Genomic DNA, 57671 nt, shown 5'->3' with positions numbered 1-57671 from the left:
TCGGTATATCCCTCCTCCGAGAACAAAAGTATCTCCTTTTTTAAGTTTTTCCATAAAATCTTGTTCAATCCTACCGATAACTTCACCATCACACTTTACAGCAACACCACTACTATCAGGTATGGTTCCAACATTTGTAGAATATAACATTCTAGCTAATCTACCTCTTTTACCGAATTGATTCTTTTTATAATCAATCCATATTTTGGCATAAACATATCTTTCTTCTAATTCACCATATTCTCCTGCAAGATAGCTAAGAACATCTTCATATTCGTCACGATTTAAATCTTTGTAACAATAACTCTTTTTAATAACATCATATGCATAATCAATATCCCAAGGATTCTCAATACTCATACCATAAATATGTTGGGCTAAAACATCAAGAGCATTTTTGGGAATTTTAATTTTATCAATTCTTCCTTCTTTAGCATTTTTAAGAAGAATTGAGCACTCCACAAGATCATCTCTATCCGTTACAATTATTTTACCTTTAGATTTATCATGCAATCTATGTCCACTTCTTCCAATTCTTTGAAGTGCTCTAGAAACAGATTTTGGAGAATTTATAAGTATAACAAGGTCAATATAACCAATATCAATTCCAAGTTCAAGGGAAGTTGATGAAACAACAGCTTTAAGTTTCCCTTCCTTCAATTTATCTTCTGCTTCAAGACGAATTTCTTTTGACAGAGATGAATGATGTGCCATTATATTTGTTGAATTATAATTTTCTGGAAACATCTTTTTAAGATTGTAAACAAGACTCTCTGTTCCTCTACGAGTATTTGTAAAAATTAAAGTTGTTTTATGTTCTATTATTAAATCATCTACAAGATTATACATTGCAAGCCTAGTTTCTTCTGAGTCTGCAACTACAATATCATCTACTGGACTCAATACTTCCATATCTAACTCTTTTAAATAATTTACATCAACAATAAGACAATCTCTTTCTTGGCCATATTCATATCCAACTAAAAAATTAGCTATTTTCTCAAGAGGAGATACTGTAGCAGAAAGTCCAATTCTAGTATAGCCTCCTATCAAATGTTGTAATCGTTCAAGGGATAAACTGAGATGAACTCCTCTTTTATTTTCAGCTAAAGAATGAATTTCATCAATAATGACATATTTCACATTAGCTAATTTCTCTCTAAATTTAGGTGCTACAAGTAAAATCGATAATGTTTCAGGAGTTGTAATCAAGATGTGAGGAGGCTTTTTCAACATCTTTGATCTTTCATATTGACTTGTATCTCCAGTTCGAACTGCTTTTCTGATTCCCAACCCTTTTTCAATTTTTTTTTCAGTTTTTTTATAGGTAGCTCCATTTTTTATAGCTATCTTCTCTATTTCTTTTAGAGGTTCATCTAAGTTTTTTTCAATATCATTATCTAGTGCTTTTAGAGGAGATATGTATATACAATAAACTTTATCTTCAAGTTCTTTCTTTTCTGCAAGAGTCGTTAATTCGCTTATAATAGATAAAAATGCAGTTAATGTTTTTCCAGATCCTGTTGGAGATGAGACTAATACGTTATTTCTTTCATGAATATCTACAATTGCTTTTTTTTGAGATGGAGTGAAATCTTCAAATTTTTTATCAAACCATTCCACTACCCATGGGTGTAGAATTTTGTAGATTTCCTTTTTAGAATAATCTTTTGTTTGTTTTTTTATCATTTTATCTATCTATTATGAAAATTCATATCTTACTATAATAATGCATTACTATAATAAAAATAATGCATTACTATACAAAATAATGCATTAATATAATAATAATTTAATATATTTATATTATTCATATAATTTGAATTTTATTATTATTTTTTTATTCTATTTTAATTTGATTATTTTAATTATAAATAAGTTTTAATATAATAAAAATTTAAAATATATAAAATATATGAATAAATAAAATTTATATTATTATATTATTTCTAATTGATTATTTAATGGTGAAATTGTGACTAAAGATCAAGAAAAATTGCCAATGGATGAAGCTATATCTAAACTGGCTGATGAGGATGTTGAAGTAAGAAAACTTGCGGTTAATAGTTTAGAGGGAATCGATGATGAAAAAGTAATCGAACCTTTAATATTAGCTTTGAATGATGAAAATACTCCAGTAAGACATAAAGCTGCGGAAAATCTTGGAAAAATGGGAGAAAAGCCTGTTGATAAGCTTCTTGAAGTGGTAAATAATGAAGAAGGAGAGTACAAACGTTTTGCTTCTTTTGCTTTAAAAACTTCTGGTAGTGAAAAAGCTGTTGATTATTTCTCTAAAGCTATTCATGATGAGGATTTTGGTGTTCGTAAAGTTGCTGTAAGGTCTCTCGGCGAATTAAAAGCAACAGATAAAATTGATGATATTGAAGAAATAATGCTAAATGAGGAAGATTGGGGTGTTCGCCTTGCAGCTATAAGGGCTCTTGGAGATATGGGTGTCGAAGAAGCAATAATACCAATTAAAAAAGCTAGAAGAAAAGAAAAAGACAAAGATTTCAAAAAAGCAGCTAATAAAGCAATTAAAAAGATTGAAAAGGAACTTAAAAATAAATAACCTTTTCATTTATTTTTTCTTTTTATTTTTATATATTGGTTTTTTTAAATTATAATTATTATTTTTAATTATGTTATATATTTTAATTTTTTTATAAATAATGATTTTATAAAAATTGTGACTGTTTATTTATAAAATGATTATCTCCAAATATTTTTTTGATTTTAATTTTCCATAATATTTATATACTCCCATAACAAATATTTAGGCATACCTAAATTTTATAATTATAAATTAATTTTTAAGATATATTATTTGGTTTTTTATTTATAATAAAAAAATAAAAATAAAATAAATATAAAAATAGACTAAAAATCAACTTTGTTTCAGGTAATGGGGTATAGATATCATGATTAATAAGAATATTAATTCTAAAAACAATATTAAATCTAATTTAAACACTTATATTAAACTTAATACTAAAAAATATAATAATTATAATTTTGGTTTAAATCAAAATCAAAATCAAAATCAAAATCAAAATCAAAATTCAAATTCAAATTCTAAATCTAAATTGAAATGTGGGAAAAATTCCAAGTGTTCTTGTAAAGGGATTTGTGGAGTATCTTGTAAGTGTGCTAATAGCTTTGATTTTGATGAAGATAAAATAATATATTTCAATGATCAGAATTATGCAATTTATAAATTGGGAAGATGGAAAAATAACTATAAAATAAATTTATTAGGTATTGATAATGAAATTCCTGCAAATGAAATAACTAAAAATAAATCATTAAACATAATTGAAGAAATTAGGAAATATACTTTTGACTTTATGGGATTAAAAATTAATGGGATGATTGGATTAGCTATTAAATTTAATGGATTTAAAGATGAAGACATAACTGAATTAATTGAAAATGAGGAAGCTGAGTATTATCATATTAAAGAAGAATTAAACTCATTGGAGTTAGAAAGTTCTTCAGATTCTATTGAAATAAATAATAATGAATTTCTTATTTATAAACTAAAAGAAAACTGTCATGGAGCTATTTTATCAAGACCAGTTAATGAATTCACAAGAAAAAACAGCACAGTTCATTTAAGTAAAATAAAACTAAGTGGATTTTAGAATTTTATATTTTTTTTACAGGAATATTAGGATTTTATATTTTTATTTAAACAATTTATTTACCTCATATAAAAAAATATTTTAAAAATTTGAAAAGAATATTTTAAAAATTTAAAGGAATATTTTTGAACACAAATTTAAAAACTTTTAGCTAATTTTTATTAATAAATGATGATTTACCACTAATTTCTTTAACTTCTAATCTAAAAACTGTGGTTGAATTCACTGTTTTTAATTTAAAATCATCATCATTAAAGCTTTTTTCTGTGTATTGCTTCATTATATATCTTAGTCCTTTTAATTTTTCTTTTTCAGATAATATTTTGATTTCTCCATTTCCACAGATACTTTCAAATTCCATAGTATAACTACAAGGCGAATCTTTTTTAGTTACATCTAAATAAACATCCATCTCAAATCCTGCTTTGTTGTTATTTTTAATAATATCCAATTTTTTTCCAGTATTAGCTCCATGAAAATATAATTCTAATTTTTGGCTATCTTTGTCATAAAAATATCCAAAATTAAGTGGTATTATATAGGGATATTCATCATCAAACAAAGCAATTCTACATACTTCACATTTTTTGATTATATTTATTATATCTTCTATATTTTTCACTTCTTTTTCTTTTCTATTCATGTTATATTTCCTATTGATTATAATTAAATATCTAGTTAAAATATATATTAAATAAATTGATTTTTACAAAGTTATTAACCATTTCTTCTTTAAAATTATTAGTATATATTGGGAAGTTATTGAAAACTAATTGAATGATATTTAATGAAATTATTATATTTACCAATTTTTACAAAATTTTTCTTAAACAAATTTTTTTAAATAATAAATATTTAGGCACACCTAAACATTTATATGCTATTAAAAATAATATTATAATTGTTGGTGTAATCCTCCAAAAAATTACATCATATCACTCAATGTTCTTAAGTATATGGTTAAAAAAGTTACCTCCTCTTTTTTATATCATCTTTGGCATTTATATCAACTTTATTTAGCTATATGTTTAAGAACAACTCTCTTTTCAATTTGATTCTATTGTATACAAATTTTTTAAATAACTTTTTCTAACTTGTAAATATCTTCTCTACGATTTTTTAGGATTGGAATTTCTTCTCTTGTATTATCTATTTCATCAAGATCTATATCTACTATTAAAAGTTCTTCTTCATAGCTACCTTGTTTAATAACTTCTCCCCAAGGATTACAAACTATGGAATGGCCATAAGTATGGTAATTGTTGAACTCATTAAGACATGGTGAAACACCAATTGTAAAAACTTGATTGTCAAGAGCTCGAGATTTAAATAATAATTCCCAATGAGCGGGACCAGTAGTTAAATTAAATGCCCCTGGATATATTAAAATTTTGGCCCCTTCAAGAGCCATAATTCTTGAAAGCTCTAAAAACCGAATATCATAACAAATACCGATTCCTATTTTTCCAATTTTGGATTCTGTATCAATAACAGTAACCTTATCTCCATGGTCCAAAGTATCAGATTCTTTAAAATAAATCTTATCTTTAACATCTATATCAAATAAATGCATTTTTCTATGATAACCTAAAATTTTCCCATTATCATTAAATAAAAAACTAGTGTTATATATCTTTTCCTCGTTTGTTTCATTAATGATCTTTTTTTCAGGTATAGAACCCGCTAAAACATATATATTATTATTTTTACTAATATCAGCTATTGATTTTAGAGTGTAGCTGTCTTCAACAAATTCGGCATACTCTTTAAATTTTTCATTATCATAAGGGCAATTAAACATTTCTGGTAAAATAGCTATATCTGCACCTTCTTTTTTAGCGTTTTTTATCATGGATATAGCTTTTGTAATGTTTTTTTCCTTATTATCAATCACATTCATTTGACACAAAGCTATTTTTAGTTTCATAAGATACACCTATTAATAGTTATATTAATAAAATTATATATTAATATCTAATAATTAAAAATAATATTTAATATATTAAAATTGGAATGAATGGATATTTGATGTACTTAATTATAATTAATGTAATTAAGATAACTAAGATAATTAATATGGTAGAAAAAATAGTCATAATTTAGTTTAATATTTAATTTAATTTATATAATTTAATTTTAGGTTTTTTAGAGGTATAAAAATGAAAAATAATAATAATTTAGATAATAAAAATAAGAATAAAAATAAGAATAACAATAATTTAGATAATAAAAATAAGAATAAAAATAAGAATAACAATAATTTGAATAATAATGCAATTCCTGAAAACATTGATATTTCATTTAATGATATCAATTATGCAATATATAAAATAGGAAATTGGAAAAATGATTATAAAATAAATCTAATTGGGACTTCTAATGAGATTCCAGCTACTGAAACTACAAAAGAACATGTTTTATCTAATATGAATGAAATTAGAAATTCAACTTTTGAAATGAATGGAAAAGAAGTTAATGGTATTGTTGCTCTTTCTATACAGCTAAATATAGAACTTCAAGGACAAAATCTTGATGATTTAATTAATGAAGAAGAAAAGGAATATAAAAATATAGTTGATGAAATAAATGAATTAGAACTTGAAGATTCAAATGGTTCTATTAAACTTGAAAATGATAAATTTTTAATATATAAACTTGAAAAAGATCATCATGTTACTGTAGCTAAACCAGCTAACGGATTAACCTTAAAACATCATGCTGAAGAAATTCAAAGATTGAAAGAAATGAATGAATAATTTCTTTTGTTCTTTCTGTCTTAAAAGGATAGAAAGGTAATTAAATTGAAATTCACGAAAAATGATGAAAAATTAATGCAACTTGTAAAAAGAAGAAAAGTTTCTTATCAACGAATAAAAATGTATGATATTGTTTTCAATGAATTATATCAGCTATTTGAAAAAACACTAACACAATTTATAAAAGAATCAAGAGCTGAACAACAACCATTTCTTGATAATAATGGAAATCCAAAGATATTAGAGCTAGATGAACGAAAAATAAACAAATATCAATTTTTATATAGTAACTATCTAGACACAACCGGAAACTCTGAGAGAACAAAGAAAACCAAATTAATCACCTTCAGATGTTTATTCAATGAATATAATATAGAGCTACCCAAACCCTTAAATTTTAATGTAATACATGAAAGAACACGAACAAGAGATTTACCAACATGGAATGATGTTAAAAAAAGTTTAAAATACTGTATAAATCCTAGAGATAAAGCCATAGTTACATTATTAGCTACTTCAGGGATGAGGGAAGGAGATGCAGTAAGTTTCACAATCCAAGACTTTTTAAATGCAACCGAAATATATCATGATGGTACATTAGAAAATTTACTACTTTTAAATCCATATGAAATCGTGCCATGTTACGACTTCAAACCTGCCAAGACATCAAACAGAGGAAATGTTTGCATTACATACAATACTGGAGAATGTACACAACATATATTCCAATACTTAAAAGAAAGAATAAAAAATAATATTTCAGTAAAACCAAAAACTCCACTATTCCATAGCTATTTAAACAAGGGATTTTTGAAAAGCAATGCAATAATAAAAATATTCCAACGAATAAATGAGAAACTTAATACAGGTATGGATAAAAATGGATATTATGGCAAGTTTCGAGCACATAATTTAAGGAAGTTATTTTCAACAACCTGTAGAAGAAACATCACAAATATTGTAGTTAAAAATGATAAATACACAGAATTAGATTTTATTTCAATATTTACTGGTCATACCCCTCCAAATATGAATAATTCAGAAGTTTATGATGCAATAGATGATGTTGATGGGTCAAATAACCCACTAAGGCAAACATATGAAGCTTTAATTCCTTATCTAATAATTGATAAAAATAAACAAAAAACTAAAACAGAAAATGATTCTTTAGAAACTGAAATAATGAAAATAAAAGAATCAGTTGATATTTTGTTAACTAATAAAAAACAGCTAATTTTAAAATCTTAACTTTTTATAATTTTTTTTATTATATAAAAATTAATCAATGAAAAACAATTTTTTTTATAGAAAATAAATTCAAATACAAAGTTTTTATTTAAATATTTAATTAATATTTTCTTGCTTAATCTATATTATTTTTATAATTTATCTTTTCTTTGTGATTGATTTGTTTAGATTGATAATTTATTTTTTGTACTATTAGGTGATAATTATTTTTGTTTTTTAATCTTAGTAATCGATTATCCATTTAATAACAAATTTCTATATTCTAATTATCATGCTCTTTAATTATTTAAAAATTTCCTATTTTTTATAAAATAATCAGATATTAATTTTTATTATATTGGTTTTAATATTTTTTAGTATCTTTTGGTTATTTTAATAGTATTTTATGGAGTTACTATTTTCTATTGTTGTTGATAGAAAGGTTTATATATGATGGAAAATCTATATTACTATCTAATCATTCATTTTAATTCTTATTTTTTAAAATAGAAAGATTTAAATAGCATGAACTAGATAATATTGTATAGTAATTTTAATTACTTTTGTTTATTAATATATTTTATTATGATATGCATATTGAAAATTATTTTTTATATTAGTTATTTCATTAATTCTAATAGTTTTCATAGTAATAAAACTTTTTTTTTAGCAGTTCTACAGTGTTAAAACTATTATTAAACTTTATTTTGCAGTGAAATTAATCGTCGAAATGCTATTTTAAAAGTTCAAACAAATTAATTCAATATAAAATAGATATGTTAAATAAGATAAGATATATTCGATACTTTATATTAAAATCCATTTTATAAGGTTACTCGAAGTTTACAAAATAAAATATTGTCTAATAAAGTGATAAGAAATTTCTTTTGTAATAAAATCCCGTGAATTTAGAATAAGTATCTAAATTCGTATAAAATTGCAGTTTGGGAGAATAAAAATGTTAAGTGGCTGCATTAATGGTGATATAATGAAGAAATGATAAAAAATGGAAGATAAAACAAAAAAAATTGATTATATTAAATTAAATGATGAAGTTAATTTATTTTTAGAACCTATTGGTAATAGTAAATTAAAATATGTCTTTAGAAGAAATGGCAATGAAATATGTGATTATGAGGGTTTAAAACCATCATCTTTAACTACTAGAAGTATTCTAGGTAAAGAAATAATCAAACATTTAAATTATAAAAGTAATCTTAGTCAAGAAGCTGTTAATGGGCTTTTTGATAAAACTAAAGAAAAATCTCAATTACTTTTTGAAAAGAATAAAAAGAATTTCAATGAATCAAAAAGTTTCAAATCTTTTGAATCATTAAAAAAAGAACTTATTAATTTATTAGATGAAAGAAAAAATATTAATAAATCCCATAGAATTTTGGGAGAATTACTAGGTGAATATGGAGGTATTATACTTTCAAAAGATTCACATTTGATATATAAATTAGATAAAAAGTCTAATGGCTATGTTAATTTAAGCTTTGATGAGGTAAAAAAAATTGCAGCAGATTATGTTGGTGATTATAATACTAATGACAATGATATAAAAATAGCATTATCACATATTGATAAAAGACTAACACCAAAACATAATATTGTTAAATTTGATAACTGCTTGTATGATATGGATAAATTAAGCATAGTTGAATATGAAGAACCAGTTTTTACTGTAATTGAAAGTAAATTTAATTATAATTCCAATGCTAATGCTGGATTAATTAAAGAATTCCTCCATACCTCTTTAAAAAGAGATTCTATTGAAGAAACAGAGAAAGAAGTTCAAAAAGTCCTTGAAATTATTGGATATTTATTTACTTCTGGCAATAAAAGAACTATACTTCCTATAATAACTGGAATTGGAGGTTCTGGAAAATCTGTATTATTAAATATAATTACCAAAATTTTCGGTGTTAATAAAACGACAGATTTGAAATTACAGGATATGAATACGCCTCATGGGACATCTGCATTGTTGGGAAAACATTTAAATATTATCAGGGATTCGGATGATGGTATAGTGGAAAATATTGCGATTTTAAAACAGCAAACTGGATATGACGATTTACAAGTCAATCCCAAGTTTAAAAATCCAATTTTAATTGATAAAGATGAAGTTCCTAAGAGTATTCTAGTTGCTAATAAAATTCCAAGGTTTAAAAATCTTGATTCTGCATTAATGGATAGAATTATAATTATAGAATTTAAACATAAATTTCGTGGCACTTTAGATGAAAATAAAGATTTACTTGCAGATATTCTTAATATTCCTGAAGAAATTGAATGGTTAATTTATAATTCTATAGAATCCTATAAAAAAATGGTTTTCAATGATAAAGACTTTTTAGCAAAGGAATCTTTTGAAAAAACCGAATTGATATTAAATAAACATACAATGCCTTTGAATTTCCTGGTTAGTGAATTAGTATCTGATAATTCTTCTGATACTAGGATATCTACCGATATTATTTATACTGATGAATTAAATAGGCTATGTATTAAATTAGCTAAAAAAGAGGGATTAGATATTACTTCTTATATGTCTAAAGGTAAAATAAAACCTGTGCCTCTTTTAAATGCTATTAGGGGCGTCTTTGGTTTTTGGGATTCTAGATATAGCACTAATGTATCTAATATAGACAATACTTCTAAAAGATTTTATCCAGATATATATAAGATTATTAATAAATGGAATGAATTAAGTGATGAATAGTTGATAATACTATTCCTCACACTTTTGTGCTGTTATAATGAACTTTATATGCAAATGCTTTGATTTTTTTTGAATATTTTTGTAAAAAATTATACTTTTTGATTTTTAAATATTTAAAGTGTAATCCCTTCGTTAAGCGTTTATATCTAAAAATACCTCTTTTATTTTGATAAAATTTCATTGAAAAAGTTGAAATTACATTTTTTTAAAATATAATTCTAATACTATTTTTACTTTTATTTTTTTATAAAATTTATTTTATAATAAATCCTTTTTTTTTTAAGGTGTAATCTATTATAATAAAGCCTATATTCCATGCTTAGATTACTTAAATAATGCTTTGATATTCTTTTACACTTTATTTTAAAATTTTTATATATTGTAATTAATAAAAATCTAAAAAGTACTTTATTTAGTTTTTTATCAGTTTATTACATTTATTTTGTATTTTTAATGTAATTTTTTAATAAAAATAATTATTTAAATTATATTCATCTAATTTTTGATTTTTTAAGGTTAGTTTCTGAAAAAGGTTTAATTATTTGTTTTAAATATTTTTTCATAGCTTTTTAAATTGAATTAGTAGATATGGTTTGGAGTTTTTTATTAAAGTCATAATGCAATTAATTATCTAATTTTGCCATAAATATTATTTAGAGTTTTTATATTTTGATAATGTTCACTAAAGATTTTTAATTTTCATTTAATCTTAAAAATAAGCATGAAGAAATGAATTTAATTTTTTTAATTGTAGTTAGTGTAGAAATTTTTTTATTTTTTATAATAAAGTATTACTTTTTCTGTCTATTTTATTATTATATTGTTGGTTAAATGAGCTTTTTTCCATTAAAAATCAATTTAAGCAATTATTAATAATATTTATTTTTTTAATAAATAATAAAAAAGTATTACTTTTTGTTTTTTCATTTATAAAAAAATTTCATGATTATATAATTAATATTCATATTTTATATATTATTAACATTATATGATATATTAGTTTATATTAAAAATATATATTGTTAAATAATTTCTATAAAATACAATTGATAGAGTAATATAATTTTTTTAATATTTAATTATAAATAAAAATTATAAAAATGAGGATGGTTATTGTATATGTTTTAATACTTGCTTTCCAAGGGAGGTTATTTGATATAGTCTGCCTTGTTTTTTATCGGGATTTAAAACAATAACAAGATTTTTATCTCTTAATTCTTTTAATGTTCGGCTAATATGGTTAATTCTTATATTGGTAGATTCTGCTATTATTGAAGGAATTTTTAAACCATCTTCTAAATCAATTAATACTTTAATTCGGTATTTTGACATTTGTACAAATGAAATTGCATCAATAAGTTCTTTGTCCATATATTTAGTAAAGTCTAATAAAATATTATAATTATTAACACCAAATTACTATATATTTTTACCAAATAAACACCAAACTATAAATAAGGGTTTTAAATAAATTAATATAAGTTATCTTTAAATTTTTATTAAACAATTTTAAGAGGTGTCTTTTTGCCATTTGATGGTTCTAATTTTCAATCAAATACAAAGTTTTGTACAACATGTGGGGCTCAAATTCATGAAAAAGCTGAAATTTGTCCACATTGTGGGGTAAGGTGTGAGATTAATGATAATAATATTCAAGTTAATTCTGGAGGGGTTAATTTAGTATTGTTTTTTTCAAGTATTGGGGCTATTTCGGGTATTATTATGGCCTTAATGTATTTTTATATTATTTATTTATATTCGCTTAATGGATATATTCCAAATAGTATTTCGATGTATTTAACTCTTTTTTTAATGTTTTTTTCTAGTTTGTCTGGTTTTTTAGGTTATTGGTTATCTTTAAAAGATGTTGAATTGAGTATTTTGGAATATATAATTTCATTAACTGGAATATTAATCGCGGCCATGCTTTCGTTTTTAAGCACTTCTACTATTCCTTTTTTAAGTATTGCTACAGGAATCTCACCCGTATTTTTCATGTTCCTTGGATTAATGTCTGCTGTTTTCTTTATTTTAGCAATATTTTATGTGTATAAAAATAAGATAAATGAAAACCTTGAAAATAGAGGGGTTGTTTTATGAATAAATTAGGGTTGATTCCTATATTTAGTGTAATTATTGTGGGTGTTTTATCTTTAGGGATTTTTGCAGATAGTTATGGCCTTTTACAAAATCAAGACCCTGCAATAACACTAAGTAATATAGATGTTAAAACAGAACAGGGTATTTTGGGAGGAATATTAACTATACAAGCGGATGCTTTTTTTAATGAAGATTTAAAATCTATTGGGATGAATGGAACTATATATAAAAAAGATGGAACTTATACTCCAGTTAATCTAGCAGGGAACCCTGTAAATGGCCTTAAAGACCAAAGTTATAAGCTTGAATACTCAAACATACTTCCTTTAACTATTGAAGATTTAGAAAACATGGCCTATCTTGAATTAACAATTAAAACAATTGATAATAATGATGTAGCTAAGGAAATGACAATTAAAATTACAAATAATGGGCAAAAAATATCTGATACGGGGGATAATCAGACTGGTATCAATTTTTTAAGTCTTTTAGGTCTTCAAAATAGTACAGGTGAATCAACAAATAGTAATTATGATGTTAAAATTTCTAGTGGTTCTGGCAATCCTAGTAATTCTAATTCAGGTAGTTCTTCTCAGATGTCTGCATCAGAAGCTAAGCAGATAGCTAAAAATGCAATTGCAGAACCAGGTTTATCAATTGGATACTATTATTATGATAATTCTGTCGAAGCTTGGATTTTTGACATTGAAAATGATAATGGTGAACTAGTGGATAGAATGGGGGTTGATAGCTATGGTCACACATTTAGAATATAAAAAATTATTTTTAAGTGATAATAATGAAAGAAAATAGGTTAATAATGATTATAGTTATTTTGATAATTATTATTGTAATTGGAGCAATAGGGATAATAGCTTTTGTTAATTCGCAAAATTCCAATGAAACAAATTTAATTATTAATAATTCTACTAATGAATCTAATAAAAATGATGCATCTGTTGAAAAAAGCATTGATTCAAATAGTGATAAATATTTTTGTGAAAAATGTAATATGTGGGTCTTGGAATCAGAAAGAGAATCACATACCATACAATATCATCAATTTACTTGTGAAATATGTGGTAAAAAGGTATGGGAAGATGGTTCTCATGTTGATGGTTCTCCATATCATTCAAATGAAGAATATGGTGAACTTGACCGTGAAAAGGGATATAATCAATATGCAGAAAATTAATAAAGACATAATTAATTTTTTTTTATATTATAATTTATTAAAATATTTTAATTAAAAATGAAGTTTTCGGGGGATGATAAAATTGTCAAATAAAAAAAAATTTTTAATAATAATCTTATTGCTTGTTGCAGTTGTTGGGTTTAGTTTAAGTGCAGTTAGTGCATCTAATGGATATTCACATTATAAAGATTCTTTTAAACTTTATAAAGATTCTTATACTTATATAGGTAATAAATATCCATATCCTTATAAAAAAGAGTGGATAAGTGGTGGAAAAGGTAAATATGGTGGTAGTGCAGAGATTTATCTGTATAAAAAAGGTAAAAAAGTCACTAAAAAATCTTATTTAAGGATTAGTGATTATTATGGTAATGGTAATTTTAAAGTAAGTGTTAAATTTAGGTATTGGAATGGATATAAATACATTAACAAATATAAGACTAAAACTTACTATAAAAAAACAAATTTAGCATATGCAAATGGGGGCATAAGCTCTACTAACTGGATACCAGTTTCTGTTAAAATTTAAACTAAATAATTTATCTATTTTCTATTTATTAATTATTTATTATTATTATGCTTTGTGGAATTGATTATTTATGCCTAATCCTAAAAACCCGTGGAGATATAAAAACGACCCTGATTACAAAAGAAGAGTTGATGCGCATGATACTGCTTTAAATAATAAGCGAATTGCCAATAAGAATTCTTGGAGTGAGTTAGAGTGCATATGCACTATTCTTGCAATTGTAATTTTTATTATAGTTTTAGTTTTAGTAAATATATTTTAGATAAGAATAATTCTTTAAAATTACATTTCGATATTATTAAGCATTATTTAAGTTTTAGTTTAATTATTTTTGGCTATATTATTATATTATTTAAATTAATATGGGGAATTATATGAAAGAACCTATTGGTAAGACAGCAAGAAAAATTATTCATGAATCTAAAAATAATCCAAGAATAATATCCTATAATAAAAACCCCATGGGAAAAACAGCAAAAAAGATTTTATCTAAATCTAATCCTCCTATAAATAATAATAGAATTGCAATGATAAAAGGATATATTTATTGTATAGTTAATAAGAGTAATGGGAGTAGATATATAGGTCAAACAGTTAGAAACCCTAACACTCGATTTAATGAACATATGAATAATGCTTTCGACTTTAATTCCTCCTCGTACAATACCCAATTTTCACATGCTATCCGAACTTACGGAATTAACAATTTCGAATTATTAATATTAGAAACTGGAATAATAGAATCAAACTTAGACAGCCGTGAAATACATTATATTGCTAGATATAACACTTATTATGGAGGTTATAATGGGACTAAAGGAGGCGGAGCAAGAGTTAAAACCTTTTCTAATGAATTTCATGAAAATGCGATTAAAGATAGTGAAGAATTTAGAAAAAAATATGATGAAAAAAGAAAAAGTGATGAAGAATTGCAAAATTGGTTTTGTGCATGTTGCTTTGGTGTTTTTATAGTTGTTATGATAATAGTTATTTTAGGGAATATTTGAGAGTAATAATGGAATCTAAAGATTTTTTGAAGTATTTTTGCCATAGAAAACCAGAAAGAACATTTAATTATAAAGGACATTACTTTCCAGTATGTGCAAGATGTACTGGAATATATATAACAATGCTTATTTTCTTAATATTAACATGGGAAATTAAATTTAACACAATTACAAGTGCTTTAATTGGGATTATACTAATATTGCCTATGTTTATTGATGGAACCACACAATTAATAGGTATGAGAGAAAGTAATAATAAATTAAGATTCATAACTGGCCTTATTGGAGGAATTGGTTTAGTCATATTAGCCGAATTCATAGGTTTCTTCATTATCTTTTTTATTCGACCTTAGTATGAGTTTTATTATTTTTCTGTCTTTTGTATTTTATTTATAAAATCTTGTTAGTACTTCTAATTATTACAAATAATTAAAGCAATATTTCATTAAAGTAGATAACTATTACTTAAAATTGTTTTTACCATATATATTTGATTATATGTCATTAATTCTGTTATAAAATTTTTTTAATCCTCTATAATTCATTTAATATTATTTATCCCAATTTTATAAATATTCATTAAATAGCTAAATTAAAAAATATTTAAGTATCTTAACTATTAATATTACATATAATATATAATAATAAATAGTTATTATTTAATAAAGTAGGGAATAAAATGAATAAAAAAAATAAATTAAAGATTTTTATCAGCTATACTCATGAGGATGATAAAAAATATGAAATAGTAAAAAATTTTTCTGAAGTAATGTCTCCTTTAATTAATAATGGGGAAATAGAATTATGGAATGATAATAAAATTGTTGATGGTAAAGAGATTTCAATGGGAATCGACAAGAACATTGAGAATACTGATATATTTTGCCTATTCATAACCTCAAAATTTATTAATTCAAAATGCTGTCAAAAAGAAAAAAAAGATGCTCTTAACTTAAAAAAATCTAGAAATGCAATTGTTATTCCAATAATAACTTCTTCATGTGGATGGAAGGAAGATGAAGAATTAACTGATTTAAAAGCTATTCCTAAAGATGGAAATCCAATTTCCAAATATTCCGATGAAAATGAAGCATGGTATCATGTATATAAAAGAATAAAAAAAATAATTAATGAGGAGAATCACATTAGAAATATTGAAATAAGTGATGAATTCAGTGAATTTTTAAATGATGCGGATACTCTTAAAAATACACATACTAAAAAAGGAAAAGTAGTTTTAGATGATATATATGTATATCCTGATTTAACATTACATGAACCTTATGAAGAATACGACAAACAAATAAATCTAAAAGATTTATTAAAGAATTTTTGGGATTATTCTAGAATTTTAATAGCTGGAGACCCTCAATCAGGAAAAACTGCTTTATGTAAAACATTATTCAAATTTTTGTATAAAAATAATTTCCTTCCAGTCTATCTTGAAGGAAATAGTAAAAAATTGGAGAGCAAATTGGATAACTATATAGAAAAATCATTCAATGAACAATATAAAGAAGAAATAGATGAAAAATATAATGAAAGAATCATTCCAATAATTGATAACTTCCATTTAGTAACATACAAAAATAAAACTCTAAAAAAATTATTCAAATATTCTTCAAAAACTATTATTTTTACTGATGATGTATTTAATATAAATATAAAAGATGAACAAATTGTTTCATCATTCACTCGATTTAGAATAAATGAATTTTTACCTTCATTAAGAAGTAAATTAATATATAAGTGGTTAGGATTATCAGATAAAAAAATCAAGAATTATGAGAAAATTGACAACACAAGAAAATTAATAAATGATATTCTGGGTAAAACTATTGGAAATGGTGTAATGCCTTCATACCCTTTTTTCATATTATCCAGCATCATTGCTATTAACAGTCCTGAATTAGGACCTATTACTTCCCAAGGGCATTGTTATCAAGCATTAATTTTTACTTATTTGAATAAAAAAGGAGTTGAAGGCAAGGATATGTGGACTTATATAAACTTTTTACAGTCTTTTGCTTACTATCTTTTTAAAGAGAAAAAGTTAGAGATTTCTACAATTGATTTTGAAACATTTTTTGAGGAATATTTGGAAGAATATAATGTAGAAAAACCTGACGAATTATTGGAAAATTTAGAATCTATAATTGAAAAAGATAGATTGAATAACTATTCTTTTAAATATCCTTATTTCTATTATTATTTTGTTGGACATTATATTTCCGATAGAATTGAGGAAGAGGAGGATATATTATCTGAAATGGACGATATTATGGATAATCTTCATGTAACGGAAAATGCATATATATCAGTTTTTATTTCTCACCATTCCAAAAATGCAAAAATTTTGAAAAAATTAGATGAAATAATGTCAAATCTATTCAAAGATTTTAATGAGTCAACGCTAACTAAAAAAGAAGTAGAATTTTTTGATGAAGAATCCGACATGATAATTGAATCCTCCTTACCATCTTCTGATAGTACTCCGGAAATAGAAAGGGAAAAAAAGGACAAAAATGAAGATAAATTTGAAAAAAGTTATAAAGAAAAAAATGATGATTATGAAGAAATAGATAATACATTAGCTAGAGATTTGAGTAGAACTGTTAAAACAGTGGAAGTTGTAGGGTGTATCATTAAAAATCGGGCAGGTTCATTGAAAAAACCGGATTTGGAGAACATTATTCAAAGAGGAATTAGTGTTTATTTGAGAATATTATCTTCATATTTTAAGCTTATACAAACTAAAAAAGAACAAGATTATATTATTGACCATATTTCATATATCTTAAAGAAAAATATCAAAGAAATTAAGGAGAGTGATGAAAGAGTTAGTGATGAAGACTTGAGAAAAATTGCAAAAATGTATTTTTGGAATCATAATTTTCAAATTTTAACAGGTGTATTCTACAAGATTATCCAATCAATAGGCTCAGATAACTTAATATCAGTAATTAATAAAGTATGTGATGAAATTAATACTCCTGCGGCGTTTATTGTGAAACATGGCATTCTGATGGAATATAAAAAGAATGTTAACATAGGTGAAATTGAGAAAAAAATAATTGAGGATGATTTTTCTATTATTGCATTAAATGCTCTTAAGCTACTTATTGCTAATCATTGCTCACTACATCCAATAGATTATGCAACTATACAAAGATTACATAAAAATCTTAACATGCCTTTAAAAGCAATTTATACAAAAAAAAATTAAATAATATATGAATTATAAACTTTTTTGGTATTAATTTACATTGAATAATTTCACATTATAAATTAAAATTTCAATCAAATTGTAGAAAATGCCCTAATTTAAAAGTTAATATGAAATATAATATTATATAAATTTTTACAAAAACTATTTATTTGAGAACTTATAAAATTATCTTTAAAGGCCTTAATTTCTTCTTAAATTAAGAATGAAAGCAAAAAAAACTCATTCAAGGTAGTCTGCGTAGATGAATACTGTATAAAACAAAAAAATTTATTTTCATAAAGTTACTGTAGTTAATATGGGGGTTTAAATACTTTTTTTTTTAAATATTAATCTTTCTTAATTTTGATTTTTTATAATTTTAGTAGTTTTAATTATATTTTTGCACGATATCTATATTTAACTGTGTTTTTTATAGGTTTTTTCTTCTGTTATATACTAATTATCGCATTCTTTAATGGACTTAGAAGAGGTTATATTTGCTTCTAAATATCTTATATTTTCAATTTATTGATTTAAATTTTGCAATATTCAAAAAAAAACATGTCAGTCTAAGGTACAATTTTTATCACAGCCTGCACATATGTCAGGATTTATGAATCGTTGATTAGTAATATCTAAAACAAGGATATTTAAACTCCCATTATTTTTTAAAGAAACATCTGTGACAATAGGGTCAACATCAGGATATAAGAATATAGTCCACTCCCATCCTGCCATTAAATAGCTTATAACTGGTTGACCTATTTCAGTTTCATTATATTCAGGTATTATCATTCCATTACTTCTGATTTCTGGCTCTAATTTTGAAAAAAATTTATGGGCTATGATTGGAAAAGTTTTATCATCAGTAGAAGGAGATAATACTTTTTTTCTTAATAAATGAATAATATAACTTTTTAAATTTATATAGTTAAATGGAATTGAAGTGGCATAATTTGATTTAATGGTAAGACCAAAAACAAATCGTTGAATTAATTCAAAATTAAGATTTTTTTCTTCTATTCTCCCTTCTTTTTGATTTATAATTTCTTCTTTTTTATTATAGTAATCAGTCAATTTTTTAATATAATTTTCTGATTCTCCCAAATATTGTTCACAGTCTTTACATAGTAGATAATGTTTATTTCCATCTTGTTCCTTGACAAATAATCCTAAAGACTCATAATTCCCTACAATGAATTTACTATTTTTCTCTTTCAGTGGCTTATAGCACCATTTTGGTACAATATGGCTTAATTGAAGTTTTGTTTCTTTTTGGCAAAGGATACATTTTCCTTTTTTACCTCCTTTAATTTTTTTATCATTATTATATTTTTCTCTATATATTCTGTATTTTTCTTTATGTGTTTTGTTTATATGGGGTAAGATGGGAACATTGATTCTATTCATATGCAAATCTTTAATTTCATAATATTTATTTCTGTTTATTTTTTTCATTTTTTTATCTTTTTCGAAATTTATTTTTGATGATTTTTCTGTGAAAGTGTTCCTAAAATACTCCTTTTCGGAACAAAATTTTCCTAATTTTCAATATTTTTCACTAATTTTACATATATATCAGATTTTATATTCCTAAATAAAAATATTTATATATTATAAGGAACAATATTAATATAGATTTTTGGAAAGTATTATTTAAAAGGAGGAACAAAAATTATGATAAATTTAAACAAAGAAGAAGTATCATTATTTCTACATAAAGTAAAAGAAGACCCTAAACACTTTAACAAATATCTATTTTACAAATTACAATATTTTTATGGTAGAAGAAGCCAAGAAATAGCTATATTAAAAGTTAATAATGTTGATTTTGATAAAAGGGAAATAAAGTTTGATTTAGCTAAGAAAAAACAGGATACAATATTAAACTTAACAATACCAGAAGATATATCTAATGAATTAAAGAAAATAATTGAAGATAATAATAAAACAGAAAACGATTACATTTTTATAGATAATGAAAATAAAATTGATGGGTTTAAAAGAAATATGCGAACCTATCTAGAAAGAAATAGTAATAAAATAATAAAAAAACAAACAAACAAAAATATTACATTAAACACACATGATTTTAGAAGGCTTAGGGGTCAACATTTATATTTAGCAGGTAATGATTTAGAAATTATTCAAAGTCTTTATGCACATAATTCTCTTGACCAAACAATTGATTACTTGCAAATTAAAGAGATAGAAGTAAATAAGATGTTAATAGAAGATATGAATTAAATTAATCAAAATTTAACTAAATAGGTGATAATTTGAAAAAGTGGCTTAAAAAATGGTATGTATTATTGATATATTCTGTCGTCATTATTCTTTTTATAATTTTGAATATATGTTTTTCTATAAATGATGAAAAATTTGATTTTAATAATATAATTTCATTGCTTGTGGGATTAATGGCATTATGGGGAGTTATTTACACATCTATGTCTAATAAAGATAATTTATTGTTACAAATAGAGAACAGCAATAATCAATTAAAGTTTCAGTTTAACTCTGAAAATAAACTAAAAGCATTGATAAGTCTTAAAAATCTATTATCTGAACTTTTATCGACAAAACAATCGGATTTATTAGGAGGAATTTCTTCAACTTCTAAAAATACGGTATGGTTTAAAGAAAAACGGCCATTTTATTTACATTATTTGCCTACAAAAATAAGATATAAAATTAATAAAATTAATGATAAAGTAGGTACTGAGTACTGGTGTTCTGAAGATTATTATGCTGACATAAAAGCATTATGTATATACACAAACGAAAAAATTGAAGAAATGGTTGACTTAAAAAAGATTAAATAATTAAGAAAGATATGGAATAAATAAAATAAGGCCCTTCAAAAGAAACAAACATTGGAAAAGTGAATAATATACTACTTTAGCTCTGTTCCATAGGCATTATTAGAAATTTTCTTTGTTTCTAATTGTCTTTTGTTTCATGAAAATTAATGAGCTAATCAATCATGATTTTAAGAAATAAAGCAGCTAAGAAAGATGAGAATAAAATGAGCGTTGAAAAGGTTGGAGGGTAAACTCTTTCCATTTTAATTTCTTTTTATATTTTATACATTTTCACAATCGGATTCATTCTTCTAAAATACATTATTATTTTTCACCACATTAGTTTACAAATATGCAGATTTTTTAATACCCTAATAGACATTGCTAATTATTAAATCGTTATGTTAAAATACTTAGGAAATTATCAGACTTCTGTAACATTTATATAAAATATTTTCATATTAATTCATTATTTACACTAGTTTTTTATCAAACATTTTTTAGTATTAAAATATTTTTAATATATAATAATTATTATTTATCCCGGAGTGTTTATGAAAAGTATTTTTTTAATTTTTGGTTTATTTTTCAAATGACTTTATTGTATGATACTTTTTCATGAATTTTTTACTCTTTTTATATATGGAGTGAATTATTTTATAATAAAGAAACATTTGTAAATTATATTTTTGTAAAATGTTCTAAAACCACATCAATTGTTTTTATACTTTAAAAATTTATTCTTCAAACAAATGAGATTTATATGGAAAAATGTTTATATCATTTTAAAAAAATTTAATAATAATGATAGGGGATTGGCTTAGTGAAACAAAAAGAGTTAAATCAAAATATAAAAAATTTAACATTTATGATTTAACCGAAGATGAAAATAAAAGAGATGAAAATTTAGAAAAATATCTTGCAGAACAAATGTTTATACATTTGGGATATCCAAATAAGATGAAAAGAATATATGGAAATCAAGATTCATCAATGTTGAAAGAACATATTTATGAAAAATACCTGCCTCCAGAAGGAGCTAACCTTAAACAATCTACATGGGCAGAAATAGTTTCAGCAGATATATTAGAAAAAATAAAAAGTCATATTTTGCCAATTTATAAATTAAGATTTCGAGATAAAAATAACATGGCAATGAGGGGAGAAGCAGATATTGTTTCATGTAAAATTGAAGGTGAAAAGCCAACATTAATTTTTACAGAAGTTAAATCAAGAAGGACTTACAAGAAAAAAGTAGGGGTTGAAGCTTATGAAGGAGTTGTTAAAAATAATAAAGAAAATCCAGATATTGTTAATTTTGTATCAAATTGCTTAGAAAGAGAAAATAATTATGAACTCATGGAATTATTTGATAATGCATTGCTTGACCCTAAATCATATAATAAAGATTTTGAGATTTTTATAGTTATTGAAAAGAATGTGTATAAACCAGATATATTGGATGCTTTGGATGAAGAGGATATAAATCTTCCTAATTTAAACTTAAATTTATTATTAATAGACTCTATGAAAGATTTATTTGAGAATACTTATAATCAAGTTGGGAATGTTGCAGAGGATTTTGTTTATGATAAATAAAGAAAATTATTTAAATAATAAAAGAAATCAACTTGAAAAAATACTGCTTGAAGATACTAAACTTTTTAATTTTATTAATCAATTAGTTGCTAAAAGAATTAATGTTGAATTCAATTCGAAATATAGTGAATCATATCTTTGGAGACATGCTCTATTTTTATCTTCAAAAGGCTCTTTTTTACTGAAAAATAATTTTAAAGATGAAATAGGGATTCAATCAGTGAAAACTGCTGCTGAGATTTATGAAAATTTGTATTATACTAGTAAAAAGTATGAAAAAGGGTATTTATTAATATTGGCTAGTTTATGCTATGATATAGCAGGTTATCAGGCAAATGCTAAATGTTTGATAGATAAATATAATGAATTAGGTAGTGATTTAGAGAATTACTATTCTTTTGAAAATGATGAAGAAGATATAATTGGAATATATGAAAATAAAGTGTTAAAAACTATACAATTATTTTTACAGAAAAAAATATTCCTGTTAAATGCTGAAAAAGGTAAAATAGAACATATATATGAAACTAAAAATATCAATTACTATTATTTTTTCGAAGATTTTTTGAAGTCAATAGACTATTTGTCTAAGTTTATTTTAAAAGGTGAAGAAAATAATTATAAAGAATATATTAGTAGAAGCTATGAAAATATTCTTTATTCTGGTAATGTTACATTATCTCATTTATTGAACTTATTTGATGTTAGGCTTTCTTTATTCCAACAAAGAAATATATGGGATGTGTTAAATAAATATGTTGATACTAATAATATCATATGGAATAAATATATAAAGCTTTTAACAATGGATATTTATGGAAAAAATGGTTTGAAACCAATTCAAGAGAGAATATCTCGATTTGAATTTTGGCAATCTCAATTAAAAGCTATTAATACAGGAATACTTTTAGATGAGGATAGTTATATTCTTCAAATGCCAACAAGCGCTGGAAAAACTTTTGTTGCAGAAACCATGATAATAAACTCATTAATAAATAATCCTGATACTAAATGTATTTATATTGCTCCTTTTAAATCATTAGCTTTTGAAGTATATGAAAATTTTTCAAACAATTTGAATAAATTAGGGTTCAATGTATCAAAATCATCAGGAGATTATGAAATAGATGAATATGAATTTCAATGGATGAAAAACGCAGATATATTAATAGCTACTCCTGAGAAAATTGATTTACTATATAGAATAAGACCAGAATTTTTCAAAGATATTTCATTAGTAGTCATAGATGAGGGTCATATAATAGGGAATGATGGTTTAAGGTCATCATTATTTGAATTATTAATTACCAAATTAAAAATTAAGCTTAGAAAAAATATGTTAGAGACTAGATTTTTGTTTATTTCTGCAGTAATGAGTGATGATGATTCCAAAGAATTTTCGGAATGGTTTTCTAATGAAACTCAAAATATATTGTCTTCTCCAAAGATTTTTGGAAAAGAATGGGAGCCGACACGAAAATTAATAGGCTATTTCGAATGGAATAGAAGTCAAACGAAAGGTAGGATAAATTATATTGATAAAGATAATCATAACTTATTTTTACAAAATATAATTGAAAAAAGAAGATATAAATATTATTTTAAGCCAACTAAAGGAACTAGGAATAGAGAATTTCCTTTTTATAATTATAAAGAAAAAAAATTTCATCGAGTGGACACATGTGTAGAATTAGCTTATAAATTTGTTGATGAAGGGAATATATTAATATTTGTTCCAACCACTACTTTAGCTAAAAGCACGGCTAATTCATTTTTAAGATTATTTGAGTATAAAAAATACACTGTTGGAGAAACTATCAAGAAAAATTTCGAAAAAAGACCTTCTGCATCTTTAGAAATGGCAAAATCATGGCTTGGCGAAACACACCCCATTACGGAATGTTTAAAATATGGGATAGGTGTGCATCATGGAAGACTATCAGAACCATTAAGAAATGCAATTGAAAAAGATTTTAGAATGAAAAATTTAGAAGTGCTTATAGCAACTAATACTATTGGGCAAGGATTGAATTTCCCTATAAAAACTTTAATTATTCATTCTCTAGATATTAATAGGAAAACTCGTGAAAAAATAAATGTTCGTGATTTTTGGAATATAGCTGGAAGAGCTGGAAGAGCAAATCATGAAACAGAAGGTCAAATAATCTTTTTGAATTTTAATGACCATGATAAGGGTATTATTGATAGATATACAAATAAAAACAATATAGAATCTGTTAAAAGCCAATTTTTTAGAATAATATATGAATATATTATTAAAGGAAGGCTTTCAGAATATTTTTTGGATTTTGAGAATGAAATAAAGAATCATGTTGAACCATCTTTACTTAATATTTTAGTGGAAGAATCAGTTGAAACGCCTACTGAAGAAATTATAAAAGAAATAATGGGTTTTAGTTTGTTTAATATACAGTTGCCTAATAAATACCGAAATATTGTTAACAAATCTATAACTAAAGTTGGAAAAAATTTTTATGAGCTAGATGACAAGAACCTTAGAAACATTTATTCAAAAACAGGATTACATTTAGAGTCTTGTTTAATAATTTCAAAATTTATCAATGATTATTTTGATGAAATAGGGGATATTTTAAATAATGATGACTATGAAACATTACTAAAGTTTATCTCAAGATTATTTGTAGAAATAGATGAGATGAAAGATGAAAATTTCATTAAAGATGGAAAAATAGCCGAATTATTTGAATTCATAATAAATTGGGTTAATGGTGATGATATAGATAGTTTAAAATCTATTTGGAATGAAATATTTAAGAACGAGGATAATATGCATAAATACATTAATGATTTTCTTAGCTATAGGTATCCATGGGGAATAACATCTTTTTTGCTAATACTTTCATATCATATTGATGAAAAGGCTGAAAAAATATATCAACAATTTAGAACTTTTCCAACAAACATTAAAAACTTATCTTCTTATGTTAAATATGGTCTCAACAACCCTATTGCTTGTATATATAAAAATTTAGGAATAAATAATAGAGAAACTTGCTTGAAATTATTAAGTCTTTATAATAAAGAATTTAATATTGAAAAATTTTTGAAATGGTTTTCTAATATCACCATAGATGATTTAAAAGGCCTAAATCTCACTAATTATGAGATTCAAAATGTTTTAGATACATCACAAAAATTTAACTATGATAATCAGCCTTTGGATTTCAATGAGGAAATAATTTGTGATATTAATGGCATATATTTTAATGAAGAATTTAAAGAAACCTATGAAAAAATAGAAGTAGGGGATTTATTAGAACTTGAAAGAGATTTTGACAATGAATATGATATTAATAGTATAAAATTCAGATACAATAGTGAGTATTTAGGTTTTGTTCCTAGAGAAATTGCAAAATTTGTTTCAGTTGAAATGGATTTAAATGACATATCTTTTGGAGCTATCATATTGGAAAAGCCCTATAATGAAAAGTTTAAAGTCAAAACAGAAATTTTTGTTAAAAAATTTATTATTAATTCTTGAATAATTAAATATTAATCAGGTGGTAATTTTGTGGATATTCCTTATTGGTTAACAATGTGTGGGACATTGAAATAAAATGACAAAATTTTAATGTTAAAAATGGTTAAAAGCTTTAATACAAATTTTAATCTGGAAAATACTTTTATAAAGCGTTTTTAAAGGAATTTAAAGAATGAATAAATTTAAAAATAAAAATTACTGATTTAATATGGGTTGTTCAGGAAAATTTTCAACAAAAAAGAACATTAGCATTAGTTATGAGTTATAAATTTGTATCTGGATAAATAAAGATGATTTATAAATATAAAGATTCAAATGGACAACTATGGATGAAATTAAGATTATCTTGATGGTTTAAAAAGCTATTAATTGAAAAAAGTATAAGTTATGATTTTAGTATTGCATTATTCAAGAAAACATAATTCTTATTTCATATAATCTTTTGAAATATATATAAACAAAAACTCTATAAATAAAATTGATGTTAATTTCAAATTTTTAGTGATATTTAAATATATTAAAAAATGAATAATGGTGTTTTAATGGACACAATAGATAAAAGATTAGAAAATTTAAGTGATGAAGTAAATTTAACTTGTGAAAAAAATGGCTCAAATATTAGATAAATTCTTATCAGCAACTACAAATAGTGTAAGTGATTATTACAAAAATGAAATAAAGCATTTTGTTATTTCATATCCAAATATCACTGAAAAACATGGTAAATCTGGTATAAGTAATTTAAAATTAGAATGTAAAGAAGCATTGAATAACCTGCCTATTATCATTAAAGATAATCTTGATATTGAAAAATTTTGGCCCCATAAAATGTCTATAGAGGAACTTGAAAAATCATATAGAGAAACTTACTCTATACATATTCCTAAATTTATAAATTATTCTAATAATCACAGAAATTATGATATTAACACTGCTTTGACAAATACATTGAATAATCTAAAGGAAATAAGAGAAAAATATGGTTATGTGTCTCACTATGGTACTTCTTATCATTATTTTGGTGAAGAAAGATGTAGTGACATGATGAAAAAATATTACCAAGAATATAAAGAATTCTGTGTTAATTTAAACCAATTAATTTCTGAAATAGTGAAAATAAAAAATGATGATGCTAAATCCAAAGCTGAAGATATTTGGAATGAATCATGATTCAACTTTTAGTAATAATTTTTAATTAATATTTTATATCACTTTTAGGATTTGAGTTAGGTGATACAAAAATATTGCTACAGGAAACTCTAACTACTAAGATTGTTTTTAGAGCATTATTGCTTTTTAACATTAAAGTTTTATTTTTTTCATGCGCATTGTTTGCTATGACCTAAATATTTTAAATATATTAAATTTTTAAATGTTGCCAAAAAGTTTAAATATTATTAATTTAATACTTAAAATAGGAAAGAAAGAACGAAAGTAACTAATTAAGAAATTCGGCAAGAAATATCATGTTACTGTAGCTAAACCAGCTAACGGATTAACCTTAAAACATCATGCTGAAGAAATTCAAAGATTGAAAGAAATGAATGAATAATTTTTATAATCCTCTAAATATAAATTGTATAATAATTATAATTGTATAATAATTATAATATTATAATAATTACGATATTAGTATATTAAACTTTTTAAAATTGTTATTTTCATATAATCCTAGAATTATATATTTTCTTAAATATGGAGGATATAAAAATGATGAGAGGTATAACTGTAAATAATAAGAATGAATTGGAGAGCACTGTGGATAAATATGTCATGAATGGTTATGAACTAGTTTTTATGAATAACCAAGAAGCACTAGTTAGAAAAAAACGATGGACTGCAGGTTGGATAATAGGGATAGCATTAGGTTTGTTATTTTTTCTTGTCATTGGGATTATTTTATTGGTAGTTAGGGCAGTTATGGATGTTGATTCGGTTCAAATTACTGTAGCTAAGTATAATACTAGTAATAATACAAATTATAATGCTAATGATAATAATATTAATAATATAAATAATAATGCTAATGGTAATAATAATAATAATAATAATAATCCTAAAGATGATTCAATTCTCAATAATGATTTAAAAACAAAATTTTGCACAAATTGTGGAGTAAAAATCCCCGAAGATTCAGATTTTTGCCCTAAATGTGGAGCAAATTTACAAGAACCAGAAATGGACAATAAAGAATCTTCTGACCTTAAATAATTATGTTATATTATTTATTTTAATTTTTTTTATATATTATATTTAAAAATTTTATAAAATTTTTAGGAAATAAATATTATTTTTCAAATTTTTAGCTAAAAATAATAAAAACTTCTTAATAGATACTTATTATGAAATTAAAAACAATATAATAAAAAAATAAAATAATAATTAAAATAATTAAAAATAAAATAAAATAAGAGATAATATAATTAAAAATAAAATAATATAATTAAAAATAAAATAAGAAATAATATAATAAAAAATAAAATAAAATAAGAATTTTACTTTATTCTTCTGGAATATTTACCACGAGATTATAATTACTATTTGTTATGTGAGGTTGTGCAAATTCATTGGCTAAAGCTTCTGCATAGATTTTTTCTTCATCATAACCACTTGAAGCTTTTGTCACATTTATCATATAAATATAATAACAATAATCCTGAACATTTTGTGAAACTATTGAATCATACAATGCTTTTTTAATGCTTGATTCAAGAGGAGTTAGCCCAATTACAAAAGCAACTTTTGCATCTGATTTAATATTTCCAAATGCTCCAATTATTTCTACTGTTCCTAAGTCATTAGAACCTAATAACTTTGAACTAACACTACTATTATTTAAATTTCCGCTCTGGTTAAATATTGGAAGATATTTATTAATACTACTTGAAATCGGTACATTTAATGATAGTGAGTTGGGAAGAACTTTATTTTTATTTATATAGTCTCCTACTTTAACTAATCCATACATAATGGTTTGATATTGTATGTTTCCATATTTAGAACTTACATAATTAGGGGATTGTTTATTATTTTCTATAAATGTAGATATTCTTTTACTAATATCATAATACTCCGTTTTTGTAAATATTCTATTTATTGAAGCACCGCTTGGACTAGAAGGATTTTTTATTCCATATTTTACAATTATGTCCCCATTTGATCCTCCATATTTACTACTTATTAATTTTGATATTAGATATAAATATTCCGGGATTGAGTATTTATAGTTGGATATTGTAACATAGTTTGGTAATTTTCCATTTTTTTCAACATAGCTTTTTATTGAAGAAGAAGCTACTAATATACTATTTTGAGATAATTTAGTAGGTTTTACGTTTTCTGAGTTGTTACCTGAATTATTTTGGATATTTGGATTTGTTTGAGTATATTTAGGCATTTTTTTATTAATACTATTAGTGTTTTTTATATTTAATGAAAGATATGATGGTAAACTATTATAAGAATAAGTATAAGCTAATATTCTAGAGAAACCATAAATAGCTGTCTGATATTGTACTTTTCCAAATGAACTAGATGCATATTTTGGAGCAGTATTATATTTATCAATATATGAAAAGATATTTGTTGCTAGGCTATAATATGCTTTTTTAGTTATTTTTTTATTAATTGAGTTTCCTGTTGGGGATGTCGGATCTTTAATTCCATATTTGGCTAAAATATCTGTTTTAATGTTTTTATATTTATAATTTATTGTTTTTGAGAGTAAATACATGAATTCTGGCATTGAATAATTGTAGTTTGAAATTGTTACATAATCAGGCAGTTTCCCATATTTTTCTGTATAAGTTTTAACATATTTAGCACTAATTAATATTTTTGATTGGGATAATGTTTTAGGGCCAGTTATTTGAGCTGTTTTATATTTTGTTTGAGTAATTTCTTTTGATTTATTCATGCTTTCTTTGTTATTAGCAATTAAACTAACTTCACCTGAGTCATTTACAAAATTTGCACTGTTTAAATTGGACTGATCTGAAATAGTATTTTTTTGAGTATCAGTACTACTTTCTGCAAAACTAAAACTACAGGTTAAAAAAACTATCATTGAAAATAATAAAATAATTCTAATATTTTTCATTAATATCTTTTTTATTAACATTTTATTTCCCCTTTTTCATGTTTATTTATTCTTAAATATTATACTTTATTTTTATCTGTTCTATATTTAGTATTTATTAAAATATAAATATTACTAATATTATTAATGAAATATTTTAATTTAAGGATTAATAATTAGATTTTAGTGTTTTTTATTTATTAATAATAAAATATTAATATATTAAGAAGTTGGAATTATAAAAAAGAATAAAATATACTATATAAAAAATTAGTTAATCTATAAAAAAATTTTTATTATTATATACTATGAATAAAAAAATAACTGTCTATTTTACATTATTCTTAAAAAATTATATCCTTTTTAGATTTATATCTTTTTTTAAAGTATACTTATACAAAATTAAAAGAGTTATAATTATTATTGGAACTAATATATCACTATATAATGCATAACCAGTATTTCCAATAGCCATATTTCTAGTTTGGAACATATTTGTAATATGTATATATGCATCTCCAAGATAAAAAATAGAAACCGCTGTTACAGTAGCTGTCCAAAAATTATCTCTTAATTTCAAACATAAAATACCCAAAATTCCATAAGATAAGTTTGCAATTCCAACTTCAAATTGAAATGGACTTCCAGTAGGCCAACCTATCATCTTAGCTATGGTATCCGCCATGAAAATATGCCCAAAAAAGGCAAATAATGATCCAAAACCAACCATTATTACTAAAAACCATAATAAAAATATTTCAAATATTCTATTTTTAGTTTTTTCTTTTTTACTTAAAAATAAATGTATTAAAGCCCCTAATATTGTTAAAATCCAAAAAATATAAATCATTTCCATAGAAATTCCCCTTTATACTTTATCTAATGGAATCTTTGTTTTATATTCTTTAAATATTTGTTGATTTTTAATTATTCTACTTTAATTTAAAATTAATAATGGAATATTAAGAGTATTGAGAGGATTATTCCAACTATTGAAATAGCTATTTGTATGTATCCATGTTTTTTAACAAATTTATCTTTGGATTGTATTAAATAGAATGGTAAAAAGATTCCTATAAAACTAAAAAAGCCATAATTATTAAATAAAATATTTAAGAGAATTCCTCCCCAACTAAATAATATTGTGATTATATAGCTAATTATTATTAATTTTTTATAGTTTAAAATAATGTCTTTTTCTTTTTTTTGGATTAAAGGCATTCCGCAATTAGAACAATAGTTGAAATTTTCTTGGTTTTCACAACCACAATATTTACATATTTTTACCATTTTTATCAAGGAATATATTGTTCATGATAATATAAAATACTTTTTAAAGTTTTTTTAAAGTTTTTTAAAGTTTTTTATTACAAAAGTTTATAGATTATAATAAGTTTATAGATTATAATAATATAATAAGTTTTTGATAAGTGAATGTTAAATATTATAGGTACTTTTCCATGATTTACAATTAAAAAATTTAGATATTAGTAATTAGAAATATTATTAATATAAAAGTGGATATATAGTTATTCTTGCTTTTTTTTTAAAAAATAATTGGAAATAATAAAAATAATTCAAATCATTTTATTTTGAATCATAACTAATTGTGGCATCAATATTATCTCCAATTTTAAATTCTGTCATTTCTCCTTTTACTTTTAATTTTCCATCATTACCGAGGTGTAAAGTTTTTGCCCAAGTTCTTTCTTTTCTAGTTAACATTTGATAACATGTAATAAAGAATAATGGGATTAGATGGAATGAATAAATCCAATATCCAATAACATTAGTTAAAATACTAGGTATTGAAAAGTTGTCACGGTTTAATGAAATAATTACTCCTGGGAAAAAACCAATTGCAGAAATCAGTCCTATAATTAGAGGGGCATTCATTTCAATTATAAAATGATTTTGATAATAATATGAAAAAACATCGATTCCAAGAACAATAAATCCAATGAATATAAACAAATTTAGAATATAGAATGAAATGTGTTCTATAATACCAAATGTTCTTAGTAATGGAAGTTTTGATTTTAAGATATTAGGGGTGTCTATGAATAATGCTTCAAAGTTTCCAATAGCCCATCTTGCTCTTTGTCTAAATAATTGTTTCCAGGTTGGTACAGCTTCTTGATAAACACAGGTTTCTCCACAATACCTAATTTCAAAACCTTTTACCATCATTCGAATACTTAAATTCAAATCTTCAGTTATAGCAAATCCATCCCATCCTCCAAGAGCAGTAATTGCTTCTTTTTTAACAATTTGTCCATTTCCTCCTAAAAATCCAGCTTTACCTAAGATATCCTTCGCCCTAACAATATTCCCAAATAATCCAAATTCTATATTTTGCATTGCTGTGAGGAAATTTTCATCTTTATTATAAATTTTCACTCGTGATTGTACCCCTTTAACATTCTCATCATTTAAATAAGGCATGATTATACTTAAATAATCATCATCTACACGTGCATCAGCATCAAAAACAGCAATAACTTCTCCTTTAGCTATTCTTAATCCATCATTCAGTACATAGCTCTTTCCTTTACCTGATCTTGGAGGAACTCTTGTAATCACTTTTAAATTATCAAATTCCTCTTTAAGTCTACTCAAAACTTCTCCAGTTCTATCTTCTGAACCATCATTAATAACAATAAGTTCAAAATTCTTTTTGCCTTTATAATAATAGTTAACATTTGCAAGAGATCTAACACAATCTTCGATGGTATGTTCTTCATTATGTGCGGGAACCATCATTGTAACAAAAGGAGGTACTTCATAAGGAGTTACTTTTTCTTGTTTTAATAAATTTGCAAGAGCTAAAAATATCATTACACATGAAGGTATGAATAGTAACCATTGCATCCAAGTGAAATTAAAATATAAAAATGAGGTAATTATTAATGTGGAAGAGATTCCAATCATGGCTGCTACACATATTTTTTCGATTAAAAGCTCTTTATTTTTTCTTTTAACATCATTTTCTACTTTTTTAATTTTATTTAAGTCTTCAGCACATTTTTTAATTCCAAAATTAATAACATGTTCTAATTCTGTAGAATCATAAGGTTTTGAGATAAATCCAAAAGGATAAGTCATTATAGCATTTTCTATATTTTTTCCTGTTTCATCGTTGTCTAAATAAATTATTGGTATGTCTAAATATTCAATTTTTTTAGCAGTTTCCACACCATTCATATTTCCTTTTAGATTAATACCTATAAGGATCATATCTGGTTTATATTTTTTAGCTATTTTTATCGCATTTTTTCCAGTGTTAGTTGTATCAATAACATTATGCCCTATATTTTCAATCTTTTGCTTGATATCTAATGAAACAGATTCTTCTTCTACAATCAAAATATTTTTAGAATTTGAATCAATTTTTTGAGGTTTTTCACTTTTTTTGTTTTCTTTATTCCTATAATATCTTTCACTAGCTTTTAAATTTAATTTTTCTGCTGATTTTTTATCTGAATTATCCTCTTGTTTATCTTTTACTACACCCATAGCAAGATTTAATTTTTCTGTTTCAATTTTATGATTATTAATAGCTATTTCAATAGAATTATTAAGCTTTTTTGTATCTATTGGTTTGAAAATAAATCCTAATCCTGAATTTATTGTATCTACACTTAAATTTTTGATATTTTTATTATCAATTAAATCCTGTTTATCAGCTATAAATAACACTGGTAAATCTAATGCTGATAATTTTTGGGATACTTCGATACAATCAATATTTCCTTTAAGGTTAATATCAATTAAAATTAAATCTGGTCTTTTTTCTACAGCGATATCAATTCCCTCATCTCCTGTAGAAACAATTTTAAGTACTTTATAATCTATTGATTCTAATTTATTTTTTAAATCATTTGCAGTAAATTTATCATCTTCGACAATAAGAATGCTTTTACGCATTAATTTCCCCCCTTTATGTCGAATTATAAAATCATGATTATAATATTTTATATAATGTCATTTAACATGGTTAATTATGTATTTAGTTAATCAGGGTAGTTACATAGTGTAACCTAACTGATTTAGTTACATGGTCTAGTCTTAACGAGCTAAATTTACATTAACAGATCTATTCTGCAATTATTCAAGCTAAATAAATATCAAATAATATATAGTGTCCTATCAAGTTAAATAAAATATTAAATAATATTTAAAAGGATTGCTAAATAGCTATATGTAATAAAAAAAGAAAAAATATACAGGCTATCAATTAAATTATTAAAATTAGATTTTAATCAATAATTTCTAAGGCATTGATTATTTAGCATTAACATTAATATTCAAAAAATATAAATAGTATACTTTAATAAATAATATACTTTGTATAATTTGCATCAATGTTGTAAGTTATATATAATATTTTTTTTAGTGAAATAATTTATAAAATTTTATATTGCATGATTTTTATAATCATATATAAATATTTTATATAATATTTTTATTATATCAAATTTTCATTATTATATAATATTGTATGTTATAGTATATAATGTTTTGTATTTTTAGGACATTATAAAAATAATATATATTTGTCATGTTTTAATAATGAATTAATACATAAAAAATGAATGTTATGATATTACTATTAAATTTCTAAATTAAAAATTTAGATTTTTCTTTTTTTATTAAAATTCGTTATGAGGTTATATTTTATTAATAATTCTTATTAATCATTAGAAAACTTTAAAACAATTAAATATTATTTTATTATTTTTAAAAATTTTTAAAATCTCTTTAATACTTATTTTAAGATTTATAATTAATAAAATATCCTTTCATTAATATTTTAATATTTTTATCTCCATATTCTTAAATTTTATAGAGTTTTGAATGATTTATCTTATTATTAAGTTGATATACATATTGTTAATGTGTCTTATAACAATAATAGTGTATTTATATTATATTAATATTTTAAAGTGGATATATTATTATTTTATTTTAGTAGTTAATTTATAATGTACATATTTCTTGTAATATTATTCACATTTATCTTAACTTATTTGCCCTCAAATTTGAAACCTTTTTAATTTGTTTTTTTTAATTTAAAACGGTTTTAACGACCTTGTTTTTAAATTTTATGCCCAAACATTTATATATATGATTGTTCAATATTACTTTCTCTAGAAATTAGCTTTTATAAGAAAAATTTCTAGATATCGGAGGCGGAAAATATTAATTTAAATAAAATACATTACGCAGTATTTATTATCTGTGTAGCATTCTCTATAGTAGCAGTTTCAGCTACCCAAGAAATGCCAAATACTAAAAATGAATTATCTAACAATACTGGTGGGGGTTCAAAAAATCCTGAAATTACTAACAATAATCAAAAATCCAATAAAGATTCAAATAGTTCTAATAATTCAATAAAATCTTCAAATTATTATAAATCTTTAAAGAATACAATAACTATTACTTCATTACCAAGTGCTAGTGGGACTGGATTACCTTATGTTTGGACTACAAATACTTGGAAAAACTATTGTCCTTTGTGTGGAAAATATGGAGGGCTATTGATTAATCCAAAAGGAGTTTATGAGAAAGAAATTACTTGTAAATACTGTGATGCAGATTATTGTGGAAGTTCTGGTAAAGATAAAGCATATGGATCCAGAGCTACATTAATAAGAGCATAATTAATAAAAAAGTATAATTAAAATATATTTTTGGTACCTATTAATTTGAGATTATTTATTAATTTATTAATGAATTAATATTTCTCAAATTAATTTGAACTACTTTCTTATTATTTTCTATTTATTTTTATTTTATTATTTTATTTAGGCTGAGTTATTAGGAAATGAATATTTTAATGAATTTCTAATATTTTTTATAAAATTCTTTATAAGTATATCTCTTATATAAAAATAGATTTTTTTGGGATAATATATAAAATTATTAACACTTCATAAAATTATTAACACTTCTATGTTCATTTAATGAAAAATATAATAAATGAAAGATGTGATAACAAAAAAACATTATTTTTTTATAGTATTTATGAAAAAAATACTCTTTTAATTAAATAAAAATTGGAAAATTAAAAAAATTTGATTATATTTTTAGTATAAATATGAAAAGCTACGTGCTTTAACATAATTTACATTACCATTTTTTATTAAGATTTTTACATTTCCTTTTTTATCGATAGTTGAAGAATAATTTTTTCCTTTAAACCACATTCCAAAATTATTCAGTTTTTGTGATTTGATTTTTTTAACTACTTTTGCAGTATATTTTGTGTATCCATTCCAGTAACGGTATCTCTCATTTGTTATTTTCTGATTTTTTATAGTTTTTGAATATGTTTTTTTACCATTTTTATAAAATCTTAATGTTTGTTTGTATGATTTAGGGTATTTTTTAACTATATCTTTATGTTTGTCTGTTGGATTTGTTTTGTAATGATAGTCTAATGTCAATGAATTAGATTTAATGGTATCTTTATATGCAATACCAGCATATTCATATTTATAAGTTATAGCAGATACTGTTGGAGCGATGCATAGTCCCAATACAAGAGCTCCTAACAAAAATATAATATATTTTTTTTTCATTTTATCCCCCCAATATTAACATATAATAATTTATATTTAATGTTATGTATATTATATATATATTATTAATTTTTTGCTTTGTTTTATATAAATATTTCTTCTATACTTATTTTATATTTTATTTCAATACTATACATATATATTTAAAATCATTTATTAAAAAACCATATAATGCTATAATATCTTTTAATTATTATAATTTTAGTTAAAATAACTAAAAACAAAAATAAATAGGGTTCATAGATAAATTAATTAAGTAAAAATGGTAAATATTTGAATAAATGGATTAAGTAAATAAAAAACATAAATGTATAAAAAAAGTAAAAAGGATAAAATAATAAAAATTATCCTTGAAAAAATTTAATTTTAGACTTTGTTTCACTTTCTTCTTTTTAAAATTCCCAAACTGCTTATTAAAATTAATAAAATTGCTATAATGGGGGTTCCTGTTTTTTTCATAGATGCATAAGCATCTGGATTGTTTTTTGTTTTTACATTATTTTTATTTTTTGTTAATTTAATGACATCATATTTTTCAGAAGAAAGATAATTATCATCACCATTAAAACGAGCTAAAAATTTAAATATTGTATTAGTAGAATCAATATTTCTAATTTTATAATTTAATGTGGCTATTCCATTAGAATCTGTAATTAAATTGAATTTTTCATTACCAATTATAAAAGTCACATATTTTCCTTTTAATGGTTTTTTGTTTTTGTCAGTCAATTTTAGTTTAAATATTAATTTTAATTGTTTTTTAATAACACTAACTATGGTAATATATGTTTTTCCTTTTCCAGGAGTCATAATATAGTTGGATATTTGGCCATCTGCTTTAGAAGTTAGGTATACTGGTTTTGTTGAATTAATAATGAATTTTATGTCATTATTAGAAGTTTCTATATTATTCAAATCTATTTTGTTTATGGAAGTGTAAACACTAAATTTTGCTAATTTATCTATTCCATAAGGAGTATTTGTATTATTTAATACCATGGTATGGAATTTAGCAATATCTCCAACAGTTAAATTAACTTCGAATGGAATAAATTTTAATATATAATGATTTTTAGTAATTATATTGGTCTTATTCTCAATATCATTAACTCCCCACCAATTAAAATCTGCAGTATTATTGTTGGTTGTAGTATTTTCTGATAAAATAATTAAACCTCTATAAAATGAAATGATTCGGTTGAATGAAATATTAACATTACTTATGCTTTTGTTAAGAATTTCATCAGAAATTCTATTTTCAGTATCACTGCTAACATCTATTTGAATACCGTTTCCTATACTATTTATAAGATTATTTCCAATAATCATCACATTTTTTATATTCCTGGCACTGTGTATGTTTAAAATATTTTCTGTACTATTGCCAGATATATTATTATTTTTAATAGACAGATTATTAATGTTTTCAATACCTTCTATTATAATTATGCCATAATTAAATGAGATGTTATTGTCATAAACACTAAATTTATTTAAATCTTCATAAGCGTGGAAGTTTTCAAATAAAACTGTTGTATTAATTTTATTATTATATAATGAACAGTTGTATTGGTTATTGCTCTGTAAATATAATGTTAATGATTCTAAAAACATTTTATTATTGAATATCGAGCTATCTACTATTTTTTCTGTAGCTGAAATTAAGAAATTACTATTCCCTGATTTTATTGTGTTATTATACATTAAATTTTGGCTTATATTTATACTGAGCATATATATTCCAAATTCATCTATGGAATTTATGATATTGTTGTTTATAATAGTTTTATTTATATTTTGAGTTGTATATATCTGAAAAAACGTTCTTTTAGCATTAATTTTATTATTGGATATGCTAGAATTATATAGGTTGTTATTAGATTGGATATATATGCTCGAATAATCACTATTTATGTAATTATTAATTACATTGTTATTTACTCCTATTTCGGTTCCATTTAAATTTATAATGTTCATTTTAGCATTTATTATATTATTAGATAAATTAAAATATTTTAAAATAGCTGTGTTTTGATTTATTATTATATTTTCTAATGAACTAAAATTATTGTTTTTTATATTAAAATTAGCTATATTTTCGAAACCATTTATATTCATACTTGTATTAAATGAATTTATTTCATTGTTAGAAATTGTAATGTTGGTTATATTATTTAAATTGGAGTTAATTTCATAATTTTCTGTAACATAAAAAATATTATTGATAATATTCACATTATTTGCATTTTCGCCGTTTATATTGATATAACCATTCTTAGAGTTAATTTTATTGTTAATAACATTCCCATTATTCAAATTTCGGCTGTTAAATTTATTATTAAACCCTTCAATTGTATTAATGGTATTGTTTTGGATATAACTGTCATATAAATTGTCCCATCCATTTAAATCTATATATCCAGAATAGATATCAAATTTATTATTGTAAATATTTCCTTTAATTAAATTAGCACCATTAACATCAATAGCAAATATGTCTGTTGTATCAACTGTATTATCATTAAAATAAGGGCTGATAAGATCTTCACTACCATAGAAGTTAATGAAACCAGAATCTACATGAATGTTATTATGGGAAATTATATTATTTATTGAGTGCTGTGAATAGATATTCATTGTTAATATATTGTTATTAAAATTATTATTTGATATTGTTGTATTATTAACTATTCCTTGACTTCCTAGGACCAAAATTTGTGCTATTGATTCATTATTATTAAAATTATTATTGGTTATTGCTATATTTTCAGTATCTTTGCTTGAGTATACAAGTATTTTTTGGAGTTCTCCTCCTTTAAATTTGTTATTGTTGATTTTAACATCTTTTGTACTATTATTTGAAGATTCAATTAATATGGTTTCCGAATCATCCACACCATCTGATTCTAATTCATTATTACTAATTTGAATATTTTCTATATGACTACTACTGCTATTAATATTATCATTTGTTTCTGCAGCTATTTCTATAGTTTCTCTTGTAGTGTTAATTTTATTGTTTTCAATATTTGTATTGTTGATGATTGCATTTCCTGAGTTTTTTGTATTATTGATTATTATTCCATGTGTGGAATTTGTTATATTATTATTTATAATAGTTAAATTTCCTTCGGTAGAGTTTATTGGTGTTTCATAATTTTTAATGTTGAAACCATCTATTTTAACCCCTGTTGAATTAATATTGAATAGATTATTTTTCCCATCTCCAATAAATGTTACTATTCCATTACTTATGATATTTATTGCTCTAGTTATATTAAGGTTTAATATGTAGTTATAATCTCCAGAATCAAATATAATTGTATCATCTGCTGTGTTATCTATGATATTTTGTATATCTGATATATTTGTATTATTATTAACATTAGCTCCGCTCACAGAATTCATGAAAATAGATACTCCTATCAATAATATTAATATATAAATAATTCTTTTGATTTTTTCACCTCCACTGTAATTATTAAATATTATATATTTTACCTAAAATTATAATGGCATATAATTACTTATCAACCTTGATAATTAAATATATGCTAATTTTAATTGTTTTTAATGAATATATAACTTTTTCTATATAATATTCAATGTTAATTTCAAATAGTATTTTATTCTTAGCTCTATTTTAATAATTTTAAAATTTCTATTGTTTAATCTAAAAACTCTATTGTCCTAATATAAAAATTATATAATCTAAAAAATTTATTCTTATAATCTGTAAACCAAGTAATTTAAAAAATTATTTTTATAATTTTAAAAATATACCTTAAAAATGAAACTTTAATAAAATCTTTGAAATTAATAAAAAATTATTAAAGTTCACCAAAAACAAATAAAACAAATATTTTTATCTTTTTCTAGGATTAAACTAATTTAAAAACGTAAATTATATAAAATAATTTTTTATTGTGGGGGTGTTTAAAATAAACTATATATAAAATTATATTGTAAAATATTAATATGTTTAAAAATTTTATTTATATAAAATAAAAGTATTATAAAATCAGTTCTTATTTATAAAATAAAAAAATTATATTAGATTAGGGGATAATATTAAATTTTTATAAAAATATGTCATTTTAAACGAGATTGTATAAAAATTAAGAAATATACAAGTCCACAATAAGGAGGTATGAAAATTGAAACAACCATACTTATTATTGGGATTATTATGAAAGTTTTTTTACTTTTAGAGATTGTTTTAATTTCATCTTTAGAGATATTTGGAATTAATAAATCATTTTTCACTAGATGATTCCACTTACTGAAATTTATTATTCCAATAGCTAATAAATTTAAGTTAAAAGGAATTGTTCCTATTGTAAAATCTCCATAACTTGTAAATATTGAAGTTGTTAATGGTATACTAACAATAGCTATTAATTCATATATGCTGAGCCATAAATAACTACTATTAATATTATTTATATATTTAAATTGGGCATGAGAATTTAACCATAATATACTTATTATCAAAAAACTTATTATAAAACTTATATATTCTGGAATTATATTTATTAAATATTTCATGACCTGTGTTTGTGTTATAACTCCCAAATCTGAAGGTTGAGTTACTCCGAGGATTAATATTGTCATAGCAATAGCAAATATGCCATCCATTAATGCTGAAAGTCTTTTTTTACTTAATCTTGAATCAGCAACATCCATTAAATCATTTCCTCGTTTAAATGTGTTTATTTATATATTTAATTCTTCATGTTTATAATATATTTTAATATCCTTATTTTTAAATATATTAAAAATAAATAAATCATTTATATGATTATATAGTATATTAAGAATATTAAATTAATATATATTTTTATTGATATATTATTTTCAAATAATTTAATAATTTTTATTATATTTTAATTTAATAATTTAATTTAATAATTTAATCTAATAATTTAATCTAATAACTTAACTTTATTAATTTAATTTAGTATATAAGAATATTAATCTAATTTAATAATAATTTAATTTTAATAATTTAAAAGTTAAAATTTATTTTATTAATAAACTATTTTTAAAAGAACAATTTTTAAAAGATTTTCATGAAAAATTTTAAACTTTTTTTAAACTTTTTTTTTAAATTATTTTGCGTATTAGGACAGATGTATTATTTATATTCCCTGTCGGCAGTATCATTACTTCTTTATGGAAACCTCTTGTTTCTTTTTCTGTTACTGGGGAATATAATATTGCCCTCATACCAGTATAGGTTCTGTATAAAACAGGAGTTTTTTCATTGACTATTTCCCAAATATTTGCAAAAACTCTTTCTTTTGGTTCAGCAAGAGCTGCAACCATAATAATATCATAATCAATTTCTTTGATTGTTTTCTCATCACCAACAAGTATCTCAATATCTTTTTTAATATTCAACTTTTTTAATACTTCTTTAGAAAGCTTTGCTGTTTCTTCATCTACTTCAATTCCAATACATTTTGATTTAAAAATTTTATTGAACATTATAAGTGTTAATGGTAATGGCCCACTCCCAATAAAAACTATCTTTTTATTTTCATCAAATCTTACAAGTTGACTTTCATTTTTAATTAAACCTTCATATCTATCGAAGAATTTAAATGATTCAAGAATCTTTTTGGGGTTTTCTGATTTTAATATCCTTTTTGCGTTTTCAGTTTCTAATCTTGCTCCAATATAAACATAAAATTTTCTTATAAGTTGCAATGCTTTATTCATTTTTGGATCATCTAAAATATGTTTTGCTGAATCAAAATCTATTATATTATCATGGGCTATTATCTCGACTTCATCTAGTAATTTTAAGATATTTTCTAATTCTACATGATCAAGTTCACAATCCCCATATTTTTCAATATCTCCATATTCTTCCAATGCATTAGCTATTTCTTCTATTTTTCCCCAATATTTATAGCAACTCATTTTTTCATTTCCTTTAGATTGATTAAAATTATTTTTTGTTTTTAAGGTGAGGTTTATTATTAATCTTTTTTTGTCTAATTTATAATTTTTCAATTAATTCTTTAGATTTATTCTATTTTTATATTTATTCTATTTTTAGATTTATTCTATTTTTAGTTTTATTTTATTTTTAAATCTATTTTATTTTTAGGTTTATTTTATTTTTATTAATATTTCAATATGATATATTTAATAATAAATTATATATAATTTAACTAGATAATATATTTGTAATTTTAAAATAAACTTCTTAAGTATTACTATTCTCTCTTTTTAAGTCTGAAATGTAATACTTTTTGATATAATGGATTTAAGTATTATTTAATTGAATATAACTCTATAAAAAGTAATACTTTTTGAATGTTTTAACTTTAAAAATTTTTATATAATATTTTTAATTTACTTAATTTATTTAAAGTAAAAATTAATGGATATTATTATTTTAAAAAAGATTAATTATATTTAATAAATTATATTCTTGTGATAATTGTCTTTATTGGGGGAGGTAAGATTTTGAAATATGAAATTAAAGCTTTGGAGAATTATGGAGAATTTCCATCTGAAACTAAAAAATTTCTTTTTAAAATGATTAAGAAAGAATATGGGTATGGTTATATTCCAGAATATCATGAAGATATAAAAAATTTAGAAGAGATCTATCTTGATAATAAAAGGAACAATTTTTTTATTGCAATAGATAATAATGAGAATATTGTTGGTACTGTTGCTATTCGCGAATATGATAGGAATTTTGAACAATTCGTGGATATTTATTCTAAAGATTCAACGGCAAGCATATGGAGAGTATTTGTAGATGTAAATTTCCGAAGATTAGGTATAGCTTCTGCTCTTGTTAATAAAGCAGAAGAATTCTCAAGAAATAATTATTATCAAAAGTTATATCTCCATACTCATAAAAATGTTGATGGAGCATTAGATTTTTGGAAATCTTTAGGATATAATATTACTTTTGATACAAATAATGAACTTAAAACTGTACATATGGAAAAAAGTATTAATAATGTTATTTATGATATTAGAAACAGTCTTAAAGGACCAATAGCTTATATTTAGCTTAATCTTCTTTTTTTATTTTCATTGATTGAAATATTTTAATATATTTATAATTTTAATTAATAATATTTAAAATGTAATACTTCTTGATTTTAATTTATAATATTTGATATTTTCTAATTTTAATATATAATATTTAATATTTTCTGATTTTAATTTATAATATTTAAAATAATGAAGAATATTCTTATAAAGAATTATTCTTCATCTAACTCTATTCCTAGCTTCCCTAAGGATCTTCCAATTACTATTGTAACAATTACTGCTATTATTGTAACTATAACTGCATATATCACTAATCCTAAAGTAGCTGAACCTGCTTTTAAAAATTCATTAATAACTGCTTGTATAGCACCATTCCATGCTAAACCTGCAATGAATGCAAATGCAGTTGTCATCAATGTTGCTAATGTTTTCAATGTTTGAACTTTCATATTATCTCCCATATTTATCACCAATTATTATATTATTCATCTAATATTAATTAATATTTCTATTTCATTCTTTAAGCATTGTCTCAATATTATATTAAAATATTCATGAATTTTATATAGGATCATATGAATTTGATTGATAATTTTTATTTTTTAATTAATATCTCAGAATTTTAAAATTTCGAATTTTGGATTTCGAATTTTTCATTTTGCTTTAGTTGTACAAAAATTTTATATAACACGTGTTATAATATTATTATTTATCATTTTGCTGTAAATTATTTTCATGAAATATCTGTAATTATTTATTAAAAGCATTTAATTCTAATTATAAATTAAAATAATTTATTTCTACAGCTAATGATTATAGGAGGAAGAAAAAACAATTTATACCAATATCAAAGATCATTTAACTTTCTATCTTCCTTCTTACATATTATTTTTATATATTTTTTATTCATTTTCATATTTTTTCATATTTTTTCATATTTTTTTATATTTTTTAATATATATTTAATGGGCATCATTTTGAATCTTTTTTATTATTTTATAATTTTCTATAATTATTTTTTAATTATTTCCACCTTGATATTATTTTTAATATTGTATTTAGGAAAATATAATTGATAAAACTGAAAATTTTCTTTTTGACTTTTAATGTTATTGGACATAAATCGTTATGTTTATATATTCATATCGTAAATATTATTAATTACTAATAGAGGTGATATGATGACTGTTAAAATTGATTCTGAAAAATGTGGAAACATAAGCAACTGTCCTGGTGATGGTCTATGTATAAAAATATGTGAACAACAAGCTTTAATTGATGATAATGGTAGTTTAAAAGTTATTGATGAAAATTGCGATGACTGTGATCTTTGTATCGCAAATTGTCCTAATCAAGCTATTAGCAAAGCATAATGGTGATATAATGGCTTCAACTCAGCGTGAAGGGCAGGATAATAGGGAGATTATCCATCATAATGATATTTGTGTGGGTTGTGGTATATGTTCTGATATATGTCCTACTTCTGCTTTAAATCTTGGTCCAATACTACCTATAGCTAGAGGGATAGTTGATATGGATTATATAAGAATGGATGAACACAAATGTGTTGTTTGTGGTTTATGTTCATTTGCCTGTCCTTTTAATGCAATGGAATTTAAAATTAATGGCAATGTTGCAAAAAATCTAAATGAATATCCAAAATGGGATCATGGAACAAATATTGATAAAGAAGATTGTATTCTTTGTGGTAAATGTGAGATATATTGTCCAAGAGATGCTATTCTTGTAAAAAGAGAACTACCTAAAATAAAAAATCTTGTATCTGGTGAGATAAAAACTGATGTTGATAAATGTATAACTTGCCATATTTGTGAGGAAATGTGTCCTGCTGATGCTATAACAATAAAAACTACTTCAAATTCTACTATGGGACGTTTTGAAGCTTCAAATATTGAAATTGATCCTGAAAAATGTATGTATTGTAAAATTTGTCAAAAAGTTTGTCCAGAAGATGCAATTAAAGCAATATGTACTACTTGTATGGACAGCGAAAATATCCCTGAAGTTGAAATTACTGGTGATGTGGTATTGGATGAAATTTCTTGTATAAATTGTAGTTGGTGTGAGAAAATATGTCCTTCTGATGCAGCACATACAATAAAACCATTTAAAGGAGAAGTATTGCTTCAAGAAAATGAAGAAGAAGAAAAAGTTTGTACTGGCGAAGCATGCCATGCATGTTTGGATGTTTGTCCTTGTAATGCAATAACATTAACTGATAATCACATGACAGTAAATAGTGATGTTTGTGTATTGTGTGGAGCATGTGAAAAAGCATGTCCTCAGAAAATATTGTCCGTAGATAGAAATAGTATGGAATTGTCTAATATAAAGTCTAAATCATGGCAAAACATTCTTGGAAGTTTAATTGAATAATTATGTTTATTTTTAATTTTAAATCTTTTAATATTTAAAAATTAAAAGAATATTATTAATCTTTAAATTTATTCATATTTTATTCTTTTTTTTATTCTTTTTTATTTATATTTTATTTTTTTTCTTATTCTTTTTTTCTTTTTCTTTATTATTTATCCTATTATTTTATATTCTTTTAATTATTTTTTAAATTTTTATTTTAAATTATTTTAATGGAATATGAATTTCCTTATGATAAATATTTCACATTGATTATTTTTAAAATATTCCTATACCTTCTAATAATATTTTAAATCCTAATAAAACTAATACTATTCCTCCAATAATTTCGAATTTATTGCCAAAGAAGTGTCCAATTTTTTGCCCAATTATTATTCCAATTTCTGATAATATAAATGAAACTATCCCTATGAATAATATTGGAATAATTATTGGTGTTTTTAAAATAGCAAAAGTAACTCCAACTGCAAATGCATCTATACTTGTAGCTATTGCTAATAATGTCAATTCTTTAAAAGAAAACTTATCTTTAGAAATTTTTGTGTAAATCTTGTTTTCATTTTCATTAATATTTTTATTAATATTTTCATTAGTATTTTCATTAATATTTTTATTAATATTTTCATTAGTATTTTTATTAGTATTTTCTTTAATATCTTCTTCATCTTCTTTTAAACTATCATAAATCATTTTAAGGCCAATAAATAGTAGAAGTAAAAAAGCTATCCAAGGTGTAATTGATGTCACAAATTGTTCTAACTGGCTACCTGAAATATATCCTAATAATGGCATCAATGCCTGAAATCCTCCAAAAAATATTCCAAACCATAAAATCTGCATCTTTGTTATATTTTTTAATGTAAATCCTTTAGTAATCGATACACTAAATGCATCCATAGCTAAAGCTATTGAAATTATGATTATTGTTATAATGTCCATTTCATGCTCCTAATTTTAATATATTTCGAAATATTTTAAAAAATATCTAAAGTGACTTTTTTATCACTTTTCAACTCTTTTGGAGGCTTAACTGCTTTAAATTCTATTCCTTCTTCTTCAAGAAGCTCTTTAGCATCTTCATTGATATCTGGTGCTACAAGTAATCCTCTAATCTTCTTTTTTTCTGTCTCAATCTCTTTTAAATAAGCATTATCACTTTCTTCAAAATCTTTGACATATCTTCTTATTTGTTTCACTGCATTTATGCCTGCTTTACGACATTTTAATTCAACTACAACAGTATTTCCGTCATTATCTTTCCCTAATATATCTATAAATCCATGTTCTGTATTATATTCTCTAGCTGTTGGAGTAAAACCTGGTTCAATAATATGGGGATGTTCCATTATCATATCTCCCATATCTTTTTCATAACCTGCTAATTCTAATTCTTGGTAATCTTCTGCTAATGCAAAACTTGCGAAATGAACTTTTTCTATTTCTACTTCAAGTTTTTCTTTCGGTGTTCTTCTATGGCTCTCTAGAAACAAGTTATTTTCTTTTATCAATGCTCTTGGTCTTGATTTTGGAGGTTGCCAATTAACTGGGTCTACTTTTCTTTCTTGATGAACAAGAAACGACCCATCTGGTTTTAACATTACAAAACGCTCACCCCAGTCTAATTGGCTTAGTGCTCTTCCTTCATATAATACTTTGCAGTATGCGAATATGTTTATAACTGCTTTTTTACGTATACCACTATCAATAAGGTCATATGTTTCTTCGATATTAGGATCTTTCAATAATTTGTATTTCATCATATCACAATTGATTAGTAAAAGTTTAAATATAGATATTTAGATATACCTTGAGCTACAATATTTATATTATATAATATAATATTTTCTAGATTTAATTATTATGATTCATATATAATTATTATAATTAATTTTTATAAATAATTAAATTTATAAATAATTAAATTTTATAATTTCTAAAAACTATTTTTTTTATGAATTATGGTTTTTTTTATTAATAAAAATATTATTTTTGGGCGATTTTATGGTTTATAGGATTGAAATAGAAAGGGACTTATGTATAAATTGTGGTAACTGTGTTGATGAATGTGAAGAAATGTTTGAGATGGTTGATGATATGTCTGTTCTAATTTCTGGGGAAATTAATAGTGATAATTTATCTATTAAGGAATATGAAGATATTTCTTGTGGATTAGATGCTGCTGAAATGTGTCCTGTCGAATGTATAACTGTATATGAAGATGATATAGCTATAAATTAATATAAATTTTAGATTTATGCTTTTTAAATCTATATATTTAGACTTTATAAGTTTTTGATTTTATTTATTTTGGATTTATGGATTTTATTTTTATATTTGGGCTTTATATTTCTAATTTTATATATTTGGCTTTATATTTTTTAGATTTGTATTTTTTAGGTGATTTTTATTAGTTTTGAAAATAATAATTATGAGATAAATGAGGATGAATTTTATCCAGAGTACTTTGAACTTAAATCTTTTGATTTTTCATCTGGAGAAAGATTGGAGAATCTTATGGTTGAGTACTATACCATAGGAACTCCAATTAAAGATGATGAAGGGCATATAACAAATGCAGTTATATTTCTTCATGGTTGGGGAGGAGATTGTGGCTCTGTACGAAGAATAAAAGATATAATAGGATTAAAAAAGCCTCTAGATACTAAAAAATTTTTTATAATATCTATAACAACATTAGGTTCTCCAAATTCTGCAAGTCCTTCTACAACAAATCTTGGTAATAAATTTCCAGAATATTCTATTGAAGATATGGTTAAATTTCATATAGATTTCTTAGAATCTAAATTTAAAATTGAACATGTAAAAGGCATTATTGGAAATTCTATGGGGGGATTTGAAGCTTTGACATGGGGAGCTAAATATCCAAAATATATGGATTTTTTAATATCATTAGTAAGTACATATAAAGTAGCTGGACATAATTATGCTCTTTTTAAATTTATGAATCATATTATTGAAAATGATAAGGATTTCAATGGAGGAAATTATTTAAATCCTCCTAAAAATGCTTTAGCATTGGCTAATGAGTCAATGTATACTTTTGGACTTTCAACTGATTATTATTATAATTTGAAAAATAGTGAAATTGATATCTACATGGAAGAAATGAGAGAAGAAGCTATTAATGAATGGGATGCAAATGATACTGTTTATAGGAATAATGCGTCCACTTCTTATAACATTGAAGATATAATTTCAAATATTGAAGCTAAAACACTAATAGTGGCTATAAACCAAGATCAATATTTCCCTCCTAAACTAGATGGGATACCAATGTCTAAAAAAATTAATAATTCTGAAATTATTGTATATGACTCAGTTATGGGTCATATTGGAACACATGAAATAATAAAAATAGAAAAAGAATTAGAGAATTTTTTAAAGATATTTAAGTAATTTATTAATATTTTTGTTTATAATATCTTTGTTTATAATTAAAGATTATTCTTAGAAATTAACATCCTATTTTAAAACTTTTATCATAATGTTTATATAATTTTTTTTATAAATTGTCATTGGGATGAAAAAATGGAAGTAAAAGTAAAAAATTATGGCTTAGCTGAAAAATTAAATGAAGATGATAAAGAAATGGCTTTTGTAAATTATGAGATTTCAGGGCTTGATTTAGACTCAATAAATTTTTTAAAAGAGAATTTGGAGGGGGAAATTAAAGTTGAAGGTAGTGATTTATTTATAAAAATTTTTTATGATGAAGATATGTCTCCATTTCATAGTGAGGAATCAAAATTAAAAATCGAGGATTTTATTGCTAGGGAAGAAATAGAAATGAAGTTTTTTATTTCTAGCTTTTTAGAAGACAAAGAATAGTTTAACCTTAAGATTATTATTTATTCTTTTTTAAACAGTCTATTTAGTCATGTTGTATTAAAACAATGTTAGAACCATTTGGATCTTTAAATAATGCCATGGATCCAACAGAAATTTTTCTAGGTTCAATTATAAACTTAACTCCTTTGGATTTAAGTTCTTTAACTTCAGAATCTAAATTTTCAACATCTATCCCTATGGAAAATAGCCCAATTTCATTTTCTTCATTTTTAATTAGTTCTAAAATTGTCTCTCCTTCGCCCTTCAATAAAGTTATAGTTGCTTCTGGAAGTTTGAATTGGCTATCTACTTTAAAACCCATTAATTCTGTATAAAATTTAATTGATTCCTCCATGTTTTTAACTATCATGGTACTATATTTAATTTTCATTTTATCTCCTCTATATTATTTAAATTCTTTTTATACTATTTATATAGTTTGAATTATTTTAATATTTAATAATTTATTTTTATTTTTAAGAGATTTCTAAACTAATATCTAATCCAATATCTAAACTTTTTGCAGAATGAGTTAAAGATCCTATTGAAATTATATCTACTCCTGTTTTAGCGAATTCAATTATATTTTCAGAATTTATTCCTCCCGAAATTTCAATTAGGATATTTTCTCTAAGATTAAAATCATTTAAAATTTCTAAAGTTTCTTTAATAGATTCAGGGTCCATATTATCTAACATTATGATGTCAGCACCATTTTTTGAGGCAATAGCTGCATCTTTACTGTTTTCAACTTCTATCTCTATCTTTTTTGTAAAACTAACAGTTTCTTTTGCTTTCTGTATTGCTTTAGAAACAGAACCTAAAACTGCAATATGATTATCTTTGATTAAAACCATATCATCTAAACAAAATCTATGGCTGTCTCCCCCTCCAATAGTAATTGCTAAATTATCAAATTTAGCTAATCCTGGGGCTGTTTTTCTAGTTCCTGCAATTTTTAGATTTGGAGCAATATTATTAATTTTATCAATAATTTCTCTCGTATTTGTGGCTATACCACTCATTCTCATAAGAATATTTAATGCAACTCTTTCAAGAAATAAAATATCTTTAGCTTTTCCCATTATCTCAATTATTGTTTCATTTTTAAAAACTTCTTCTCCATCATTTTTAAGAATTGCAACCATTAAACCTCTACTTTCAAAAATTTCTTTAACTATTTGTGCTCCAGCAACAATTCCTTCTTGTTTAGAAATTAATTTTGCATTAGCTAATGTTTCATTGGGAATTAATGCTTCTGTTGTAATGTCTCCAAAACCAATATCTTCTTCTATCCATTTGTTTATTATATTTTCCATTAAACTCACCAAATAGCTTTAATTTTATTTTAAATATGCATGTTTATTTTAAATATTTTTTTATATATTTTTCACTCTTAATTTAATTAGTATATTTCTAAATTTTTAAACATCTAATGATTTTGGATATATATTTAAACCCTAAATTATATATAATTTATTTAACAAACTTTTTAAAATAATTAAGCATATAAAATAAATTGTTTTGTTTAATTTTATTAATATTTAGTCATATATTTAGTTAAATTTTCTTAAATAGATTTTTTAGCTATAAAATAATTATATTTAAAATTTAAAAATGATTAAATTTAAAAATAATTAACTTTAAATTAATTAAATATATATTTAAATAGATTTAGTAACTATCTATATTTTGTTAGCTGATTTTATTATATATTTCATTGATTATATTTTAATTGATACATGTTATTTAAGTGATTTAATGGAAGTTACATTTTTAGGAACATCATCTGCAGTCCCATCAAAATATAGGAATCATCCATCAATAGCTTTAAAAGCATTTGGGGAAATAATGCTTTTTGATTGTGGTGAAGGAACTCAACGTCAATTAGCTCATGTTAAAATAAGTCCTATGAAAATTGACAAGATATTTATTAGTCATTTGCACGGGGATCATATTTTGGGTCTTCCAGGACTTATTCAGTCAATGGGTTTCAGGGGTAGGGATTATCAAAATCCTCTTCATATATATGGTCCAATTGGGCTTGAAAAAGTAAAGGAATCTATATTTAATCTTGGATATTTCACAATCGATTTTCCAGTTATTATACATGAGATTGAAAATGATGGAAATGAAATCACTACTATATTTGAAAATGATGAATATGTTGTAGAATGTATAAAAACTCAACATAATGTTACAAATATTTCTTATTCTATTTATGAAAAGAAAAAACCAAGATTTTTAAGGGAGAAAGCAATAGAATTGGGTGTTTTGCCAGGGCCTAATTTTGGAAAACTCCACAATGGACAATCTATTGAGATTAATGGAAAAATAATTAAGCCTGAAGAAGTAACAGGTCCTCCAAGAGAAGGTTCTAAAATTGTTTATTCGGGAGATACGATTCCTTGTGAAGCAATGATGAAATTAGCCAAAAATGCTAAAGTTTTAATTCATGAAGCAACATATAAATCTGTTGATTTTGATAAGGCTTCAAATAATTTTCATTCAACTGCTTCTCAGTCAGCGGAAATAGCTAAAGAATCAAACGTGTCTATTTTAATATTGACTCATATTAGTACTAGATATACTAAAACAGATGATTTAAAAGAAGAAGCATTGAAAATATTTAAAAATACTAAAATTGCTTATGATTTTATGGTTCTAGAAATATAAGTATATTTATATATTAATTTTAATAAATTATCTTAATGTACTAATTTTTATTAATATAATTTGAATATAATAACTCAAATATTTCAATAATTTAATGGCATATGAGAGAATAAAATGAATCTAAATATTTTTCCACAATATCCGTTTATTGGTTATTTTATATATGTTGTGATAATTCTCATTGCTACATTAATATCAGTTAAAATTTCATCATTATTAATAAATAGAGTTAGTAAGAGATTTGGTATTGAATTAACTTTTAAATATTTATTAAAGGACCTTGCAAAATACTTAATTTATATAATTGCTTTTTTAATGATCTTAGATATTGTTGGAATCGATGTTAATGCTTTAATTGTAAGTCTCGGTGTTGTAGGTATTACTCTAGGGTTTGCTGCTAGAGATGTTATCTCTAGCTTTTTATCGGGAATATTTATACTTGCAGATAAAACTGTAAAAGTAGGGGAAGTTATCGAAGTTAATGATGTTAAAGGCAAAGTTACAAAAATGGGTTTCAGAACAACTACGATTGTTACGGTTGATAATTTAATTGTTACTATACCTAATACAGTACTTGCTAAAAATCCTTATACTAATTATACATTTTTTGACAAATATAGGATTGATTTAAATATTATAATACCATTTAATGTAGATATAGGTAATTTTGAGAAAACTTTAATTCAGAGAGTTTCTAATTTAAATTGGGTTCTAATTGATTCTTCTCCAAAAGTTGATATAATAGAAATGAATGAAAATGGGATAAAAGTAAAAATCAGTGCTTGGGGAGAAAATTATTCAAGAATTGATTGCTATCGATTAGATCTTGCTAATGAGGTTAGAAAATTAATAGAGGAATTAGACTAATTCTTTGTTTAAGATTTTTTATAAAAATCATTTTTTAATCTTTATAGTTAATTAACCATATTTTTCAATAATGCCTATTTATCTCTTTTCAATAACCTTTATTTAATATTATTATAATTATTTATCAGATATTAAGCTAATATTTTAATTAATTAAAACATAAATATTTTATAAAAATAAATATAAATTTAATTATTAATATAATAATATATAACTTTTATAATACTAAATATAGATTTAATTATTAATATAATAATATATAGCTTTTATAATACTTAATATGGATTTAATCATTAATATAATATTATATAGGTTTATTTTTCATTATTGAATATAAATTTATAAACTTGCTTACTTTATAATATAATTAATTATAATATAATCTAATTAATAATCAAGTATAATATAATTAATTTCCACATGTTTTCATATTATTTATTCAAATTATATATTAATATATAGCTTTAAAACTAAATTATAATTCTAATATTAATTTATAAATTTAATATTATTTTGTAAAATATATCAATAAATCGCAATTTATTGATTATATCCAAATTTTATAGGTAATTTTCATGTTAACAGATTTACAAAAAGAAATTATTGATTTAAAAAATGAAAAAAATGCAATAATCCTTGCTCATAATTATCAACCAAAAGAAATTCAAGAAATAGCTGATTTTCTTGGAGATTCACTGGAATTATGTATTAAAGCTTCTGAAATTGATGATAAAGATTTAGTTGTTTTTTGTGGCGTAGATTTCATGGCTGAAACAGCATTTATATTAAATCCTAATAAAAAAATTCTCATTCCGGATATAGGTGCGGAATGTCCAATGGCACATATGTTAAGTTCTCAAGAGGTAAAAAATGCCAAAGAAAAATACCCTGATGCTGCCGTCGTTCTTTATGTTAATTCTTTAGCAGAAGCTAAAGCTCAAGCAGATATTCTATGTACTTCTGCAAATGCACTGAAAGTTGTAGAAAGTTTAAAAGAGGATAAAATTCTATTTGGTCCAGATAATAATTTGGGAAAATTTGTAGCTAAACAAACTAATAAAGAAATTATATTAATCCCTGAAGGGGGGCATTGTTATGTTCATAAAATGTTTCATAAGGGAGATATAGCTTTTGCAAAAGAAAAATATCCTAATGCTGAGATTATTGTACATCCTGAATGTAATGAAGAGGTTCAATCTTTTGCTGATGCTGTTTTAAGTACTGGAGGTATGATTAATCATGCTAAAGAGTCTAGTAACAAAGAATTTATAATTGGAACTGAAGTTGATTTGATAACAAGATTAAGAAGAGAGATTCCAGAAAAAGATTTTTATCCTCTTTTAGATGATGCAATTTGTAAGACTATGAAGTTACATTCTCTTGAAAAGGTTAAAAATTCATTATTAAATGAGAAATATGTTATATCTGTTCCCGAAGATATTGCTAAAAAATCTTTAAAAGCAGTAAAAAGGATGATAGATGTTTCTAAATAAAATTTATTCCATTTAGGGCCTATTAAAGTTGACGATAATGTATTATCTATGGATTTTAAAAATACTTTAAAATTAAAGGATATTATTGAAGAAGATAAATATTTTAAATTATAATAATTTTTTAAATTTTTTTATTTAAAAATAATTTAATCTAAATGTCATTTCCTTCAAATATTGTAAAACCTGTTTTTAAGTTCTTAAGCTCATCTTCTGTTAATTCTTCTTTTTTAACATCTATGTCCATTATGTTACTCTGACCAAATGGATCTTCTATAATTAGGGTAGCTTCAAATTTTCCTTTTAATAAGGAAGATATATTATTTAATATTTTTAAACCATTTTTCTGAGATTCATCATCATCAAATATTTTTAAAGCTTTTTTAACTCCTTCTTCAAAGCGTATAATCGTTCCTTCTACATTAGAAATGTAACCTAATGATTTTGGACCAGGTTCTACTTTTAAACCTAATTCAGGAATTGAAACTGTTGCTGATTGTGATTTAATAACTCTAGAGGCTAAATTGCTTTTTTTTATTTGTAATGTGTATTTCATTGGCTCTTTTTGTTCTAAACAAATTATGTCATTATGTTTATATCCACAAGATTTACATATAATTGTGGTTTCGAGAATATCTCCAAAATGGGGTATATTATCTTTTTTTGTTGTAGATTCTGCTGTTTTATCTCCATTACAGACAGGACAATCAATTATCATTTTTTCCAAGCTATTACCTCTACAATTTTTATTTAATTAGTCTTTTAGTTATTTTTAATATTTAATTATTATTACTAATTGTTTTATTAACATTATTTTTTAATATAACTAATTTTTAGGCTTTTAGTTTTTATTTAAACTTTAATTGTTTTTTAAACTTTCATTAGTTTTTTTAAATATAATTATTTTTATTTAAAATTTTATTATTTTTATTTATCATATTCATTTCATGTTTTTTGTTTTGATTCATTAGTTTTATCTTTATAAAGATAACCTTTTTCATCTAAGTCTTTAATAATATTTTCGAGAGTTTTCTCATCAGAAGCACAGATTTTATTTCCTCTAATATTGTTAGAAAGATTATATAAATATTTAAAGTCTTTTTTTATCTTTGGTTTATTTTCTAATGATTCTATAAATTTTCTTGTTTTATCAGGATCTGATGCCCCGACTTTTCTTTTTAAAGGTTCTTTAAATCCTGGAAGCAGATAAGTAACATCTTCAATAATGCCACCATGTTTATTTATTATTATATCTACTACATCTGAAAGTTCATCAACAGTATTTTTCAACATAATTGTTGCACATGTTTCAGTTATGCTTGTTAACATGTTTTGAACAGTTCCATCAACACTTTGTGTATTTACCACCCTTATTCCATTCTCATGGGCTTTATCAATTAAAAAATCATGAATTATTCTATTTTCAGCAAAATATTCTAATTGTTTGCCTCCTCTATGTATTTGCATAGCTCTCTTAACAAACCTCTCTTTATGATTTTCTTCATCAGAACTTAAAACAAAGAAATGTATTGATGCATCATTTTTAAATTGTTCTATATTAATCAAACCTGGGACAAGATGAACACCTTCTATAATCACATCATCATAATCCGATATGGCTCTACTTATAACTTTTTCAATAGCGGGAATAACAAATGAAGAATGTTCAACAAATCCTGCATTTATAAGATCTATCTTATTATCAAAATTATTTTTATTTCTAAGAACTGTGAATGCATCAAATGATGATTTATGGAGTGCTGGAGCGTATTCTTTCCCAATAATTCCTCTAACAATTTCTCGAATAAAATCAGATTCAAGTAAGTGTTTTATTTCTAATTTTTTAGCTAATTCTGCAGATATTGTTGATTTACCAATTCCTGATGCACTTCCTACCAATATCACGTAAGGTTTTCTCAATTAACTCCCTCTCCTATTTATTTGTTTATTAAATCATATTTTAATATTTTAAGTTTCTTATAAAATTTTATGGCTACTTAAAAAGCTATTGTCTATTGTTTATTATTTATTTTTTCAATGATAAATATCTAATGTTTTTAAAACATGTTATTGATAATATTTGGATTAATTTTTGATTATTATCTAGCTAAACTATACATTTAATAACAATGAAGTATAATAATTATATTAATATTTATAAGTTATAATTAAATTTATGATTATAAGAGTATAATTAATATGCATTTGTAATTAATATTTATGGAATAGTTTATAAATACTAATATAATTATCATGATTGAACTTGGATGATATTATTAAGATTACTAGAAATATTATAAATTAACCCATTACTAAATAATATTATACATTTTACTAAAAATATTATAAATCAACATTTTACTAAAAATATTATAAATCAA

At 23.3% G+C, this 57671-nt stretch carries 48 protein-coding genes (1 of these 48 running past the window's edge); 28 read left to right on the top strand and 20 right to left on the bottom strand.

The features are described 5' to 3' along the window. On the bottom strand, positions 1-1689 hold the 5' portion of the coding sequence (locus Q0087_RS09105) for an ATP-dependent helicase (RefSeq protein ID WP_297899701.1). Its footprint begins 954 nt before the window's first position; 1689 of the gene's 2643 nt are visible here — the first part of the coding sequence; the start codon lies at positions 1687-1689; the stop codon falls past the left edge of the window. Between the two features lie 286 nt (positions 1690-1975). Between Q0087_RS09105 and Q0087_RS09100 the strand changes: the two genes are divergently transcribed. Together Q0087_RS09100 and Q0087_RS09095 are read left to right on the top strand one after the other, a co-directional pair. Beyond that, complete coding sequence (locus Q0087_RS09100; protein ID WP_297899699.1) at positions 1976-2572, top strand: HEAT repeat domain-containing protein; 597 nt, start codon at positions 1976-1978, stop codon at positions 2570-2572. 349 nt (positions 2573-2921) lie between these two features. After that, positions 2922-3644 carry a hypothetical protein gene (locus Q0087_RS09095; RefSeq protein WP_297899697.1) on the top strand — a complete coding sequence of 241 codons (723 nt, stop codon included), beginning with the start codon at positions 2922-2924 and terminating at the stop codon, positions 3642-3644. Between the two features lie 151 nt (positions 3645-3795). On the opposite strand, the gene Q0087_RS09090 is transcribed toward Q0087_RS09095, so the two are convergent. After that, complete coding sequence (locus Q0087_RS09090; RefSeq protein WP_297899695.1) at positions 3796-4287, bottom strand: pyridoxamine 5'-phosphate oxidase family protein; 492 nt, start codon at positions 4285-4287, stop codon at positions 3796-3798. A 432-nt stretch (positions 4288-4719) separates the two neighbouring features. Continuing rightward, positions 4720-5571: a carbon-nitrogen hydrolase family protein gene (locus Q0087_RS09085; RefSeq protein WP_297899693.1), complete on the bottom strand. Its 852-nt coding sequence runs from the start codon at positions 5569-5571 to the stop codon at positions 4720-4722. Between the two features lie 232 nt (positions 5572-5803). Here Q0087_RS09085 and Q0087_RS09080 point away from each other — a divergent pair, with 232 nt between their 5' ends. From Q0087_RS09080 to Q0087_RS09070, 3 genes are all read left to right on the top strand, one after another. Further along, positions 5804-6400 (top strand): hypothetical protein, encoded by a 597-nt coding sequence (locus Q0087_RS09080; RefSeq protein ID WP_297899691.1) that lies wholly within the window; start codon positions 5804-5806, stop codon positions 6398-6400. 45 nt (positions 6401-6445) lie between these two features. Then, positions 6446-7648, top strand: coding sequence for a site-specific integrase (locus Q0087_RS09075; protein ID WP_297899689.1), 1203 nt, complete (start codon positions 6446-6448; stop codon positions 7646-7648). Between the two features lie 985 nt (positions 7649-8633). After that, complete coding sequence (locus tag Q0087_RS09070; protein ID WP_297899687.1) at positions 8634-10355, top strand: DUF5906 domain-containing protein; 1722 nt, start codon at positions 8634-8636, stop codon at positions 10353-10355. A gap of 1110 nt (positions 10356-11465) precedes the next feature. Here the strand turns inward: Q0087_RS09070 and Q0087_RS09065 are convergent. After that, positions 11466-11726 carry a MarR family transcriptional regulator gene (locus tag Q0087_RS09065; RefSeq protein ID WP_297899685.1) on the bottom strand — a complete coding sequence of 87 codons (261 nt, stop codon included), beginning with the start codon at positions 11724-11726 and terminating at the stop codon, positions 11466-11468. A 153-nt stretch (positions 11727-11879) separates the two neighbouring features. Here Q0087_RS09065 and Q0087_RS09060 point away from each other — a divergent pair, with 153 nt between their 5' ends. The 7 genes from Q0087_RS09060 to Q0087_RS09030 all read left to right on the top strand — a co-directional run bounded on the left by Q0087_RS09060 (position 11880) and on the right by Q0087_RS09030 (position 18412). Next, positions 11880-12455 (top strand): zinc ribbon domain-containing protein, encoded by a 576-nt coding sequence (locus Q0087_RS09060; RefSeq protein ID WP_297899683.1) that lies wholly within the window; start codon positions 11880-11882, stop codon positions 12453-12455. After that, positions 12452-13231, top strand: coding sequence for a hypothetical protein (locus Q0087_RS09055; RefSeq protein WP_297899681.1), 780 nt, complete (start codon positions 12452-12454; stop codon positions 13229-13231). Before Q0087_RS09060 ends, Q0087_RS09055 begins: the two co-directional genes overlap by 4 nt. Positions 13232-13254: 23 nt before the next feature. Further along, positions 13255-13650 carry a hypothetical protein gene (locus tag Q0087_RS09050; protein WP_297899679.1) on the top strand — a complete coding sequence of 132 codons (396 nt, stop codon included), beginning with the start codon at positions 13255-13257 and terminating at the stop codon, positions 13648-13650. A gap of 82 nt (positions 13651-13732) precedes the next feature. Next, positions 13733-14179, top strand: coding sequence for a hypothetical protein (locus Q0087_RS09045; protein WP_297899677.1), 447 nt, complete (start codon positions 13733-13735; stop codon positions 14177-14179). A gap of 374 nt (positions 14180-14553) precedes the next feature. Then, complete coding sequence (locus Q0087_RS09040; RefSeq protein WP_297899675.1) at positions 14554-15186, top strand: GIY-YIG nuclease family protein; 633 nt, start codon at positions 14554-14556, stop codon at positions 15184-15186. An 8-nt stretch (positions 15187-15194) separates the two neighbouring features. After that, positions 15195-15539, top strand: coding sequence for a DUF2085 domain-containing protein (locus tag Q0087_RS09035; protein ID WP_297899673.1), 345 nt, complete (start codon positions 15195-15197; stop codon positions 15537-15539). 326 nt (positions 15540-15865) lie between these two features. After that, the gene (locus Q0087_RS09030) at positions 15866-18412 is read left to right on the top strand and encodes a TIR domain-containing protein (RefSeq protein ID WP_297899671.1); all 2547 of its coding nucleotides are present in this window, start codon (positions 15866-15868) and stop codon (positions 18410-18412) included. Positions 18413-18958: 546 nt separating this feature from the next. Here the strand turns inward: Q0087_RS09030 and Q0087_RS09025 are convergent. After that, complete coding sequence (locus Q0087_RS09025; RefSeq protein ID WP_297899669.1) at positions 18959-19852, bottom strand: hypothetical protein; 894 nt, start codon at positions 19850-19852, stop codon at positions 18959-18961. A 219-nt stretch (positions 19853-20071) separates the two neighbouring features. On the opposite strand from Q0087_RS09025, the gene Q0087_RS09020 reads away from it, so the two are divergent. The 6 genes from Q0087_RS09020 to Q0087_RS08995 all read left to right on the top strand — a co-directional run bounded on the left by Q0087_RS09020 (position 20072) and on the right by Q0087_RS08995 (position 28531). Then, entirely contained in the window at positions 20072-20641 is a 570-nt protein-coding gene (locus Q0087_RS09020; RefSeq protein WP_297899667.1) for a site-specific integrase, read from the top strand. A gap of 32 nt (positions 20642-20673) precedes the next feature. Continuing rightward, complete coding sequence (locus Q0087_RS09015; RefSeq protein WP_297899665.1) at positions 20674-21219, top strand: hypothetical protein; 546 nt, start codon at positions 20674-20676, stop codon at positions 21217-21219. A 783-nt stretch (positions 21220-22002) separates the two neighbouring features. Continuing rightward, the gene (locus Q0087_RS09010) at positions 22003-22797 is read left to right on the top strand and encodes a Hachiman antiphage defense system protein HamA (protein WP_297899663.1); all 795 of its coding nucleotides are present in this window, start codon (positions 22003-22005) and stop codon (positions 22795-22797) included. Further along, positions 22787-26320: a DEAD/DEAH box helicase gene (locus Q0087_RS09005; RefSeq protein WP_297899661.1), complete on the top strand. Its 3534-nt coding sequence runs from the start codon at positions 22787-22789 to the stop codon at positions 26318-26320. The genes Q0087_RS09010 and Q0087_RS09005 overlap by 11 nt, the downstream gene beginning before the upstream one ends. A 606-nt stretch (positions 26321-26926) precedes the next feature. Continuing rightward, on the top strand, positions 26927-27490 hold the full coding sequence (locus tag Q0087_RS09000) for a hypothetical protein (RefSeq protein WP_297899659.1): 564 nt from the start codon (positions 26927-26929) through the stop codon (positions 27488-27490). Between the two features lie 540 nt (positions 27491-28030). Then, a complete protein-coding gene (locus Q0087_RS08995; RefSeq protein WP_297899657.1) occupies positions 28031-28531 on the top strand; it encodes a zinc ribbon domain-containing protein in 501 nt (166 codons plus the stop codon). A gap of 289 nt (positions 28532-28820) precedes the next feature. Here Q0087_RS08995 and Q0087_RS08990 read toward each other — a convergent pair whose 3' ends face one another. The 4 genes from Q0087_RS08990 to Q0087_RS08975 all read right to left on the bottom strand — a co-directional run bounded on the left by Q0087_RS08990 (position 28821) and on the right by Q0087_RS08975 (position 34325). Further along, a complete protein-coding gene (locus Q0087_RS08990; RefSeq protein WP_297899655.1) occupies positions 28821-30440 on the bottom strand; it encodes a pseudomurein-binding repeat-containing protein in 1620 nt (539 codons plus the stop codon). A 310-nt stretch (positions 30441-30750) separates the two neighbouring features. Then, positions 30751-31254 carry a DUF6790 family protein gene (locus Q0087_RS08985; protein WP_297899653.1) on the bottom strand — a complete coding sequence of 168 codons (504 nt, stop codon included), beginning with the start codon at positions 31252-31254 and terminating at the stop codon, positions 30751-30753. A gap of 92 nt (positions 31255-31346) precedes the next feature. After that, entirely contained in the window at positions 31347-31688 is a 342-nt protein-coding gene (locus Q0087_RS08980; protein WP_297899651.1) for a zinc ribbon domain-containing protein, read from the bottom strand. 297 nt (positions 31689-31985) lie between these two features. Further along, complete coding sequence (locus Q0087_RS08975) at positions 31986-34325, bottom strand: glycosyltransferase (RefSeq protein ID WP_297899649.1); 2340 nt, start codon at positions 34323-34325, stop codon at positions 31986-31988. A 1355-nt stretch (positions 34326-35680) separates the two neighbouring features. Here Q0087_RS08975 and Q0087_RS08970 point away from each other — a divergent pair. Beyond that, on the top strand, positions 35681-36064 hold the full coding sequence (locus tag Q0087_RS08970; protein WP_297899648.1) for a hypothetical protein: 384 nt from the start codon (positions 35681-35683) through the stop codon (positions 36062-36064). Positions 36065-36490: 426 nt separating this feature from the next. On the opposite strand, the gene Q0087_RS08965 is transcribed toward Q0087_RS08970, so the two are convergent. From Q0087_RS08965 to Q0087_RS08950, 4 genes are all read right to left on the bottom strand, one after another. After that, entirely contained in the window at positions 36491-36985 is a 495-nt protein-coding gene (locus tag Q0087_RS08965; RefSeq protein WP_297899646.1) for a hypothetical protein, read from the bottom strand. A gap of 378 nt (positions 36986-37363) precedes the next feature. Then, entirely contained in the window at positions 37364-40393 is a 3030-nt protein-coding gene (locus Q0087_RS08960; protein ID WP_297899644.1) for a hypothetical protein, read from the bottom strand. Positions 40394-41077: 684 nt separating this feature from the next. Next, complete coding sequence (locus Q0087_RS08955) at positions 41078-41671, bottom strand: TMEM175 family protein (protein ID WP_297899642.1); 594 nt, start codon at positions 41669-41671, stop codon at positions 41078-41080. A 420-nt stretch (positions 41672-42091) separates the two neighbouring features. Continuing rightward, entirely contained in the window at positions 42092-42913 is an 822-nt protein-coding gene (locus Q0087_RS08950; RefSeq protein WP_297899640.1) for a nicotianamine synthase family protein, read from the bottom strand. A 552-nt stretch (positions 42914-43465) separates the two neighbouring features. On the opposite strand from Q0087_RS08950, the gene Q0087_RS08945 reads away from it, so the two are divergent. Continuing rightward, a complete protein-coding gene (locus Q0087_RS08945; protein WP_297899638.1) occupies positions 43466-44026 on the top strand; it encodes a GNAT family N-acetyltransferase in 561 nt (186 codons plus the stop codon). Positions 44027-44223: 197 nt separating this feature from the next. Here the strand turns inward: Q0087_RS08945 and Q0087_RS08940 are convergent, their stop codons facing one another. Beyond that, a complete protein-coding gene (locus tag Q0087_RS08940) occupies positions 44224-44472 on the bottom strand; it encodes a DUF5654 family protein (protein ID WP_297899636.1) in 249 nt (82 codons plus the stop codon). A gap of 720 nt (positions 44473-45192) precedes the next feature. Between Q0087_RS08940 and Q0087_RS08935 the strand changes: the two genes are divergently transcribed. Then, on the top strand, positions 45193-45384 hold the full coding sequence (locus Q0087_RS08935; RefSeq protein WP_297899634.1) for an ATP-binding protein: 192 nt from the start codon (positions 45193-45195) through the stop codon (positions 45382-45384). A gap of 10 nt (positions 45385-45394) precedes the next feature. After that, entirely contained in the window at positions 45395-46408 is a 1014-nt protein-coding gene (gene fwdF / locus Q0087_RS08930) for a tungsten-dependent formylmethanofuran dehydrogenase subunit FwdF (RefSeq protein ID WP_297899632.1), read from the top strand. Between the two features lie 258 nt (positions 46409-46666). Here fwdF and Q0087_RS08925 read toward each other — a convergent pair whose 3' ends face one another. Then, the gene (locus tag Q0087_RS08925; protein WP_297899630.1) at positions 46667-47347 is read right to left on the bottom strand and encodes a manganese efflux pump MntP family protein; all 681 of its coding nucleotides are present in this window, start codon (positions 47345-47347) and stop codon (positions 46667-46669) included. 35 nt (positions 47348-47382) lie between these two features. After that, a complete protein-coding gene (gene nucS, locus Q0087_RS08920; protein WP_297899628.1) occupies positions 47383-48165 on the bottom strand; it encodes an endonuclease NucS in 783 nt (260 codons plus the stop codon). A 244-nt stretch (positions 48166-48409) separates the two neighbouring features. Between nucS and Q0087_RS08915 the strand changes: the two genes are divergently transcribed. The 3 genes from Q0087_RS08915 (at position 48410) to Q0087_RS08905 (ending at position 50257) form a co-directional block, all read left to right on the top strand. Continuing rightward, positions 48410-48646, top strand: a complete 237-nt coding sequence (locus Q0087_RS08915) for a ferredoxin (RefSeq protein ID WP_297899626.1) — start codon at positions 48410-48412, stop codon at positions 48644-48646. A gap of 159 nt (positions 48647-48805) precedes the next feature. Beyond that, complete coding sequence (locus tag Q0087_RS08910) at positions 48806-49825, top strand: alpha/beta fold hydrolase (protein ID WP_297899624.1); 1020 nt, start codon at positions 48806-48808, stop codon at positions 49823-49825. A 132-nt stretch (positions 49826-49957) separates the two neighbouring features. Beyond that, a complete protein-coding gene (locus Q0087_RS08905; protein ID WP_297899622.1) occupies positions 49958-50257 on the top strand; it encodes a DUF5750 family protein in 300 nt (99 codons plus the stop codon). 43 nt (positions 50258-50300) lie between these two features. Here the strand turns inward: Q0087_RS08905 and Q0087_RS08900 are convergent, their stop codons facing one another. Together Q0087_RS08900 and nadC are read right to left on the bottom strand one after the other, a co-directional pair. Next, a complete protein-coding gene (locus Q0087_RS08900; protein WP_297899621.1) occupies positions 50301-50648 on the bottom strand; it encodes a VOC family protein in 348 nt (115 codons plus the stop codon). A gap of 85 nt (positions 50649-50733) precedes the next feature. Continuing rightward, on the bottom strand, positions 50734-51576 hold the full coding sequence (gene nadC / locus Q0087_RS08895; RefSeq protein WP_297899619.1) for a carboxylating nicotinate-nucleotide diphosphorylase: 843 nt from the start codon (positions 51574-51576) through the stop codon (positions 50734-50736). A gap of 442 nt (positions 51577-52018) precedes the next feature. Here nadC and rnz point away from each other — a divergent pair, with 442 nt between their 5' ends. From rnz to nadA, 3 genes are all read left to right on the top strand, one after another. Continuing rightward, positions 52019-52933, top strand: a complete 915-nt coding sequence (gene rnz / locus Q0087_RS08890) for a ribonuclease Z (RefSeq protein WP_297899617.1) — start codon at positions 52019-52021, stop codon at positions 52931-52933. A gap of 114 nt (positions 52934-53047) precedes the next feature. Further along, positions 53048-53800, top strand: coding sequence for a mechanosensitive ion channel family protein (locus Q0087_RS08885; RefSeq protein ID WP_297899615.1), 753 nt, complete (start codon positions 53048-53050; stop codon positions 53798-53800). 575 nt (positions 53801-54375) lie between these two features. Next, the gene (gene nadA / locus Q0087_RS08880) at positions 54376-55293 is read left to right on the top strand and encodes a quinolinate synthase NadA (protein ID WP_297899613.1); all 918 of its coding nucleotides are present in this window, start codon (positions 54376-54378) and stop codon (positions 55291-55293) included. 151 nt (positions 55294-55444) lie between these two features. Here nadA and Q0087_RS08875 read toward each other — a convergent pair whose 3' ends face one another. Together Q0087_RS08875 and Q0087_RS08870 are read right to left on the bottom strand one after the other, a co-directional pair. Continuing rightward, positions 55445-56008: a ZPR1 zinc finger domain-containing protein gene (locus Q0087_RS08875; protein ID WP_297899734.1), complete on the bottom strand. Its 564-nt coding sequence runs from the start codon at positions 56006-56008 to the stop codon at positions 55445-55447. A gap of 227 nt (positions 56009-56235) precedes the next feature. After that, on the bottom strand, positions 56236-57210 hold the full coding sequence (locus Q0087_RS08870; RefSeq protein ID WP_297899611.1) for a 3H domain-containing protein: 975 nt from the start codon (positions 57208-57210) through the stop codon (positions 56236-56238). Positions 57211-57671 lie beyond the last annotated feature (461 nt).

This window comes from uncultured Methanobrevibacter sp. (genome assembly GCF_937881195.1).
Classification (GTDB): domain Archaea; phylum Methanobacteriota; class Methanobacteria; order Methanobacteriales; family Methanobacteriaceae; genus Methanobinarius.
The sequence above is the reverse complement of the archived record's forward strand: the minus strand, read 5'-3'. Positions and strand labels throughout refer to the sequence as shown.

Bases quoted from the DNA above. Each gene is read 5' to 3' on its own strand.
- Q0087_RS09095 (WP_297899697.1), top strand. From the start codon at position 2,922: ATGATTAATAAGAATATTAATTCTAAAAACAATATTAAATCTAATTTA.
- Q0087_RS09090 (WP_297899695.1), bottom strand. From the start codon at position 4,287: ATGAATAGAAAAGAAAAAGAAGTGAAAAATATAGAAGATATAATAAAT.
- Q0087_RS09085 (WP_297899693.1), bottom strand. From the start codon at position 5,571: ATGAAACTAAAAATAGCTTTGTGTCAAATGAATGTGATTGATAATAAG.
- Q0087_RS09080 (WP_297899691.1), top strand. From the start codon at position 5,804: ATGAAAAATAATAATAATTTAGATAATAAAAATAAGAATAAAAATAAG.
- Q0087_RS09070 (WP_297899687.1), top strand. From the start codon at position 8,634: ATGGAAGATAAAACAAAAAAAATTGATTATATTAAATTAAATGATGAA.
- Q0087_RS09065 (WP_297899685.1), bottom strand. From the start codon at position 11,726: ATGGACAAAGAACTTATTGATGCAATTTCATTTGTACAAATGTCAAAA.
- Q0087_RS09055 (WP_297899681.1), top strand. From the start codon at position 12,452: ATGAATAAATTAGGGTTGATTCCTATATTTAGTGTAATTATTGTGGGT.
- Q0087_RS09050 (WP_297899679.1), top strand. From the start codon at position 13,255: ATGAAAGAAAATAGGTTAATAATGATTATAGTTATTTTGATAATTATT.
- Q0087_RS09040 (WP_297899675.1), top strand. From the start codon at position 14,554: ATGAAAGAACCTATTGGTAAGACAGCAAGAAAAATTATTCATGAATCT.
- Q0087_RS09035 (WP_297899673.1), top strand. From the start codon at position 15,195: ATGGAATCTAAAGATTTTTTGAAGTATTTTTGCCATAGAAAACCAGAA.
- Q0087_RS09030 (WP_297899671.1), top strand. From the start codon at position 15,866: ATGAATAAAAAAAATAAATTAAAGATTTTTATCAGCTATACTCATGAG.
- Q0087_RS09025 (WP_297899669.1), bottom strand. From the start codon at position 19,852: ATGAAAAAAATAAACAGAAATAAATATTATGAAATTAAAGATTTGCAT.
- Q0087_RS09020 (WP_297899667.1), top strand. From the start codon at position 20,072: ATGATAAATTTAAACAAAGAAGAAGTATCATTATTTCTACATAAAGTA.
- Q0087_RS09010 (WP_297899663.1), top strand. From the start codon at position 22,003: ATGATAGGGGATTGGCTTAGTGAAACAAAAAGAGTTAAATCAAAATAT.
- Q0087_RS09005 (WP_297899661.1), top strand. From the start codon at position 22,787: ATGATAAATAAAGAAAATTATTTAAATAATAAAAGAAATCAACTTGAA.
- Q0087_RS09000 (WP_297899659.1), top strand. From the start codon at position 26,927: ATGGCTCAAATATTAGATAAATTCTTATCAGCAACTACAAATAGTGTA.
- Q0087_RS08995 (WP_297899657.1), top strand. From the start codon at position 28,031: ATGATGAGAGGTATAACTGTAAATAATAAGAATGAATTGGAGAGCACT.
- Q0087_RS08990 (WP_297899655.1), bottom strand. From the start codon at position 30,440: ATGTTAATAAAAAAGATATTAATGAAAAATATTAGAATTATTTTATTA.
- Q0087_RS08985 (WP_297899653.1), bottom strand. From the start codon at position 31,254: ATGGAAATGATTTATATTTTTTGGATTTTAACAATATTAGGGGCTTTA.
- Q0087_RS08980 (WP_297899651.1), bottom strand. From the start codon at position 31,688: ATGGTAAAAATATGTAAATATTGTGGTTGTGAAAACCAAGAAAATTTC.
- Q0087_RS08975 (WP_297899649.1), bottom strand. From the start codon at position 34,325: ATGCGTAAAAGCATTCTTATTGTCGAAGATGATAAATTTACTGCAAAT.
- Q0087_RS08970 (WP_297899648.1), top strand. From the start codon at position 35,681: ATGCCAAATACTAAAAATGAATTATCTAACAATACTGGTGGGGGTTCA.
- Q0087_RS08965 (WP_297899646.1), bottom strand. From the start codon at position 36,985: ATGAAAAAAAAATATATTATATTTTTGTTAGGAGCTCTTGTATTGGGA.
- Q0087_RS08960 (WP_297899644.1), bottom strand. From the start codon at position 40,393: ATGAATTCTGTGAGCGGAGCTAATGTTAATAATAATACAAATATATCA.
- Q0087_RS08955 (WP_297899642.1), bottom strand. From the start codon at position 41,671: ATGGATGTTGCTGATTCAAGATTAAGTAAAAAAAGACTTTCAGCATTA.
- Q0087_RS08950 (WP_297899640.1), bottom strand. From the start codon at position 42,913: ATGAGTTGCTATAAATATTGGGGAAAAATAGAAGAAATAGCTAATGCA.
- Q0087_RS08940 (WP_297899636.1), bottom strand. From the start codon at position 44,472: ATGGGAGATAATATGAAAGTTCAAACATTGAAAACATTAGCAACATTG.
- Q0087_RS08935 (WP_297899634.1), top strand. From the start codon at position 45,193: ATGACTGTTAAAATTGATTCTGAAAAATGTGGAAACATAAGCAACTGT.
- fwdF (WP_297899632.1), top strand. From the start codon at position 45,395: ATGGCTTCAACTCAGCGTGAAGGGCAGGATAATAGGGAGATTATCCAT.
- Q0087_RS08925 (WP_297899630.1), bottom strand. From the start codon at position 47,347: ATGGACATTATAACAATAATCATAATTTCAATAGCTTTAGCTATGGAT.
- nucS (WP_297899628.1), bottom strand. From the start codon at position 48,165: ATGAAATACAAATTATTGAAAGATCCTAATATCGAAGAAACATATGAC.
- Q0087_RS08915 (WP_297899626.1), top strand. From the start codon at position 48,410: ATGGTTTATAGGATTGAAATAGAAAGGGACTTATGTATAAATTGTGGT.
- Q0087_RS08905 (WP_297899622.1), top strand. From the start codon at position 49,958: ATGGAAGTAAAAGTAAAAAATTATGGCTTAGCTGAAAAATTAAATGAA.
- Q0087_RS08900 (WP_297899621.1), bottom strand. From the start codon at position 50,648: ATGAAAATTAAATATAGTACCATGATAGTTAAAAACATGGAGGAATCA.
- nadC (WP_297899619.1), bottom strand. From the start codon at position 51,576: ATGGAAAATATAATAAACAAATGGATAGAAGAAGATATTGGTTTTGGA.
- rnz (WP_297899617.1), top strand. From the start codon at position 52,019: ATGGAAGTTACATTTTTAGGAACATCATCTGCAGTCCCATCAAAATAT.
- Q0087_RS08885 (WP_297899615.1), top strand. From the start codon at position 53,048: ATGAATCTAAATATTTTTCCACAATATCCGTTTATTGGTTATTTTATA.
- nadA (WP_297899613.1), top strand. From the start codon at position 54,376: ATGTTAACAGATTTACAAAAAGAAATTATTGATTTAAAAAATGAAAAA.
- Q0087_RS08875 (WP_297899734.1), bottom strand. From the start codon at position 56,008: ATGATAATTGATTGTCCTGTCTGTAATGGAGATAAAACAGCAGAATCT.